At 71.6% G+C, this 55,968-nt stretch carries 52 protein-coding genes, 1 pseudogene and 1 riboswitch (1 of these 54 only partly in view); of the genes and pseudogenes, 13 read left to right on the top strand and 40 right to left on the bottom strand.

The window, feature by feature from the left end; genetic code table 11:
- On the top strand, nt 1-1,937 hold the 3' portion of the coding sequence (locus AB0B20_RS26210; protein WP_357474275.1) for a PhoX family phosphatase. Its footprint begins 187 nt before the window's first position; only the last 1,937 of its 2,124 coding nucleotides appear in the window; the start codon falls outside the window, past its left edge; the stop codon is at nt 1,935-1,937.
- A gap of 73 nt (nt 1,938-2,010) precedes the next feature.
- On the opposite strand, the gene AB0B20_RS26205 is transcribed toward AB0B20_RS26210, so the two are convergent.
- Nucleotides 2,011-2,793 carry a helix-turn-helix domain-containing protein gene (locus AB0B20_RS26205; RefSeq protein WP_357386929.1) on the bottom strand — a complete coding sequence of 261 codons (783 nt, stop codon included), beginning with the start codon at nt 2,791-2,793 and terminating at the stop codon, nt 2,011-2,013.
- 153 nt (nt 2,794-2,946) lie between these two features.
- Between AB0B20_RS26205 and AB0B20_RS26200 the strand changes: the two genes are divergently transcribed.
- Nucleotides 2,947-4,137 carry an MFS transporter gene (locus AB0B20_RS26200; protein ID WP_357474272.1) on the top strand — a complete coding sequence of 397 codons (1,191 nt, stop codon included), beginning with the start codon at nt 2,947-2,949 and terminating at the stop codon, nt 4,135-4,137.
- Nucleotides 4,138-4,319: 182 nt separating this feature from the next.
- Here the strand turns inward: AB0B20_RS26200 and AB0B20_RS26195 are convergent, their stop codons facing one another.
- The 20 genes from AB0B20_RS26195 to mqnC form a co-directional block, all read right to left on the bottom strand.
- On the bottom strand, nt 4,320-5,360 hold the full coding sequence (locus tag AB0B20_RS26195) for a polyprenyl synthetase family protein (RefSeq protein ID WP_357474269.1): 1,041 nt from the start codon (nt 5,358-5,360) through the stop codon (nt 4,320-4,322).
- 87 nt (nt 5,361-5,447) lie between these two features.
- Nucleotides 5,448-7,001, bottom strand: a complete 1,554-nt coding sequence (gene nuoN, locus AB0B20_RS26190) for an NADH-quinone oxidoreductase subunit NuoN (protein WP_357386923.1) — start codon at nt 6,999-7,001, stop codon at nt 5,448-5,450.
- Nucleotides 6,998-8,530 carry an NADH-quinone oxidoreductase subunit M gene (locus AB0B20_RS26185; RefSeq protein ID WP_013473559.1) on the bottom strand — a complete coding sequence of 511 codons (1,533 nt, stop codon included), beginning with the start codon at nt 8,528-8,530 and terminating at the stop codon, nt 6,998-7,000. The genes nuoN and AB0B20_RS26185 overlap by 4 nt, the downstream gene beginning before the upstream one ends.
- Nucleotides 8,531-8,594: 64 nt before the next feature.
- Nucleotides 8,595-10,484, bottom strand: coding sequence for an NADH-quinone oxidoreductase subunit L (nuoL, locus tag AB0B20_RS26180; protein ID WP_357386951.1), 1,890 nt, complete (start codon nt 10,482-10,484; stop codon nt 8,595-8,597).
- Nucleotides 10,485-10,563: 79 nt separating this feature from the next.
- Nucleotides 10,564-10,863, bottom strand: coding sequence for an NADH-quinone oxidoreductase subunit NuoK (gene nuoK, locus AB0B20_RS26175; protein ID WP_013283611.1), 300 nt, complete (start codon nt 10,861-10,863; stop codon nt 10,564-10,566).
- Entirely contained in the window at nt 10,860-11,630 is a 771-nt protein-coding gene (locus tag AB0B20_RS26170; protein WP_357386920.1) for an NADH-quinone oxidoreductase subunit J, read from the bottom strand. The genes nuoK and AB0B20_RS26170 overlap by 4 nt, the downstream gene beginning before the upstream one ends.
- Nucleotides 11,627-12,274 (bottom strand): NADH-quinone oxidoreductase subunit NuoI, encoded by a 648-nt coding sequence (gene nuoI / locus AB0B20_RS26165; protein WP_030500778.1) that lies wholly within the window; start codon nt 12,272-12,274, stop codon nt 11,627-11,629. The genes AB0B20_RS26170 and nuoI overlap by 4 nt, the downstream gene beginning before the upstream one ends.
- 1 nt (nt 12,275) lies before the next feature.
- Nucleotides 12,276-13,631, bottom strand: coding sequence for an NADH-quinone oxidoreductase subunit NuoH (gene nuoH, locus AB0B20_RS26160; protein WP_357386918.1), 1,356 nt, complete (start codon nt 13,629-13,631; stop codon nt 12,276-12,278).
- Nucleotides 13,628-16,069 (bottom strand): NADH-quinone oxidoreductase subunit G, encoded by a 2,442-nt coding sequence (locus AB0B20_RS26155; RefSeq protein WP_357386916.1) that lies wholly within the window; start codon nt 16,067-16,069, stop codon nt 13,628-13,630. Before AB0B20_RS26155 ends, nuoH begins: the two co-directional genes overlap by 4 nt.
- On the bottom strand, nt 16,069-17,385 hold the full coding sequence (nuoF, locus tag AB0B20_RS26150) for an NADH-quinone oxidoreductase subunit NuoF (RefSeq protein ID WP_357386914.1): 1,317 nt from the start codon (nt 17,383-17,385) through the stop codon (nt 16,069-16,071). Before nuoF ends, AB0B20_RS26155 begins: the two co-directional genes overlap by 1 nt.
- The gene (gene nuoE / locus AB0B20_RS26145) at nt 17,382-18,515 is read right to left on the bottom strand and encodes an NADH-quinone oxidoreductase subunit NuoE (protein WP_357386912.1); all 1,134 of its coding nucleotides are present in this window, start codon (nt 18,513-18,515) and stop codon (nt 17,382-17,384) included. Before nuoE ends, nuoF begins: the two co-directional genes overlap by 4 nt.
- Complete coding sequence (locus tag AB0B20_RS26140; protein WP_357386911.1) at nt 18,512-19,837, bottom strand: NADH-quinone oxidoreductase subunit D; 1,326 nt, start codon at nt 19,835-19,837, stop codon at nt 18,512-18,514. Before AB0B20_RS26140 ends, nuoE begins: the two co-directional genes overlap by 4 nt.
- Entirely contained in the window at nt 19,834-20,562 is a 729-nt protein-coding gene (locus AB0B20_RS26135) for an NADH-quinone oxidoreductase subunit C (protein WP_357386909.1), read from the bottom strand. The genes AB0B20_RS26140 and AB0B20_RS26135 overlap by 4 nt, the downstream gene beginning before the upstream one ends.
- Complete coding sequence (locus AB0B20_RS26130; protein ID WP_013283602.1) at nt 20,559-21,239, bottom strand: NADH-quinone oxidoreductase subunit B; 681 nt, start codon at nt 21,237-21,239, stop codon at nt 20,559-20,561. Before AB0B20_RS26130 ends, AB0B20_RS26135 begins: the two co-directional genes overlap by 4 nt.
- A gap of 11 nt (nt 21,240-21,250) precedes the next feature.
- Nucleotides 21,251-21,616, bottom strand: coding sequence for an NADH-quinone oxidoreductase subunit A (locus AB0B20_RS26125; RefSeq protein ID WP_013283601.1), 366 nt, complete (start codon nt 21,614-21,616; stop codon nt 21,251-21,253).
- Between the two features lie 119 nt (nt 21,617-21,735).
- Nucleotides 21,736-23,010 (bottom strand): geranylgeranyl reductase family protein, encoded by a 1,275-nt coding sequence (locus AB0B20_RS26120; RefSeq protein WP_357474266.1) that lies wholly within the window; start codon nt 23,008-23,010, stop codon nt 21,736-21,738.
- A 134-nt stretch (nt 23,011-23,144) separates the two neighbouring features.
- A complete protein-coding gene (locus AB0B20_RS26115) occupies nt 23,145-23,363 on the bottom strand; it encodes a hypothetical protein (protein WP_357386904.1) in 219 nt (72 codons plus the stop codon).
- Between the two features lie 74 nt (nt 23,364-23,437).
- A complete protein-coding gene (locus AB0B20_RS26110) occupies nt 23,438-24,148 on the bottom strand; it encodes a demethylmenaquinone methyltransferase (protein WP_357474263.1) in 711 nt (236 codons plus the stop codon).
- Nucleotides 24,149-24,245: 97 nt separating this feature from the next.
- The gene (locus AB0B20_RS26105) at nt 24,246-25,511 is read right to left on the bottom strand and encodes a cell wall anchor protein (protein ID WP_357474260.1); all 1,266 of its coding nucleotides are present in this window, start codon (nt 25,509-25,511) and stop codon (nt 24,246-24,248) included.
- A 422-nt stretch (nt 25,512-25,933) separates the two neighbouring features.
- Nucleotides 25,934-27,124, bottom strand: a complete 1,191-nt coding sequence (mqnC, locus tag AB0B20_RS26100; protein ID WP_030500766.1) for a cyclic dehypoxanthinyl futalosine synthase — start codon at nt 27,122-27,124, stop codon at nt 25,934-25,936.
- 178 nt (nt 27,125-27,302) lie between these two features.
- Between mqnC and AB0B20_RS26095 the strand changes: the two genes are divergently transcribed.
- From AB0B20_RS26095 to AB0B20_RS26085, 3 genes are all read left to right on the top strand, one after another.
- Nucleotides 27,303-27,698 carry a hypothetical protein gene (locus AB0B20_RS26095; protein ID WP_357386898.1) on the top strand — a complete coding sequence of 132 codons (396 nt, stop codon included), beginning with the start codon at nt 27,303-27,305 and terminating at the stop codon, nt 27,696-27,698.
- A 34-nt stretch (nt 27,699-27,732) separates the two neighbouring features.
- The gene (locus tag AB0B20_RS26090) at nt 27,733-28,260 is read left to right on the top strand and encodes a hypothetical protein (protein ID WP_357386896.1); all 528 of its coding nucleotides are present in this window, start codon (nt 27,733-27,735) and stop codon (nt 28,258-28,260) included.
- Nucleotides 28,261-28,415: 155 nt separating this feature from the next.
- Nucleotides 28,416-29,066 carry a hypothetical protein gene (locus tag AB0B20_RS26085; RefSeq protein ID WP_357386894.1) on the top strand — a complete coding sequence of 217 codons (651 nt, stop codon included), beginning with the start codon at nt 28,416-28,418 and terminating at the stop codon, nt 29,064-29,066.
- 12 nt (nt 29,067-29,078) lie between these two features.
- Here AB0B20_RS26085 and paaE read toward each other — a convergent pair whose 3' ends face one another.
- From paaE to paaA, 5 genes are all read right to left on the bottom strand, one after another.
- Nucleotides 29,079-30,191, bottom strand: coding sequence for a 1,2-phenylacetyl-CoA epoxidase subunit PaaE (gene paaE / locus AB0B20_RS26080; RefSeq protein ID WP_357386892.1), 1,113 nt, complete (start codon nt 30,189-30,191; stop codon nt 29,079-29,081).
- Nucleotides 30,188-30,664, bottom strand: a complete 477-nt coding sequence (gene paaD / locus AB0B20_RS26075; protein WP_357386890.1) for a 1,2-phenylacetyl-CoA epoxidase subunit PaaD — start codon at nt 30,662-30,664, stop codon at nt 30,188-30,190. Before paaD ends, paaE begins: the two co-directional genes overlap by 4 nt.
- Nucleotides 30,665-30,704: 40 nt before the next feature.
- On the bottom strand, nt 30,705-31,424 hold the full coding sequence (paaC, locus tag AB0B20_RS26070) for a 1,2-phenylacetyl-CoA epoxidase subunit PaaC (RefSeq protein ID WP_357386888.1): 720 nt from the start codon (nt 31,422-31,424) through the stop codon (nt 30,705-30,707).
- Nucleotides 31,421-31,708 carry a 1,2-phenylacetyl-CoA epoxidase subunit PaaB gene (paaB, locus tag AB0B20_RS26065; protein ID WP_357386949.1) on the bottom strand — a complete coding sequence of 96 codons (288 nt, stop codon included), beginning with the start codon at nt 31,706-31,708 and terminating at the stop codon, nt 31,421-31,423. The genes paaC and paaB overlap by 4 nt, the downstream gene beginning before the upstream one ends.
- 110 nt (nt 31,709-31,818) lie before the next feature.
- Nucleotides 31,819-32,886 (bottom strand): 1,2-phenylacetyl-CoA epoxidase subunit PaaA, encoded by a 1,068-nt coding sequence (gene paaA / locus AB0B20_RS26060; RefSeq protein WP_357386886.1) that lies wholly within the window; start codon nt 32,884-32,886, stop codon nt 31,819-31,821.
- Between the two features lie 358 nt (nt 32,887-33,244).
- Between paaA and AB0B20_RS26055 the strand changes: the two genes are divergently transcribed.
- Together AB0B20_RS26055 and AB0B20_RS26050 are read left to right on the top strand one after the other, a co-directional pair.
- On the top strand, nt 33,245-34,219 hold the full coding sequence (locus AB0B20_RS26055) for a hypothetical protein (RefSeq protein ID WP_357386884.1): 975 nt from the start codon (nt 33,245-33,247) through the stop codon (nt 34,217-34,219).
- Entirely contained in the window at nt 34,219-35,157 is a 939-nt protein-coding gene (locus AB0B20_RS26050) for a hypothetical protein (protein ID WP_357386882.1), read from the top strand. The genes AB0B20_RS26055 and AB0B20_RS26050 overlap by 1 nt, the downstream gene beginning before the upstream one ends.
- A gap of 6 nt (nt 35,158-35,163) precedes the next feature.
- Here AB0B20_RS26050 and AB0B20_RS26045 read toward each other — a convergent pair whose 3' ends face one another.
- From AB0B20_RS26045 to AB0B20_RS26035, 3 genes are all read right to left on the bottom strand, one after another.
- Nucleotides 35,164-36,015 (bottom strand): menaquinone biosynthesis protein, encoded by an 852-nt coding sequence (locus AB0B20_RS26045; RefSeq protein ID WP_357474257.1) that lies wholly within the window; start codon nt 36,013-36,015, stop codon nt 35,164-35,166.
- Nucleotides 36,016-36,152: 137 nt separating this feature from the next.
- Nucleotides 36,153-37,448 (bottom strand): MFS transporter, encoded by a 1,296-nt coding sequence (locus tag AB0B20_RS26040; protein ID WP_357474254.1) that lies wholly within the window; start codon nt 37,446-37,448, stop codon nt 36,153-36,155.
- A 40-nt stretch (nt 37,449-37,488) separates the two neighbouring features.
- A complete protein-coding gene (locus AB0B20_RS26035) occupies nt 37,489-38,070 on the bottom strand; it encodes a winged helix-turn-helix domain-containing protein (RefSeq protein ID WP_357386878.1) in 582 nt (193 codons plus the stop codon).
- A gap of 254 nt (nt 38,071-38,324) precedes the next feature.
- On the opposite strand from AB0B20_RS26035, the gene AB0B20_RS26030 reads away from it, so the two are divergent.
- The gene (locus tag AB0B20_RS26030; RefSeq protein ID WP_357386877.1) at nt 38,325-40,370 is read left to right on the top strand and encodes an AAA family ATPase; all 2,046 of its coding nucleotides are present in this window, start codon (nt 38,325-38,327) and stop codon (nt 40,368-40,370) included.
- Between the two features lie 5 nt (nt 40,371-40,375).
- Here AB0B20_RS26030 and AB0B20_RS26025 read toward each other — a convergent pair whose 3' ends face one another.
- Genes AB0B20_RS26025 through AB0B20_RS26010 form a run of 4 tightly spaced genes read right to left on the bottom strand, consistent with a single transcriptional unit; the run spans nt 40,376 to nt 42,601 of the window.
- A complete protein-coding gene (locus tag AB0B20_RS26025; protein ID WP_357474251.1) occupies nt 40,376-40,975 on the bottom strand; it encodes a hypothetical protein in 600 nt (199 codons plus the stop codon).
- A gap of 4 nt (nt 40,976-40,979) precedes the next feature.
- On the bottom strand, nt 40,980-41,333 hold the full coding sequence (locus AB0B20_RS26020; RefSeq protein ID WP_357474248.1) for a YbaB/EbfC family nucleoid-associated protein: 354 nt from the start codon (nt 41,331-41,333) through the stop codon (nt 40,980-40,982).
- Between the two features lie 9 nt (nt 41,334-41,342).
- Nucleotides 41,343-42,269 (bottom strand): WXG100 family type VII secretion target, encoded by a 927-nt coding sequence (locus AB0B20_RS26015; RefSeq protein ID WP_357386871.1) that lies wholly within the window; start codon nt 42,267-42,269, stop codon nt 41,343-41,345.
- Between the two features lie 11 nt (nt 42,270-42,280).
- Entirely contained in the window at nt 42,281-42,601 is a 321-nt protein-coding gene (locus tag AB0B20_RS26010; protein WP_357386869.1) for a type VII secretion target, read from the bottom strand.
- Between the two features lie 150 nt (nt 42,602-42,751).
- Between AB0B20_RS26010 and AB0B20_RS26005 the strand changes: the two genes are divergently transcribed.
- The 3 genes from AB0B20_RS26005 (at nt 42,752) to AB0B20_RS25995 (ending at nt 45,239) form a co-directional block, all read left to right on the top strand.
- On the top strand, nt 42,752-43,639 hold the full coding sequence (locus AB0B20_RS26005; protein WP_357474245.1) for an ABC transporter ATP-binding protein: 888 nt from the start codon (nt 42,752-42,754) through the stop codon (nt 43,637-43,639).
- A 9-nt stretch (nt 43,640-43,648) separates the two neighbouring features.
- The gene (locus tag AB0B20_RS26000) at nt 43,649-44,386 is read left to right on the top strand and encodes an ABC transporter permease (RefSeq protein ID WP_357386865.1); all 738 of its coding nucleotides are present in this window, start codon (nt 43,649-43,651) and stop codon (nt 44,384-44,386) included.
- A gap of 94 nt (nt 44,387-44,480) precedes the next feature.
- Entirely contained in the window at nt 44,481-45,239 is a 759-nt protein-coding gene (locus tag AB0B20_RS25995; RefSeq protein WP_357474242.1) for a VOC family protein, read from the top strand.
- 233 nt (nt 45,240-45,472) lie between these two features.
- Here the strand turns inward: AB0B20_RS25995 and AB0B20_RS25990 are convergent, their stop codons facing one another.
- The 4 genes and pseudogenes from AB0B20_RS25990 to AB0B20_RS25975 form a co-directional block, all read right to left on the bottom strand.
- On the bottom strand, nt 45,473-46,252 hold the full coding sequence (locus AB0B20_RS25990) for an ABC transporter ATP-binding protein (protein ID WP_357386861.1): 780 nt from the start codon (nt 46,250-46,252) through the stop codon (nt 45,473-45,475).
- Nucleotides 46,249-47,346, bottom strand: coding sequence for an iron ABC transporter permease (locus AB0B20_RS25985; RefSeq protein WP_357386947.1), 1,098 nt, complete (start codon nt 47,344-47,346; stop codon nt 46,249-46,251). Before AB0B20_RS25985 ends, AB0B20_RS25990 begins: the two co-directional genes overlap by 4 nt.
- Nucleotides 47,347-47,420: 74 nt before the next feature.
- Nucleotides 47,421-48,353 (bottom strand): ABC transporter substrate-binding protein, encoded by a 933-nt coding sequence (locus AB0B20_RS25980; protein WP_357474239.1) that lies wholly within the window; start codon nt 48,351-48,353, stop codon nt 47,421-47,423.
- A 107-nt stretch (nt 48,354-48,460) separates the two neighbouring features.
- Nucleotides 48,461-48,554: riboswitch (cobalamin riboswitch) on the bottom strand.
- Between the two features lie 121 nt (nt 48,555-48,675).
- Nucleotides 48,676-49,989 (bottom strand): annotated as a pseudogene (locus tag AB0B20_RS25975) (M14 family metallopeptidase); the annotation flags it as partial.
- A 205-nt stretch (nt 49,990-50,194) separates the two neighbouring features.
- Between AB0B20_RS25975 and AB0B20_RS25970 the strand changes: the two are divergent.
- The gene (locus AB0B20_RS25970) at nt 50,195-51,535 is read left to right on the top strand and encodes a C39 family peptidase (protein ID WP_357474236.1); all 1,341 of its coding nucleotides are present in this window, start codon (nt 50,195-50,197) and stop codon (nt 51,533-51,535) included.
- Between the two features lie 98 nt (nt 51,536-51,633).
- Here the strand turns inward: AB0B20_RS25970 and AB0B20_RS25965 are convergent, their stop codons facing one another.
- The 3 genes from AB0B20_RS25965 to mqnE are packed head-to-tail and all read right to left on the bottom strand — an operon-like array spanning nt 51,634 to nt 53,544.
- The gene (locus AB0B20_RS25965; protein ID WP_357386855.1) at nt 51,634-51,912 is read right to left on the bottom strand and encodes a DUF4229 domain-containing protein; all 279 of its coding nucleotides are present in this window, start codon (nt 51,910-51,912) and stop codon (nt 51,634-51,636) included.
- Nucleotides 51,913-51,938: 26 nt separating this feature from the next.
- A complete protein-coding gene (locus AB0B20_RS25960) occupies nt 51,939-52,367 on the bottom strand; it encodes a hypothetical protein (RefSeq protein WP_357386853.1) in 429 nt (142 codons plus the stop codon).
- A gap of 7 nt (nt 52,368-52,374) precedes the next feature.
- The gene (gene mqnE, locus AB0B20_RS25955) at nt 52,375-53,544 is read right to left on the bottom strand and encodes an aminofutalosine synthase MqnE (protein ID WP_357386851.1); all 1,170 of its coding nucleotides are present in this window, start codon (nt 53,542-53,544) and stop codon (nt 52,375-52,377) included.
- A gap of 221 nt (nt 53,545-53,765) precedes the next feature.
- Between mqnE and AB0B20_RS25950 the strand changes: the two genes are divergently transcribed.
- Complete coding sequence (locus AB0B20_RS25950; protein ID WP_357474233.1) at nt 53,766-55,430, top strand: NlpC/P60 family protein; 1,665 nt, start codon at nt 53,766-53,768, stop codon at nt 55,428-55,430.
- The last annotated feature ends 538 nt before the right edge of the window (nt 55,431-55,968 follow it).

Below are 55,968 nucleotides of genomic sequence, written 5' to 3'. Positions count from 1 at the left end.
CGGTCGGCGCGCTGGTGCTCGGCTTCGGTGGCGCCGCCGCCGGCGCGCTCGCCGGCGCCACCCCGGCCGCCGCCGCTCCCGCCGCCCCGCCCGCCCCCGGCGGCGACGTGGCCGCCACCGGCGCCGGCCACCCGGGCAGCGGCGCGCTGACGTTCAAGCCGATCCCGCCGAACAAGCTCGACACCCTCGTCGTGCCGAACGGGTACGACCACTCCGTCGTGATCCGCTGGGGTGACGAGGTCGTCCCCGGCGCGCCCGCGTTCAACCTGGGCCGGCAGACCGCCGCCGCCCAGTCCAAGCAGTTCGGCTACAACAACGACTTCGTCGGCGTGCTGCCGATCGACCGTCGGCGGGCACTGCTCGTGGTCAACCACGAGTACACGAACGAGGACCTGATGTTCCCCGGCTTCACCAGCCAGAACGCGCTCACGGTGGAGCAGGTGCGGGTCGCGATGGCCGCGCACGGCATGTCCGTGGTCGAGCTGGAGCGGGTGGAGAACACCGGGCAGTGGCAGCCGGTACGGCGCGGGCGGCGCGAGTACAACCGCCGGGTCACCGCGCTGGCCACGAAGTTCGAGCTGACCGGCCCGGCCGCCGGGTCGGCGTGGCTGCGTACCGCCGCCGACCCGAAGGGCCGGACGGTCATCGGCACGCTCAACAACTGCGCCGGCGGGGTCACCCCGTGGGGCACTGTGCTCTCCGGCGAGGAGAACTTCAACCAGTACTTCGTCGGCGGCGACGGCGCGCCGGAGGAGCAGAAGCCGAAGCTGACCCGCTACGGCGTCCCGACGGACGTACGCCACCCCAGCGGCAGCCGCAAGTGGGAGCGGGCGGACGAGCGCTTCGACCTGGCCAAGCACCCCAACGAGGCGAACCGGTTCGGCTGGATCGTCGAGATCGACCCGTTCGACCCGCAGTCCAAGCCGCGCAAGCACACCGCGCTGGGCCGGTTCAAGCACGAGGGCGCCAACGTCATCGTGGCGCGCAACGGCCGGGTGGTCGCGTACATGGGCGACGACGAGCGCTTCGACTACCTCTACAAGTTCGTCTCGGACAAGAAGTTCATGCCGGGGAAGTCAGCGGTGGCCCGGCGGCACAACCTGACGCTGCTGGAGTCCGGCACGCTCTACGTCGCCAAGATCGAGGGGGACAGCCCGGCCGCCGAGATCGACGGTTCCGGCACGCTTCCGGCCGACGGCGGCTTCGGCGGCCGGGGCCGCTGGATCAAGCTGGTCAGCGGCAACCGCTCGTACGTCGAGGGCATGACCGCCCCGGACGTGCTCACCTTCACCCGGCTGGCCGGCGACAAGGTCGGCGCGACCAAGATGGACCGCCCGGAGGACGTCGAGCCGAGCCTGCTCACCGGCAAGGTGTACGTGGCGCTGACGAACAACAGCGACCGGGGCAAGGCCGGCAAGGCGCCGGTCGACGAGGCGAACCCGCGCAACACCAACCGGCACGGCCAGATCCTGGAGCTGGTCGAGGACCGCGGCGACAACACCGCCGAGACCTTCTCCTGGTCGCTGCCGATCGTCTGCGGCGACCCGGCCGACGCCTCCACCTACTTCGCCGGGTACGACAAGACCAGGGTCTCCCCGATCTCCTGCCCGGACAACGTCGCCTTCGACGCCACCGGCAACCTGTGGATCTCCACCGACGGCAACGCGCTGGGCAGCAACGACGGCCTGTTCGCCACCGCCGTCGAGGGTCCGGAGCGCGGCCACCTGAAGCAGTTCCTCACCGTGCCGCTGGGCGCGGAGACCTGCGGCCCGTTCATCACCGGTGACAACCGCTCGGTCTTCGTCGCCGTGCAGCACCCGGGCGAGGTCACCGGCGCGTCGGTGGAGAACCCGGCCTCCACCTGGCCGGACGGCGACTTCGCCAAGCCCGGCGTGGTGGTCACCTGGCGTCTGGACGGCGGCCCGATCGGTAGCTGACCCACCCCTGGAGCGGTCCGGCGCTGGACCGCTCCGCGCGGGGCCGTCGACCCACCAGGTCGGCGGCCCCTCGTCAGTTCTCCGAGGCGATCCCGTCGGCGATGGCCCGCGCGGCGGTGAGCAGCTTGGCGCGGACCACCCGGGCCGAGGTCATCATCTCCCCGGCCGGCAGCGCGCACGCCAGCACCACCCGGCGCTCGATGTCCTTGTCCGGGGCGACGAGCACCGCGGCACACGCCACGCCCTGCCGGAACTGCCCGAGTTCCAACTGCATGCCGCGCCGGTCACCGGCGGCCAGGTCCGCCTCGAACGCCTCGACGCTGGTGAGGGTGGCGTTCGTGAACGGGCGCATGCCGTACTCGCGCAGGTAGCGGAAGCGTTGTTCGCTGGTGAGCGTGGCGAGCAGGCTCTTGCCGAGCGCGGTGGCGTGCGCGCCCTCGTCGAAACCGGGCACCAGGTCTTCCAGGTAGGGCGAGCGCGGCCCCTCGGCGGACGCGGTCACCGCCACCTGGCCGCCGACGAAACGGCCGAGGTAGTGGCTCCAGCCGGTGTCCGACGCCGCGCGACGCAGCGCCTCACCCACCGCCGGCGGCCCCCGGAACGCGGTGACCAGCTCGCGGTAGCGGTCGGCCACCTCCAACCCCACGATGTACGTCCCGTCCTCGCGCCGGATCACGTAGCCCTCGTAGGCGAGCGTGCGCACCAGGTGGTAGGTGGTGGCGACGGTCAGCTCGCAGCGCCGGGCGATCTGCTTCACGGTGAGCCCTCTCGGCGCACGGCCGACCGATTCGAGCACGCGAAGCGCGCGGGAGACGCTACGGATCAGGTCCGAAGGTTCCGCCAAGGGGTCGCGCACAACCACCTCCGCCGCCGGGGACTTACACCATATGAAAAACCGGCCGAGTGCGAAATGCCTGTTCGGATGGAGGATGCCAGAAGACCGGACACAGACGGTACGCCCACCGACACGATGAGCAGCCAAAACGCGCGGGCGTAAGGTGTGCTCGCGATGACTGAAACAGTTTCGCGAGCCACCCCTCCGACGTCCCGGCGCGCGGTCACGGTCGGCGCGGGTGCCACCCTCACCACGATCGTGTGCGTCCTGCCGGTGTTCCTGGTCGGCGGGCTCGCCGTACAGCTCGCGGACGAACTCCGCTTCAGCCCGGCCGGACTGGGTCTCGCCGTCTCGGTCTACTTCGGCGTGAGCGCGCTCGCCTCGGTGCCCTCCGGCGCCCTGGTCGAGCGCTTCGGCCCGGCCCCGGTCGCCCGGGCCGCCGTCGTGCTCGCCGCCGGCTCGCTGCTCGCCGTGGCCGGGCTGGCCCGTTCGTACCCGGTCCTGGTGGCGCTGCTGGCCCTGAGCGCCGCCGCCAACGCCCTCGGGCAGCTCGCCAGCAACGCCGCGCTGGCCGAGCACGTGCCCGCCAGCCGGCAGGGTCTCTCGTTCGGCGTGAAGCAGGCCGCCGTACCGGCCGCCACGTTGCTGGCCGGTCTGGCGGTCCCCACTGTCGCGCTCACCGCCGGCTGGCGCTGGGCCTTCGTGGCGGCCGCCGTGGCCGCGCTGGCCGCGCTGCCGGCCGTACCCCGGGCCGGACGGGACCGGCGGGCCGGGACCGCCTCCGGTCGCCGTCCCGGCGGCAGAGGCCCGCTCGTGGTGATCGGCCTGGCCGCGACGCTCGCGGCGGCCGCCGCGAACGCGCTCGGCACGTTCCTCGTCGACTCGGCTGCGGCGCGTGGGCTCTCCCCCGGCCTGGCGGGCCTGACGCTGACGCTGGGGAGCGTGGTGTGCGTGCTCGCCCGGGTGGGCTTCGGCTGGCTGGCCGACCGGCGCACCAGCGGGCACGTCGGGCTGATCGCCGGGATGCTGCTGACCGGCTCGGCCGGCCTGATCCTGCTCGCGGTGACCGGCTCGGCGCCGCTGGTCGCGGGCGTGGTGCTCGGCTTCGGGCTCGGCTGGGCATGGCCAGGGCTGATGAACTTCGCCGTGGTGCGGCTCCACCCGCAGGCGCCGGCCGCCGCCACCTCGATCACCCAGACCGGGGTGTACGCGGGCGGCTGCCTGGGTCCGCTCGGGCTGGGCGCGCTGGCCGGCGCGGCCGGCTACCCGGCGATGTGGCTGACGGCGGCTACGGCGATGCTCGTGGCCGCCGTCCTGATGCTGCTCGGCGCCCGCCTCCTACGCCCCACTCCCACTCCCGCCTGACCGCCCACGCCTCGCGCCCGACCCGCCCGCCCCGCCCCGGCTCGCCCCCTCGGCGTGGCGATCATGAAGTTGGCGGCGCGACACGCCGGGCACGCGGCAGCCAACCTCATGATCGACGAGGCCGGAGCGTGGCAGGCCAGGGCGGCGGGGTGGCCGGGTGAGGGTGGGTGGGCGCGACGGGATCAGCTGGTGCGGTCGGCGATGTAGTCGCAGAGCGACTCCAGCGCGCGGCGGGCCGGCCCCTCGGGGAGCGGAGCCAGCCGGGCGCGTGCGTCCTCGGCGTAGCTGCGCACCGTCTCCCGGGCGCGCTTGAGCGCCGGGGACTCCCGCAGCAGGCCGAGCGCCTCGGCGTGCAACGCGTCGTCCACCAGCGGGCCGGTGGACAGGATCTCGCGCAGCCGTACGCTCGCCGCGTCCGCGTCGTCGGCGGCCAGCGCGTACAGCACCGGCAGGGTGGGCACACCCTCGCGCAGGTCGGTGCCGGGGGTCTTGCCGGACTGGACCGACTCGCTGGCGATGTCCAGCAGGTCGTCGGAGAGCTGGAACGCGACGCCGATGATCTCGCCGTACTCGGCCAGGGCCTCGATGTGCTCGGGCGACGCGCCGCCGAACATGCCGCCGAAGCGGGCCGACGTGGCGATCAGCGAGCCGGTCTTCTCGGCGATCACGTGCAGGTAGTGCGCGACCGGGTCGGTGTCGCGCGGGCCGACAGTCTCGGCGATCTGGCCGTGCACCAGCCGGGCGAACGTGCGCGCCTGCAGGCGTACCGCCTCGGAACCCAGGTCGGCGGCGATGTCCGCGGCCCGGGCGAAGAGGTAGTCGCCGACCAGGATGGCGACCGAGTTGGTCCAGCGGGAGTTGGCGCTCGGGGCGCCACGCCGCACTGCGGCCTCGTCCATCACGTCGTCGTGGTAGAGCGTCGCCAGGTGGGTGAGCTCCATCACCACGGCGGCGGGTACGACCTGGGGTGCGTCCGGCTCGCCGAACTGGGCGCCGAGCGCCACCAGCAGCGGACGGAACCGCTTGCCGCCGGCCTCCACCAGGTGCCGGGACGCCTCTGTCACCAGCGGATCGGCGCTCGCCACGCTCTCCCGCAGGCTCGACTCGACCCGGTCGAGCACGCCCAGCACGGAGGCTTCGACGCGCGGGTCGGCGAGGTGCAGGCCGAGCGCGCCGAACTGACCTGAACGCTCGCCAGCCGGGTTCACCACGTCCTCAACCATGCCACACCCGTTCGACCTGCTCGTCGACGGGGATACGCCGAGGGCCGGCACGCCACGGCATACCGGCCCCCGGTGTGATCACCTCTGTCATCTGACGAATTCGGCGGCACCGGTCGTCAGGTCGAGCAGCGGGCCGGGCACCACGCCCAGCGCCAGCGTGGCCACCACGCCGATGACCAGGGCGGCCGAGGTGAGCGCACCCGGCACGGTCACCGTGGGGGTGGACTCGCCCGGCTCGGACAGCCACATCATCACCACGACCCGCAGGTACGGGAACGCCAGCACCATGCTGGTCAGCACGCCCGCGATCACCAACCACGCCTGGCCCGCCTCCAGGGCCGGACCGAAGACCGCGAACTTGCTGGTGAAACCGCTGGTCAGCGGGATACCGGCGAAGGCCAGCAGGATGAACGTGAAGATCGCCGCGAAGAACGGCGAGCGGCGGCCCAGCCCGGCCCAGCGGGACAGGTGGGTGGCCTCCCCGTCGGCGTCGCGCACCAGCGTCACCACGGCGAACGCGGCGAGCACCGAGAAGCCGTACGCGGCAAGGTAGAACATGGTGCCGGAGAGCCCTTCGCGGCTCGGCGCCAGCACACCGACGAGCAGGTAGCCGGCGTTCGCGATCGACGAGTACGCCAGCAGGCGCTTGATGTCGGTCTGGGTGACCGCCAGCACGGCGCCGACCAGCATGGTCAGCACCGCGATCGCGCCGAGCACCGGGGTGAAGTCCCAGGAGGCCCCGCCGAACGCCACGTGGAAGACGCGCAGCAGCGCGCCGAACGCGGCGACCTTGGTGCAGGCCGCCATGAAGCCGGTGACCGGGGTCGGTGCGCCCTGGTAGACGTCCGGCGTCCAGACGTGGAACGGCGCGGCGGCGGCCTTGAACAGCAGGCCGATGGCGAGCAGCGCCATGCCGGCGAACAGCAGCACCGGGCTGGACGGGGAGTCGGTGACCGCGGCGTGCACGGTGGCGAAGTCGACGCCCGCCGTACGGCCCGGGATCCCGGAGGTGAAGCCGTAGATCAGGGCCACACCGAACAGGAAGAACGCCGAGGCGTACGCGCCGAGCATGAAGTACTTCAGCGCCGCCTCCTGGCTCAGCAGACGCCGGCGGCGGGCCAGCGCGCAGAGCAGGTAGAGCGGCAGCGAGAAGACCTCCAGCGCGACGAACATGGTCAGCAGGTCGTTCGCCGCCACGAAGATCAGCATGCCGCCGATCGCGAACGACATCAGCGGGTAGACCTCGGTGGCGCCACCGACGCCCTCGGCCTGCCGCCGGTCCTCCGCCGACTCGGCGGTGACCGCTGCGTGCGCCACGAACGCGCCGCCCCGCTCCACGGTGCGCTCGCCGACGAGCAGCAGCGCCATCACCGCGAGCACCAGGATGGCGCCCTGGAGGAACAGCGTCGGGCCGTCGATCGCGATGGCACCGCCGATGGTGATCAGCCGGTCGTCGGAGTTCAGGATCACCATGACGATCGCGGCGAGCATCGCCACCAGGGCGAGCCCGAGCTGCACCGCGTTGCGCAGGCGACGCGGCACGAACGCCTCGACCAGGACCCCGAGCAGCGCCGCGCCCAGCATGATCAGGATGGGAGCGAGTGCCGCGTAGTCGATCGACGGCAGCCTCAGTTCACTCACTTCGCAGCCTCCTGGACGCTGCCGACCTCAGGGGCGGGATCGGACTTGCCGACGTCCTGCATGGTCGCCTGGACGGCGGGGTTGATGACATCGGTGACCGGCTTCGGATAGAAGCCGAGCAGCACGATCAGCGCGATCAGCGGCGCGACGACCACCTTCTCGCGCAGGGTGAGGTCACGTCGCATGCCCTCGACCTCGGTCAGCGCCGGGTTCAGGGTGCCCTGCGTGGTGCGCTGCACCATCCACAGCACGTACGCCGCCGCCAGGATGATGCCGAGCGTGGCGATCACCGCGACCGGCTTGTTGACGGTGAATGTGCCGATCAGCACCAGGAACTCGGAGACGAACGGCGCGGTACCGGGCAGCGCCAGCGAGGCCAGACCGGCGAAGAACAGCACCCCGGCGAGCACCGGCACCAGCTTGCCCGCGCCGCCGAAGTCGCTGATCAGCGCCGATCCGCGCCGGGCGATCAGCATGCCGACCACCAGGAACAGCAGGCCGGTGGCCAGGCCGTGGTTGAGCATGTAGAGCACCGCGCCGGTGCCGGCCTGGGTGGTGAACGCGAAGATGCCGACACCGATGAACCCGAAGTGCGCGATCGAGGTGTACGACACCAGGCGCTTCAGGTCGTTCTGGCCGACCGCCAGCAGCGCGGCGTAGATGATGCCGATGACGCCCAGCGCCAGCGCCCACGGTGCGAACCACCGCGACGCCTCCGGGAACAGCGGGAGGCAGTAGCGCAGGATGCCGAACGTGCCGACCTTGTCCAGCACGCCGACAAGCAGCGCGGCGGCACCGGCCGGTGCCGCGCCACCGGCGTCCGGCAGCCAGGTGTGGAACGGGAAGAACGGCGCCTTGATCGCGAAGGCGACGAAGAAGCCGAGGAACAGCCAGCGGGCCGTGTCGGTGGCGAACTCCGCCTGGCTCAGCGCCTGCCAGTCGAAGGTCTTCCCGCCGACCACCCAGAGGCCGATCACCGCGGCCAGCATGAACAGACCGCCGACCAGCGAGTAGAGGAAGAACTTCACCGCCGCGTACTGCCGCTGGTGGCCGCCGTAGCTGCCGATCAGGAAGTACATCGGCACCAGCATGACCTCGAAGAACACGTAGAACAGGAAGACGTCGGCGGCGGCGAAGACGCCGATCATCGTGCATTCGAGGACGAGCAGCAGAGCGAAGTACGCGGGCACCGAACGCTTCGACGCCTCGGCGTCGTGCCAGGACGCCAGGATCACCAGCGGCACCAGGATCGCGATCAGCATCAGCATGACCAGCGCGATGCCGTCCACCTCGAAGGTGAAGTTCACGCCCCAGTTCGGGATCCACGGGTACGACTCGCGGAACTGGAACCGGTCACCACCGGCGGAGAAGGCGAACCACATCACCACCGAGAGCACCAGCACCAGCAGCGACCAGCCGAACGCCACCAGCTTGGCCAGGTCGGGACGGCTGCGCGGCAGCAGTGCCACCACCAGGGCGCCGACCAGCGGCGCCACGGTCAGCACCGAGAGGAACGGGAAGTTGGACATTATTCGGCCTTACCTCCGTCGTGACTGCGTGGCCCGCCGGCGGGGGCGGCCGCGTTGAGGTCGATCACGCCAACCACCCCGCCTGCACCGCCAGGAACGCCGCCACCACGAGCAGCGCGCCGGTCAGGATCGAGGTCGCGTACGACCGCACGAAGCCGGTCTGGAGCCGCCGGAGCCGGCCCGAGCCCCCGCCCACGGCGGCGGCCAGGCCGTTCACCAGCCCGTCCACGCCCCGGTTGTCGAGGAACACCAGCGCCCGGGTGAGGAAGATGCCCGGCTTCTCGAAGACCGCCTCGTTGAAGGCGTCCGTGTAGAGGTTGCGGCGGGCGGCGGTGACCACCACGCCGGCCGGCTGCGGCTCGGTGGCCGTACCGGAGCGGAACAGGAACCAGGCCAGCCCGGCGCCCAGCACGGTGAGCAGCAGCGACAGCGCGGTGAGCAGCCAGTGCGCCAGCACCGGCGCGTGCTCCCCGCTCTCGGCCGCGAGCCCGTTGGTGGCGGTGAGCCAGTCCGGCACGGAGGTGGCGAGCAGGAAGCCCGCGCCGACCGAGCCGACCGCCAGCAGGATCAGCGGGATGGTCATCAGCTTCGGCGACTCGTGCGGGTGCTCGATGTCCTCGGTCCAGCGCTTCGGACCGTGGAACGTGAGCACGAACAGCCGCGTCATGTAGAAGGCGGTGAGCCCGGCGCCGAGCAGCGCGGCCAGCCCGAACAGCCAGGCCGTCCAGCCCTCCCGCTCGAACGCGGCCACGATGATCGGCTCCTTCGAGAAGTAGCCGGAGAACGGGAACATGCCGATGATGGCGAGCCAGCCCATCATGAACGTCAGCCAGGTGACCTTCATGTACTTGGACAGCCCGCCGAAGCGGCGGATGTCCACCTGGTCGTTCATGCCGTGCATGACCGAGCCGGCGCCGAGGAACATGTTGGCCTTGAAGAAGCCGTGCGCCAGCAGGTGCACGATGGCGAGCGCGTACGCGCCGCCGCCGAGACCGACGCCGAGGAACATGTAACCGATCTGGCTCACCGTCGACCAGGCCAGCACGCGCTTGATGTCGTCCTTGGCCGCGCCGATGATGCAGCCCATCAGCAGGGTGAGCGCGCCGACGCTGACCACCACGAGCTGGAGCGTCTCGTTGGCCGAGAAGATCGCGTTGGAGCGGGCGATCAGGTAGACGCCCGCGGTGACCATGGTGGCCGCGTGGATGAGCGCGGACACCGGGGTCGGGCCCTCCATCGCGTCCGGCAACCACGCCTGGAGCGGGAACTGACCGGACTTGCCGGCCGCGCCGAGCAGGAGCAGCAGGCCGAGCACCAGCACGGTGGTCGAGGTCATCGAGCCGACCCCGTTGAACACCTCGTCGTACTGGGTGGTGCCGAGCATGGCGAACATGATGAAGATGCCGATGGCCAGGCCGGCGTCGCCGACCCGGTTCATCAGGAAGGCCTTCTTGCCGGCGGTGGCCGCGCTGGGCCGGCCGTACCAGAAGGAGATCAGCAGGTACGACGCCAGGCCGACGCCCTCCCAGCCGAAGTAGAGCATCACGTAGTTGTTGCCGAGCACCAGCAGGAGCATGGCGGCGACGAACAGGTTGAAGTACGCGAAGAACAGCCGCCGGCCCTTGTCGTGCGCCATGTACTCCACGGCGTAGAGGTGGATCAGGAAGCCCACCCCGGTGATCAGCAGGACGAAGACCGCGGCCAGCGGGTCGAAGAGCAGACCGAAGTCCACCTTCAGGTTGCCGACCGCCATGAAGTCCCAGAGGCTCAGCTCGACCTGCTTGTTCTCCAAGCCGCGGAGCTGGAAGAAGTAGGTCAGCCCGAGCACGAAGGCGGCGCCGATGGCGCCCACGCCGAGCCAGTGGCCCCAGCGGTCGGCCCGCTTGCCGAGCAGCAGCAGGATCGCCGCGCTGACCAGCGGGATCGCCACCAGCAGCCAGACACTGCCCAGCATCCCGTCCGCCGTGGCGAAGGTGACGGCTTCGGCTGGCTCAGACTGGGCGATCGTCAGAATCTGTTCCACCACGAGCCCCTCAGTACTTCAGCAGGTTGGCGTCGTCGACGCTGGCCGAGCGCCGGGTCCGGAAGATCGCCATGATGATCGCGAGCCCGACCACGACCTCGGCCGCCGCGACCACCATCACGAAGAACGCCATGATCTGGCCGTTCAGGTCGCCGTTGATCCGGCTGAACGTGACCAGGGTCAGGTTGGCCGCGTTGAGCATCAACTCGATGCACATGAACAGCACGATCGCGTTGCGCCGGACCAGCACGCCCACGGCGCCGATGGTGAACAGCACCGCCGCGAGGATGAGGTAGTAGTCCGGGGTCATTTGTCAGTCCCCTTCGGTGCGGTCTCCTCGGCCGTCAGCTCGCGCACCGGCAGGATCTCCGGGATGCTGCGGTCGGTCAGCCGGCCGTCGGGCAGACGGGCCGGGGTGGCCACCGAGGAGGACGTGGCGTAGACACCCGGGCCGGGCTTCGGTCCGGGGTAGTTGCCGGGGCGGAACCGCGCCTTCATGGTGGCGATCTGGTCCATCCGGTCCGCCTTGCGCCGCTCCACGTGCGCCAGCACCATCGCGCCGATGGCGGCGGTGATCAGCAGCGCCGAGGTCAGCTCGAAGGCGAAGACGTACTTGGTGAACAGCAGCCGGGCGATGCCCTGCACGTTGCCCTCGTCGTTGGCCTGGTCGAGCCCGACCGCCTGGACGCCGTCGAGCGCGCGGTACAGGCCGGTGCCCACCAGGCCGGCGAAGCCGAGTCCGAGGACCACGGCGGCGACCCGCTGGCCGCGCAGCGTCTCGATGAGCGAGTCGGACGCGTCCCTGCCGACAAGCATCAGCACGAACAGGAACAGCATCATGATCGCGCCGGTGTAGACGATGATCTGCACCATGCCGATGAACGGCCCGGCCTGGAGCACGTAGAACACGCCCAGGCAGAGCATGGTCAGCACCAGGAAGAGCGCGGAGTGGACCGCGTTGCGGGCCCACACCATGCCGACCGCACCGAGCAGGGCCAGCGGGGCGAGGATCCAGAAGGTGACCTCCTCGCCGCCGGACACCTGGCCGGCGGCGGCGAGCACCGTAGCCGAGGTCATGCCTTGCCTCCCTTGCCCGCCGCGGCGGCGGACCGCTGCTCGGCCTGCTCGGCGCCGGGGAAGGTCACGCCCGGGTGCTCCTCGACCTGGTACCGGCCGGGGCCCATCGGCGAGCGCTCGGCGCCGGCCGAGGTGCCCGGGTTGGTGAGCGCGCCGACGTAGTAGTCCTTCTCGCTGTCGCCCAGCCGCATCGGGTGCGGCGGCTGCTCCATGCCTTCGAGCAGCGGCGCGAGCAGCTGCTCCTTCGTGAAGATCAGGTCCTGCCGGTTGTCCCGGGCCAGCTCGTACTCGTTGCTCATGGTGAGCGAACGGGTCGGGCAGGCCTCGATGCAGAGCCCGCAGAAGATGCACCGGGCGTAGTTGATCTGGTAGATGCTGGCGTACCGCTCACCCGGGGAGAAGCGCTGCTCCTCGGTGTTGTCGCCACCCTCCACGTAGATCGCGTCGGCCGGGCAGGCCCAGGCGCACAGCTCGCAGCCGATGCACTTCTCCAGCCCGTCCGGGTGCCGGTTGAGGATGTGCCGCCCGTGGTAGCGCGGCGCCGAGACCGGCGGCTTGAACGGGTAGTCGGTGGTGACGACCTTCTTGAACATGTGCGAGAAGGTGACACCGAAGCCCTTGAACGTTCCGGTGATCGCGCCCACGTCACACCTCCCTGGAGTCCGGGCCGGCGACGACGTTGGCCGGCTCCCGCTCGGCGAGCACGCGCTTGGTACGCGGGCTCGGCGGAACCTGAAGATCCATCGGCGGCAGCGGGAAGCTGCCGTACGGCCGGGTGTCCGCCTGCTCCTGGAGCGACGGCTTCGGCTCCTTCTTCCGCGACGGCCAGAAGAGCGTGATCAGCAGCAGCACGCCCGCGCCGACGGCGGTGACGAGCAGCCGGTCCCGGGTCTGCCAGTCCTCGATCGAGCGCAGCCCGGCGAGCACCATGATCCAGACCAGGTTCAGCGGCAGCAGCACCTTCCAGCCGAAGCGCATGAACTGGTCGTACCGGAGCCGCGGCAGCGTGCCGCGCAGCCAGACGAAGACGAACACCAGCATGATGACCTTGCCGAAGAACCACAGCATCGGCCACCAGCCCTCGTTGGCGCCCGACCAGATCGTGATCGGCCACGGCGCGTGCCAGCCGCCGAGGAAGAGCGTCACGGTGAACGCCGACATGGTCACCATCGCGACGTACTCGCTGAGCATGAACAGCGCGAACTTCAGCGAGCTGTACTCGGTCTGGAAACCGGCCACCAGCTCCGACTCCGCCTCGGGCAGGTCGAACGGCGCCCGGTTCGTCTCACCGACGATGGCGATGAAGAACATGATGAAGCTGGGCAGCAGCAGGATCGCGTACCAGCCCGGTGCGGCGAGGTCGAAGCCGCCGATGCTCAACCGGGTGCCGTCGCCCTGCGCGGCGACGATCCCGCTCGTCGACATGGTGCCGGCGGTCATGAAGACCGCGACCACGCTCAGGCCCATGGTGACCTCGTACGAGACCAGCTGGGCCGCCGAGCGCAGGCCGCCGAGCAGCGGGTACGTGGAGCCACTGGCCCAGCCGCCGAGCACGATGCCGTACACGGCGAGCGAGGAGAAGGCCAGCACCACGAGCACCGCCACCGACACGTCGGTGACCTGCAGCGGCGTCCGGTGCCCGAAGATGCTCACCATCGGCCCGAACGGGATCACCGACAGCGCGGTGACCGCGCAGACCACCGAGATCACCGGGGCGAAGAAGTAGACGACCTTGTCGGCCTTGCGCGGGAGGATGTCCTCCTTGAAGGCCAGCTTCACGCCGTCGGCGAGCGTCTGGAGCAGACCGAACGGGCCGGCCTGGTTGGGGCCGGGCCGCACCGCCATGCGGCCCACGACCCGGCGCTCGAACCAGACGCCGAGCAGCGTGGCCGCCACGGCGACGACGAACGCGAACAGGATCTTGCCGAGGACCAGCCACCACGGGTCCTTGCCGAAGTCGGCAAGCGTCGGGTCCTGCGCCGCGAGGATGACGGGGTTCACTGCACCCACCTTTCGTTCCCGCCTGCGGAGACGCTCACCACGTCGCCGGACGTCGCGCCGAGGCCGCGCCGCACGGTGGAGCCGGGTGAGTTGGTCGGCAGCCAGACGACGCCGTCGGGCATCTCGGTGATCGCCGCCGGCAGCGTGATCGCGCCGCGGTCGGTGCCCACCGTGACCGGGTCACCGTCGGCCACGCCCAGCGCCTCGGCGGTGCCCTTGCCCAGCCGGACCACCGGCGGGCGGGCGGTGCCGGCGAGGTGCTCGTCGCCGTCGGTGAGGCTGCCCAGGTCGATCAACTGGTGCCAGGTCGCGAGCACCGCCTCGCCCGGTCCGGGCTCGCGCACGGCGGCCGGCTCGACCGAGGGCGCCGACGGCCGCTCGATCCGGGTGCGCGGCAGCGCGCCCAGCTCGCGCCGGATGCTCGGCACGTCGCCGGTGCCCAGCCGCACGTCGAGCTGCGCGGCGAGCGCGTCGAGGATGCGGGCGTCGGTCATCGCGCCGGTGTCCAGCACCTTCTCGAACGTGCGCAGCCGGCCCTCCCAGTCCAGGAAGCTGCCGGCCTTCTCGACCACGGGCGCGACCGGCAGGACCACGTCGGCCCGGCGGGACACCGCGCTCATCCGCAGTTCCAGGCTGACCAGGAACGGCACCGCGTCCAGTGCGGACTCGGCCAGGCGCGGGTCGGCCAGGTCGGCCGGGTCGACCCCGGCCACCACCAGGGCGCCGATCTGGCCGTTCGCGGCGGCGGTGAGGATGCCGTCGGTGTCGCGGCCGGCCTGGCTCGGGATCACCCCGGCCGGGATGTCCCACGCCTCGCCCAGCTCCGCGCGCGCGGCCGGCTCGGTGACCACACGGCCGCCGGGGAGCAGGTTGGGCAGGCAGCCCGCGTCGACAGCGCCGCGGTCACCCGCGCGCCGCGGCACCCAGACCAGCCGGGCACCGGTACGCCGGGCGACGTCCGCCGCCGCCGACAGCCCGCCCGGCACCTCGGCCAGGCGCTCGCCGACGATCAGGATCGCGCCGGGCTTCCCCAGCGCCTCGGCCACAGTGGCGTGCTCGGCCAGCACGCCGGCCTCCTCGCCGGGCACCACGCGGGCCAGCTTCGCCCCGAGCTTCTCCAGGCCCCGGGTGGCGAACGGCGCGATCGCGTACACGGTGAGCTTCTTCTTCAGGTACGCCTTGCGCAGCCGCAGGAAGAGGATCGGGCACTCCTCCTCCGGCTCCAGGCCGACGAGCACCACCGCGGGCGCGTTCTCCACGTCCGTGTAGGTCACGTCGGTGACCCCGGCGACGCTGCTGGCCAGGAAGTCGGCCTCCTCGCGGGAGACCGGGCGGGCCCGGAAGTCGATGTCGTTGGTGTGCAGCGCGATACGGGCGAACTTCGCGTACGCGTAGGCGTCCTCGACGGTGAGCCGGCCGCCGGTCAGTACCGCCGTGCCGGTCGCGCCGTCGCGGGCCGCGCGCAGCCCCTCGGCGGCCCGGGTCAGCGCCTCGCTCCAGGACGCCTCGCGCAGCTCACCGGTCTTCTCGTCGCGCACCATCGGCGTGCTGATCCGGTCGAACGCGCGGGTGTACTGGAAGCCCCAGCGGCCCTTGTCGCAGTTCCACTCCTCGTTCACCGCCGGGTCGTCGCCGGCCAGCCGGCGCAGCACCTTGCCGCGCCGCCAGTCGGTGCGCTGGGCGCAGCCGGCCGAGCAGTGCTCGCAGACGCTGGGCGTGGAGACCAGGTCGAACGGGCGGGCCCGGAACCGGTACTGGGCGCCGGTCAGCGCGCCCACCGGGCAGATCTGCACGGTGTTGCCGGAGAAGTACGAGTTGAACGGGACGTCACCGGCGTCGCCGTCCTCGCCGTACTCCTCGTCCCGGTAGATGTTGATCTCCTCGTGCGAGGAGCGTCCCATCAGGTCGATGAACTTGTCGCCGGCGATCTCCTCGGAGAACCGGGTGCACCGCTGGCAGAGCACGCAACGCTCGCGGTCGAGCAGCACCTGGGTGCTGATCGGCAGCGGCTTCGGGTACTCCCGCTTGTGCTCGTGGAACCGCGAGTCGGTCCGGCCGGTGGACATCGCCTGGTTCTGCAGCGGGCACTCGCCGCCCTTGTCGCACATCGGGCAGTCCAGGGGGTGGTTGAGGAGCAGCAGCTCCATCACCCCCTCCTGGGCCTTCTTGGCGACCGGGGAGGTGAGCTGCGTCCGCACCACCATGCCGTCGGCGACGGTCTGGGTGCAGGAGGCGACCGGCTTGCGCTGGCCCTCCACCTCCACCAGGCACTGCCGGCAGGCGCCGGCCGGGGCCAGCAGCGGGTGGTCGCAGAAGCGCGGGATCTCGGTGCCGAGCTGCTCGGCGACGCGGATCAGCAGCGCACCCTTGGGCGCGGTGACCTCGACGCCGTCGATGGTCAGCGTGACGGTCTCGGTCTGCTTGGCTACGTCGGTCATCAGTGAGCTCCAACCAGCTGCTTGTCGGAGAGCTTCGGAGCGGTACGTCCCTCGATGTAGTCGAGGTAGTCCTGCTTGAAGTACTTCAGCGACGAGGTGACCGAGCTGGTCGCGCCGTCACCCAGACCGCAGAACGAACGGCCGAGGATGTTGTCGCAGGTGTCGAGCAGGGTGTCCAGGTCCTCGTGGGTGCCCTGGCCGGCCAGGATGCGCCGGTAGACCCGGACCATCCAGTAGTTGCCCTCCCGGCACGGGGTGCACTTGCCGCACGACTCGTGGTGGTAGAACTCCAGCCACCGGTAGGTCGCGTACACCGGGCAGTCCTGGTCGGAGAAGATCTGCGTGGCGGTGGTGCCCAGGATCGAACCGGCGCCCGCCACCCCCTCGAAGTCCAGCGGCACGTCCAGGTGCTCGGCGGTCAGCAGCGGCGTCGACGAGCCACCCGGGGTCCAGAACTTCAGGTTGTGCCCGGGCTTCATGCCGCCGGCCAGCTCGATCAGCTCGCGCAGCGTGATGCCCATCGAGCACTCGTACTGGCCCGGGTTGGCGATCCGGCCGGACAGCGAGTAGATCATCGGGCCGGACGACTTCTCCGTGCCCATCGTCTTCCACCAGTCCGCGCCACCGAGCACGATGTACGGCACGCTGGCGATGGTGCCGACGTTGTTGACCACCGTCGGGCTGGCGTACAGGCCGTGGGTCGCCGGGAACGGCGGGCGCAGCCGGGGCTGGCCCCGGAAGCCCTCCAGCGAGTCCAGCAGCGCGGTCTCCTCACCGCAGATGTACGCCCCGGCGCCCGAGTGCACCACCAGGTCCAGGTCGAAGCCCGAGCCGAGGACGTTCCGGCCGAGGTAACCCTTGGCGTACGCCTCGGCGACCGCGCTGCGCAGCCGCCGGGCGGCGTGGACCGCCTCACCACGGATGTAGATGTACGCCCGGTTGGCCCGGATCGCGTACGAGGCGATGATGACGCCCTCGACCAGCGAGTGCGGGTCGTAGGTCATCAGCGGCAGGTCCTTGCAGGTGCCCGGCTCGCCCTCGTCGGCGTTCACCACCAGGTAGTGCGGCTTGCCGTCGCCCTGCGGGATGAAACCCCACTTGAGACCGGTCGGGAAGCCCGCGCCGCCCCGGCCGCGCAGCCCGGAGTCCTTGATCAGCTGGATCAGGTCGTCCGGGTGCGCCTTGAGCGCCTTGCGCAGGGCGGCGTAGCCGTCCAGCTTCTCGTAGGTGCCGAGCCGCCAGGCGTCCGGCGACAGCCAGCGCTTGGTGAGCACCGGCGTGAGCTTGGCCAGCGTCTCCGGCCGAGGAGTGGTCACTTGCGGACCCCCGATCCGTTCGCGTCCGCCGGGTCGGCGCCGCCCGCGCCCGTACCGGATTCCGCTTCCTTGAGGTTGCGCTCCTGCGCGCCGGCCGCGTCGCCGGCGGGCTTGCCGTCGCCGGCCGGCGGGTTCGCCGCCGCGCCGGCCGCCTCCGCCGCCTGCGCGTCGCGCGACGCCGGGGCCGGGCCGTCCACCGGGACCTTGGTGCCGGGCGCGTCCGGCACCGCGGTGCCCGCGTCCGGCTGCCGGGTCTCGGCGGTACGCACCTGCGGCGACTTGTCGTCCGGGGCCTTCACGTCCGGCGCGGTGCTGCCGGTGGCCGCCTCCGGCTCGGCCGCCTCACCCGCGCCCGAGTTGCCGGCGGGTGCCAACTTGACCGGCTCGGGCGCCGGGGCCGGCTTCTCGGCCTTCGCCTTCGCCTCGGCGGCGGCCCGGTCGGCCTCGGCCTTGCTGCGGATCGGCGTCTTCGGGTCGAAGCCCGGCACCGAGACGCCGTGCTGCTCGGCCAGGCGCAGACCGCGCAGGCTCGGCTCGCCCGGCCCGCCGTCGGCCACCGCGCCCTCGCGCTCGTCGGCGAAACCGGCGAGCTGGACGGCCATCTCCTTGAGCGTGCACAGCCGCGCGCCCCGGGTGGGCATCGGACGGCCACCGGCGCGCAGCTCCTCGACCACGTCGAGCGCGGCCTGCGGCTCCACGTTGTCGAAGAAGTCGTAGTTGACGGTCATGACCGGGCCGTAGTCGCACGCCGCCAGGCACTCGGCGTGCTCCAGGGTGATCTTCCCGTCGGCGGTGGTCTCCTCGTGCCCGACGCCGAGGTGCTCGGCCAGGGTGTCGTAGACCTTCTGCCCGCCGAGCACGTCGCACATGGTGTTGGTGCAGACGCTGACCAGGTAGTCACCGGTGGGCTTGCGCTTGTACATGGTGTAGAAGGTGGCGACGGCGCCGACCTGGGCCTTGTTGAGCCCGAGCACCTCCGCGCAGAACTCGACACCGGCCGGGGAGACGTAGCCCTCCTCCGACTGGACCAGGTGCAGCAGCGGCAGCAGCGCCGAGCGGGACCGGTCCGCCGGGTACCGGGCGATGATCTCCCGCGCCCGGAGCCGGGTCTCTTCAGTGAACGTGCTCATCGGTCACAACCACCCATCACGGGGTCCAGCGAGGCGCCGCCGGCGATCACGTCGGCGATCAGGCCGCCCTCGGCCATCGCCGGGAGGGCCTGGAGGTTGACGAAGCTCGGCTCCCGGTAGTGCACCCGGTAGGGCCGGGTGCCGCCGTCGGACACCGCGTGCACGCCCAGCTCGCCGCGGGGCGACTCGATGCCGACGTACACCTGGCCCGGCGGAACCCGGAAGCCCTCGGTGACGAGCTTGAAGTGGTGGATCAGCGATTCCATCGACTGACCCATGATCTTGGCGACGTGCTCCAGCGAGTTACCCATGCCGTCCACGCCGATGGCGAGCTGCGCCGGCCAGGCGATCTTCTTGTCGGAGACCATCACCGGGCCGGGCTTCAGGCGGTCCAGCGCCTGCTCGATCAGCTTCAGCGACTCGCGGATCTCGGCCACCCGGACCAGGTAGCGGCCCCACACGTCACCGTCGGTGTGGGTCGGCACGTCGAACTCGTACGTCTCGTAACCGCAGTACGGCATGGTCTTGCGCAGGTCCCAGGCGAGGCCGGCGCTGCGCAGCACCGGGCCGGTGACGCCGAGCGCCATGCAGGCGGTCACGTCGAGCACCGCCACCTGCTGCGTGCGCTCCAGCCAGATCGGCTGGCCGGAGAGCAGGTTCTCGTACTCCTTGAGCCGCTTCGGCATCAGCGTCAGGAAGTCGCGGATCTTGCGGATCGCGTCGTCCGGCACGTCCTGCGCGACACCGCCCGGCCGCACGTACGCGTGGTTCATCCGCAGGCCGGTGATGGTCTCGAAGATGTCGAGGACGTACTCCCGCTCGCGGAAGCCGTACAGCATCATGTTGATCGCGCCCAGCTCCATGGCGGTGGTCGCCAGCCAGACCAGGTGCGACGAGACCCGGTTGAGCTCCATCATCAGCACGCGGATGGTGGTGGCCCGCTCGGTGATGTCGTCGGTGATGCCGAGCAGCTTCTCCACCGCGAGCGCGTACGCCGTCTCGTTGAACAGCGGCGAGAGGTAGTCCATCCGGGTCACGAACGTCGAGCCCTGGACCCAGTTGCGGTACTCCAGGTTCTTCTCGATGCCGGTGTGCAGGTAGCCGACGACCGAGCGGGCCTCGCGGACCGTCTCGCCCTCCAGCTCCAGGACCAGCCGGAGCACGCCGTGGGTGGACGGGTGCTGCGGACCCATGTTGACGACGATCCGCTCGTCGTTGATCGGGTCCGTGCCGGAGACGACCTCGTCCCAGTCCCCGCCGGTGACGGTGAAGACCTTGCCCTCGGTCGTCTCGCGCTCGGTCGCGTAGTTCGACGTGGTCATTGGTACGACCTCCTACGGTCCGGCGGGGGAATCTCCGCACCCTTGTACTCGACGGGGACGCCGCCCAGCGGGTAGTCCTTGCGCTGCGGGTGGCCCTCCCAGTCGTCCGGCATCAGGATCCGGGTCAGGTTGGGGTGGCCGTCGAAGACGACGCCGAACATGTCGTACGCCTCCCGCTCCTGCCAGTCGGCGGTCGGGTAGACGGCGGTGACGCTCGGGACGTGCGGGTCCTCGGCGGAGACCGCCACCTCCAGCCGGACCATGCGGCGGTAGGTCATCGAGGTCAGCTGGTAGACCACGTGCAGGCGGCGCTCCGCGCCCAGGTAGTCCACACCGGACACCGAGGAGAGCAGCTCGAAGCGCAGCGCGAGGTCGTCGCGCATCACCTGGCAGACCTCGGCGATCCGCTCCGGGCGGACGTGCAGGGTCAGCTCACCCCGGTCGACCACGACCTTCTCGATCGCGTCGCCGAAGTCGGGGTACGCCTCCTCCAGCGCGTCCCGCACCTCGTCGAAGTAGCTGCCGTACGGCCGGGTCGCCTCCTCGATCGGCTTGCGCTGGCGGACCAGGCCGCCGTAGCCGGAGACGTCGCCGGTGCCCTGGTTGCCGAACATGCCCCGGCCGGCCGGGCTGGCCGGCGGGTACTCGGCCGGTGCGGTGGAGCTGGCGCCGACCGGGGTGGTGGGTACCGGCACCCCGCCGTCGTTGGTCTTGTCGTTGCTCATTTCGGGCCCCTATGCGACGCCTGAAGGTGGTTCTGCGCCTTCATCCAGTTCTCGATCCGCAGCTGCTCCTCGCGCCCCTCGCGGACCGCCTTCGTCCACTCGGCACGGCGGGCCTTGTCGCTGCGGTACGACGAGGGCATCGAGCCGTACGGCACCACCGGCACGTCGCCGCGCGCCTGGCGGGCCTCAAGCATCTTGCGGCCGTTCGGGCCCAGCGGCTCGTGCATGATCTTCTCGCGCAGCTTGAGCACCGCGTCGATGAGCATCTCCGGCCGGGGCGGGCAGCCGGGGAGGTACATGTCGACCGGTACGACGTGGTCGACGCCCTGCACGATGGCGTAGTTGTTGAACATGCCGCCGCTGCTGGCGCAGACGCCCATCGAGATGACCCAGCGGGGCTCGGCCATCTGGTCGTAGATCTGGCGCAGGACCGGGGCCATCTTCTGGCTCACCCGGCCGGCCACGATCATCAGGTCCGCCTGGCGGGGCGAGGCGCGGAAGACCTCCATGCCCCAGCGGCCCATGTCGTAGTGCGGGCCGCCCGCCGCCATCATCTCGATGGCGCAGCAGGCCAGACCGAACGTGGCGCCCCAGACCGAGGTCTTCCGCGTCCAGTTGACCAGCTTCTCGACGCTGGTGAGCAGGACGCCGGAGGGGAGTTTCTCCTCGATGCCCATCTGCTACCTCCTCAGTCCCAGTCCAGGCCGCCGCGCCGCCAGACATAGGCGTAGGCGACGAAGACCGCGACGATGAACAGGACCATCTCCACGAAGCCGAAGATCGGCAGGGCGTCGAAGGAGACCGCCCAGGGGTAGAGGAAGATGATCTCGATGTCGAAGACGATGAAGAGCATCGCCGTCAGGTAGAACTTGATCGGGAACCGGCCGCCGCCGACCGGCTGCGGGCTCGGCTCGATGCCACACTCGTATGCCTCGAGCTTGGCCTTGTTCAGACGCCGCGGGCCGGCGAGTCGGGCAGCGGCCACGGAGAACAGCGCGAACGCCGCAGCGAGGGCGAACAGCCCGATGATGGGTGCGTAAGGAGAGAGCGTCATCGTTGTCCCCTGCTCGTCCTTCCCTGACCTCGGTGGTTGGCCAAAATCACACTATTCACGTCCCTGAGACCTCGGTCGTCGGGGGGTCGATCTCTGTCCGGCTCGTGGTCGGTGGTCTCCTACACGGCCGGGGCCACCTTCGTCATCGCGTTGATGACCCGGTCCATCGCGTCCCCGCCGCGCGGGTCGGTCAGGTTGGCCAGCAGCTTGAGCACGAACCGCATGAGCATCGGGTGCGGCATGCCGTGCTTGGTCGCCATCCGCATGATCTCGGGGCGGCCGATGAGCTTCACGAAGACGCCGCCGAGCCGGTAGTAGCCGCCGAAGCGGGCCTTCAGCTCCTGCGGGTACGCCATCAGCGCCCGCTCGCGCTCCGCGCCGGCCGGGCGGGCCAGCGCCTGCACCAGGACCTCCGCGGCCATCTCGCCCGACTCCATCGCGTACGCGATGCCCTCGCCGTTGAACGGGTTGACCATGCCGCCGGAGTCACCGGCAAGCAGCACGCCGCGGGTGTAGTGCGGGACCCGGTTGAAGCCCATCGGCAGCGCGGCGCCGAGGGTCGGACCCTCCGCGTTGGACTCGTCGGTCATCCCCCAGTCCTCGGGGGTGTTCGCGAGCCAGTCGGTGAGCAGCTTGCGGTAGTTCGTCTTGCCGAACGCCGAGGAGGAGTTGAGCACACCCAGGCCGACGTTCACCCGGCCGTCGCCGAGGCCGAAGATCCAGCCGTAGCCGGGCAGCAACGCGTCGCTGCCCTTGGCCCGAAGCTCCAGCCAGGACTCCAGGTAGTCGTCGTCGTGCTTGGCGGGTGAGCGGTAGTAGCGGCGGACCGCCACGCCGATCGGGCGGTCCTCCCGCTTGGTCAGCCCGAGGGCGAGCGGGAAGCGGCCGGAGACGCCGTCGGCGGCGACCACGAGCGGCGCGTGGAAGGTGGCCGGTTCCTTTTCCGGGCCGACCTCGGCCTGCACGCCGATCACCCGGTCGTCGGCGCCGAGCACCGGCCCGAGGACGTTGACGCTGGTGCGCAGCTTCGCCCCGGCGGCGACCGCCCGCTGGGCGAGCAGGTCGTCGAAGTCGAGCCGGGTCCGCACCAGGCCGTAGTTGGGGAAGCTGGCCAGGTCGGGCCAGTCCAGCTCCAGGCGTACCCCGCCGCCGATCACCCGCAGGCCCTTGTTGTGCAGCCAGCCGGCCTCGGGCGAGGTGTCCACGCCCATCCGGATCAACTGCCGTACGGCGCGGGGCGTGAGCCCGTCGCCGCAGACCTTCTCCCGGGGAAACTCCGTCTTCTCCAGCAGCAGCACGCGTACGCCGTGCCGCGCCAGGTGGTACGCCGTGGCCGATCCTCCGGGACCGGCGCCCACGACGATGACGTCGGCGTCGTTCTCCACCGCGGTCATCCGCGCCTCCTCCCGCATGCTCGTGAAATGCTTCACAAGCCGATCCGGATGGAGTCTATGACCGGCGTTACACCAGTACGCGCTGAGGGGGGCCTAACTTGGCGGAAACGCGCCGGTAAGAGCGTCGAGAGCGGTCACGGACGGGCCTGCGCGGCCGGTCCCAGCCCGGCGTCGAGGCGGATCGCGTCGGGCAGGTGGTCGCGCAACGCGCCACCGGCGGCCCGGTCCAGCGCGGCGAGCACCTCGGCGACGACCTGGCGGACATCGGCGGGATCCGCGCCGGCCAGCTCGCGGAGCTGCGCGATCAGCTCGGCGGCGTCGTCGTCGGTGGCGGCCTGGTCCGGTCCCGTCATGGAGGCGAGCCTACGGGACAAAGTAGACCAGAATCGGATATTTACGAAATGGATGGCCAGTGGTGGCCGGACTGTCAGTTTCGGACTGCCCGGTGCAGCGCCACGACGCCGCCGGTCAGGTTGCGCCACGCCACCCGGCCCCAGCCGGCCGCCGCGATCCGCCCGGCCAGCGCCGCCTGGTCCGGCCAGGCCCGGATCGACTCGGCCAGGTAGACGTAGGCGTCCGGGTTGCTCGACACGGCGCGGGCCACCGCCGGCAAGGACCGCATCAGGTACGACAGGTAGACGGTGCGGAACGCCGGGTTGACCGGCGTGCTGAACTCGCACACCACCAGCCGCCCGCCCGGCCGGGTCACCCGGGCCAGCTCGGCCAGCGCCGCGTCGGTGTCGTTGACGTTGCGCAGCGCGAAGGAGATGGTCACCGCGTCGAAGCTGGCGTCGGCGAACGGCAACCGCAGCGCGTCCCCGGCCAGCAGCGGCACCGACGGACGCGTGCGCTTGCCGGCGTGCAGCATGCCCAGCGACAGGTCGGCACCGACCGCGTACGCCCCGGAGTGGGCCAGCTCCTCGGTCGACACACCGGTGCCCGCGCCCACGTCCAGCACCCGCTCGCCCGGCCGCAGCCCGAGCGCCGCCCGGGTGGCCCGCCGCCAGGACCGGTCCTGCCCGAAGGAGAGCACTGTGTTCGTCAGGTCGTAGCGGGCCGCGACGTCGTCGAACATCGCGGCGACCTCGTGCGGCTGCTTGTCCAGGCTGGCGCGCTGGCCCTGCGGGGTACGGCTCACCCCTCCACTCTGCCAGCCGCGCGCCGCCCGCCTCCCCCCGGGTACGCGGCAGGGCGGGGTGGTCGCCCACCCCGCCCTGCCGTCATCGCTGCTCCGGTCAGTCGCCGGCGCGCTCCTCGTCCGGAGTGACCAGGACCACCTTGCGGCGGCGGGACAGCATCATCAGCGCCGCACCGGCCGCGAGCACCGCCGCGCCGGTCCCGCCGATCAGGCCGATCTGCATACCGGTCACCGGCAGGCCACCGTCACCCGTGCCACCACCCGTGCCACCACCCGCGGTCGGGGTCGGCACCGCCGTCGCGCCGCCGGTCGGCGTCGGCCCGGCGGTCGGCGACGAGGTCGGCTGGGCGGTCGGCGACGGGCTCGGGGTCGGGCTCGACGGCGGGCTCTGGTCGACGAAGACGTCGAACAGCGCGGTGTTGTCACCGTCGTCGGTCTCGGCGAACGCCCGCCGCTGCGCCGAGCTGGCGACGCGCGGCTCCTCCTCGGCCGCACCGGCGGCGCCGTCGAGGCCCTTGGCCCAGACGATCCCGGGCCGGAGCAGCTTCTCGGTCACGTCCGCGCCGACAGTCACCCGGACGTCGGCGGTGTAGTACTGGCCCGGCTTGAGGACCGCGCCCGCGTCCTCGCAGTACGCGTTGAGGACACCGCCCAGGTTCTGCTCCACGCAGCCCTCGGGCAGCTTCGCGAAGGTGACTCCGGCCGGCAGGCCGATCCCGTACGCGATGCCGGTGGCACGCTTGCTGCCGTCGTTGAACACGGCCCAGTCCAGCGGCGCGGTCCCGCCCGGCCGGACCGGGCGCAGGCCCGGCTCGCCCGCGTCGTCGCCGTCGACCACCACGTCGGCGTACACGTCCTGCACCCAGGTGGTGAGGTCGTAGCCCGGCTCGGTGACGGTGATGTCGTGCTCGATCTCGTCCAGCACCCTGGTGCTCTTGCCCGCGCTGATCGAGACCGTGAGCGTGCCGGCCGCGCCCTTGCCGCCCTTGGCGAACAGCGGGATGCCGAAGTCCTCGGAGGTGCCGGCGGGCAGGTCACCGAGCAGGCAGGAGAAGGCGGTCCCCCGGATGTCGCAACCGGCCGGGACCAGCACGCCGACCTTGCCGGTCTTGAGGCCGTTCGTCTCGACGGTGACCCGGACGTCCTTCGCGTCCACGGTCCCGACGGTGTTGTTCACCTGGAACTTGAACGGCTTGGCCTTCGCCTCGCTGACGCCCTTGGCGAGGTGGTAGCTGAGCGGGATGAGCTGGAGGTCGGCCTCGTCGGCGGCCTGCGCCGGGCCGGCGAGCGCGCCGAGACCGGCGGTGGAGAGCAGGGCCACGACGCCGGCGCGGGCCAGCGTGGACCGGTAGCGGAAGGTCATTGTTCCCCCGGGGATAGGGAGGCGTGATCACGCCGAACGAACGGACGGTACCGGAGCGACGCGTCGTGACGCCAGGACCCGGAGGTGGGAATTCCCATCGATACCGGCAGACGGCAGGGGCGGGATGGTCACCCATCCCGCCCCTGCCGCGGTGCGTTATGTGAACGGCCCTCATGGGCCGATGGAGGACGACGGTCCCCGACGACGCCGCAAGCGTAATGGCGTCGCCGGCTCACCGGGCCGCGCTCGCCCGGGTCGCCGCCGACCTGTTACCTGCCTGCTCGCGGCCCGGATCGGTGGTGTCGCGGGCAGGCTAGCCGCCGGTGATCACGCGGGTGAAGACCCCGGGCCGAAGCTTCACCGGAAACGGGCGGACCTCCGGCCGCACGACGGACCCCGACCGGCCGAACGGCGGAACCGGGTCAGTTGACCTCCACCAGCGGCAGCGACTTCCCGGCCCCGCCGCCGGGCAGCGCGATCGACGAGAAGTGCGAGACCACGCGGTCGTCGCTCGGGTCGTCGGCGGGCGTGTGGTGTACCGCCAGCCGGTTGTAGAGCGTGTCCCGCTGGGCCGGGATCCGGTCGGCCGACCGGATCATGCCGATCAGCTCGTGCAGGTTGGACCGGTGCCGGGCGCCGGCCGAGGAGATGACGTTCTCCTCCAGCATGATCGAGCCGAGGTCGTCCACGCCCATGTGCAGCGCGAGCTGCCCGACGTCCTTGCCGGTGGTCAGCCAGGACGCCTGGAGGTGCGGCACCGTCTCGAAGAACAGGCGGGCCACCGCGACCAGCCGCAGGTATTCCAGCGTCGTCGCCTGGGTGCGGCCCTTCAGGTGGTTGTTCTCCGGCTGGTACGTCCACGGGATGAAGGCCCGGAAGCCGCCGGTGCGGTCCTGCACGTCGCGGATCATCCGCAGGTGCTCGATGCGCTCGGCGTTCGTCTCGCCGGTGCCCATCATCATGGTGGCCGTCGACTCCAGGCCCTGCCGGTGCGCCAGCTCCATGACCTCCAGCCAGCGGGCGCCGGACTCCTTCAGCGGCGCGATCGCCTTCCGCGGCCGGTCCGGCAACATCTCGGCGCCGGCACCGGCGATCGAGTCCAGGCCGGCGGCCTTGATCCGGGCGATGGCCTCGTCCAGGCTCACGCCGGAGACCTTCGCCATGTGCAGGATCTCGCTCGGGCCGATCGAGTGGATGGCGAGCTGCGGGTACGCCTTCTTGACCGAGGAGAACAGCTCCTCGTAGTACTCGACGCCGTAGTCCGGGTGGTGCCCGCCCTGGAGCATGACCTGGGTGGCACCCAGCTCGACCGCCTCACCGCAGCGGCGCAGGATCTCCTCGGTCGGGTGGGTCCAGCCCTCCTTGTGCTTGGGGGCCCGGTAGAACGCGCAGAACTTGCACGCCGTCACGCAGACGTTCGTGTAGTTGATGTTGCGATCGATGAGGTAGGTGACGATGTTGTCCGGGTAGCGGCGCCGCCGTACCGCGTCGGCCGCCTCGCCCAGCGCGTGGAAGGGCGCGTCGGTGTAGAGCAGCAGCGCCTCCTCGGGCGTGATGCGCCCGCCGTCCGCGCCGCGTTGCAGGATGTCGTCGATCTCCCGGTTCGCCGTCACATCCCCGAGCGTACGTCGCGACCGGTGGATGCCGCCGTACTGGGCCCTCCGGTGTGAGCCGAACGCGCTTCCCCAAAAATATCCTCAAGATCGAAATAAAACATCGTTGGTTCGTTGACAAGATGTTGAGCATCTCGCATCATCTTGTTCGACATCCATCGACGCATTGGGGTGGGACGTGAGCGAGACGGACACCGCTCCAGGCATCGCGGCCCGTTGCCGAGCGGACGGAGGACTAACGGAAGCAACCCTCGGCGAGTTGCGAGACGAGTTGGGCTACCGCAAGCTCGGCCGCTGGGTCCTGGCCGAGATCGCCGACACGCTCAGGGCGACCGGCCTCGGTTTCTTCCCTTCCCACCGGCTCGACGCGGCGCTCAACACCGAGCCACGGCAGTCGCAGACGGTCTGGATCTACGTCCGGGACGGCGGCCCCCGAGCACGTGTGATCGATGCAATCCTTCAGCCGGACGACTGTGACGTCCGAGCGGAGCTGGACGTCATCGGCACCAAGAACCCCGCCGGCCTGACCGCCCGGCAGAAGCTCGACCGCATCAGGGAAATCGTCAACGCCTGACCGGGTCCGAGCAGCGACAGGAGAGCCTCGTCCCATGACCGCGCACGTCTTCGTCGACGAGACCAAGGAGCGAGGGCTACTCGTCGCCGCCGTGGTCATGCACCCGGCCGACCTGAACGCTGCACGCCGGTCGATTCGGGATCTCATCCTGCCCGGCCAACGCCGCATCCACTTCCACAAGGAGAGAGACGACCGGCGCCGTCAGATCGTCGACGGGTTTCTCGCGCTCTCCGCGCACGCTGTCATCTTCGACGCGAAGGACCATCGCAACGCCCGGGTCGCTCGCGAAGCCTGCCTCGTCTCTCTGGTGGAGCACACGGCGAAGATCGGGGCTGCCCGCCTCGTCCTGGAACGCGACGACTCGACCTTCCAGGCCGATCAGCGCCTGCTCTTCGAGCAGGTCAGGAAGTGTGGGGTGGACGGAAGGCTGCGGTACGACCAGCTACGCGCCCACGAGGAGTGTCTGCTGGCCGTTCCCGACGCGTTGGCCTGGTGCTGGGCCAAAGGCGGGCGCTGGAAGGACTCCATCCGCCGCATGATCAGTGAGTCGCGACAGGTCTGACGAGGCGCAGACAGCGCGAGACCCGGCTCACCCACCGTCCGGAAGGCTGCCGGGTCCACTTCCACGGGGCTAGTGCCCCTGGCAGTTGAAGGTTACCGCTGTCCGAACCGTTCGGACAAGAAATGGACGTGGCAGGCCGCGTCTACGCTCTCGGCGTGTCAGTCGTATCGCCCTCACCCGCTCCCGTACGCGTGGCCGGTGCCCGATCCGCCCTCTGGTCCCTCACCATGACCGCCGTGCTCGTCGGCTTCGGCCTCGCCGTGATCGCGGTCAGCGCGGTGGTCGGCCACCTCACCGTGGGACTGCCGATCGCCGTGCCGATCTCCGTCGCCCTGGCCGGCTGCCTCGCCTTCGCGGTCGGCCTGCGCCTGCTGCACCGGGGCTGGTGGCTGACCCTCCTGTCGGTGCTGCCGGCGCTGTTCGTGCTGGTGGGCACCGTGCAGCTCGCGCCGGAGTCGGTCCTCCGGGAACGCGGCGTCGCCCAGCAGGTGACCATCACCGACGTGGAGACCGTCGGCAAGCGGCACGAGTTCGTCCTCCAGGGCGACACCGGCCGGCTCGACGAGCCGTTGGTCTACCGGGGCAGCTCCCCCGGCTACCGGGTCGGCCAGCGGCTGACGGTGGTCGTCGACCCTCGGGGCGAGGTGGAGCTGGCCGACGAGCGGGACGTGGACCCGGACGGAAAGCGGGCCATGCTCGTGCTCGGTGCGGCGGGATGGACCCTGCTCACGCTGGTCGGCGGGTGGCGCGGCCACGTCAGCCGGGCCCGTGGCCGCGCCGCCACGGCACCGCCCGTGGTGTTCTGACCGGCGACGCCGCTACGCGTCGTAGTCGACGGTCAACTCGTCGGTGACCGGGCTGGACTGGCAGGTCAGCACGTAACCGGCGGCCACCTCGTCCGGCTCCAGCGCGTAGTTGCGCGCCATCGTCACCTCACCCGCCGTCACCTTCGCCCGGCAGGTCGAGCAGACGCCGCCCTTGCAGGCGTACGGCAACTCGCCGCGCACCCGCAGCGCCGCGTCGAGCACCCGCTCGTCCCGGCCCATCGTGAAACTCGACGAGCGGCCGTCCAGCACGATCGTCACGTCGGTGCCGGACCCGGGCCGGTCGGCCTCGCGGCGGACCGGCTCCGGCGGCGCGTCGACGTGGAACAGCTCGGTGCGCACCGCCGCGTCCGGCACGCCGCGGCCCGCCAGCACCGCCTTGGCGTCCACCACCATGCCGTACGGGCCGCAGAGGAACCACTCCTCGATCTCGTCGCCGGGGACGAGAGTGTCGAGCAGCCGGGTCAGCCGGTCGGCGTCGATCCGCCCCGACAGCAACGCCGACTCGCCCATCTCCCGGGACAGCACGTGCACCAGGTGCAGCCGGGTCGGATAGCGGTCCTTCAGGTCGGCCAGCTCCTCGGCGAACATCACCGAGTTCGCCGTGCGGTTGCCGTACACCAGCGTGAACGTGCTGCGCGGCTCGGTCGCCAGCGCGGTCGCGGCCAGCCCGAGCACCGGGGTGATGCCGGAACCGGCGACCACCGCGCCGTACCGGCGGGCCCGGTCCGGGGTGAACGCGGAGGTGAAGTGCCCCAGCGGCGGCAGCACCTCGACGGTGTCGCCGCCCCGCAGCGCGCCGCAGGCGAAGGCGGAGAACGCCCCGCCCGGGACCTCACGCACCCCGATCCGCACCCGGCCGTGCCGGGCCAGCTCGTCCGGGGTGGAGCAGATCGAGTACGACCGCCGCACCTCCCCGCCGTCGCCCTCGGCCGGGCGGCGGACGGTGAGGTGCTGCCCGGCGGAGAACGCGAACGTCTCGCGCAGCTCCTCGGGCACGGCGAACGTGATCGACACCGAGTCGTCGGTGAGCCGGTCCACGGCGGCCACGGGCAACGGGTGGAAGACCGGCCGGCGGCGCACCGGCCGGGTGATGGTGACAGTCACAGCGCCTTCAGGTGGTCGAAGGGTTCGGAACAGGAACGGCAACGCCACAGCGCCTTGCACGCGGTGGAGCCGAAGCGGCTGATCTGGCTGGTCTCCGGCGACCCGCAGCGCGGGCAGCGTACGGCCAGCGTCAACGGCACCACCGTGCCCTCACCGCGCGGCGCGGGCGGGGCGATGCCGGCGGCGGCCAGCTTGGCCCGGCCGGTGTCGGAGATCCAGTCGGTGCTCCACGCCGGGTGGTAGACGGTACGGACCTCGGCGTCCGGGTGCCCGGCGGCGGCCAGCGCCCGGCGGATGTCCGCCCGGATCACGTCCATGGCCGGGCAGCCGGTGTAGGTGGGGGTGATGGTGACGACGACCCGGCCGGTGTCCGGCTCCTCGTCGACCGCGCGCAGGATGCCCAGCTCGTCGATGGTGATGACCCGGATCTCCGGGTCCACCACCGCCGCCGCGGCCGCCCTCGCCTCACTCACCAGTGCCACTCCGGGCTCCGCTCCGCCGCTCGCCTCGCGCTCACCAGTCGGCTCCGGGGTGGGCGCGGTGCAGCACCTGCATCTCGGCGAGCAGGTAGGAGAGGTGTTCGGTGTGCAGGCCGTCCCGGCCGCCACCCGGCGTCCAGCCCGTCTCCGGGCGGGTGAGCGTGGCCTCGTCCAGCACCGCCGTCACCGTGGCGTCGAAGTCGGCCCGGAGGCCGGCCGGGTCGACCGGCGCCGCCGGGGACGGGTCGAACAGCTCGTGGACGTACGGCCACACCTGGTCGACCGCGTCCTGCATGCGCCGGTGCGACTCCTCGGTGCCGTCGCCGAGCCGCTTCACCCACAGCGCGGCGTGGTCCAGGTGGTACGCCGACTCCTTGCGCGCCTTCGCCCCGACCGCCGCCAGCCGCTCGTCCGCGCAGCCGGCCAGCGCCGTGTAGAGCGGCACCTGGTACGCGGCCAGGAAGAACAGTTTCGCCATGGTCACGCCGAAGTCGCCGTTCGGCAGCTCGACCAGCAGGCAGTTGCGGAACTCGCGGTCGTCGCGCAGGTAGGCCAGGGCGTCCTCGTCCCGGCCGGCGCCCTCCAGCTCGCCCGCGTACGTGAGCAGCAGCCGCGCCGCGCCGAGCTGGTCGAGGGCGATGTTCGCCAGCGCGATGTCCTCCTCCATCTCGGGAGCGCGGGAGGTCCACTCACCGAGGCGCTGCGCGGCGATGAGCGCGTCGTCGCCGATGGCGAGCGTGAAGTCGAAACTCATAGGTGGGCAGCCCCTTCGGGGACCTCGTAGAACGTCGGGTGGCGGTAGACCTTGTCGGCGGCCGGGTCGAAGAAGGCGTCCTTCTCGTCGGGGCTGGACGCGGTGATCGCGCTCGCCGGCACCACCCAGATGGAGACGCCCTCCTGGCGGCGGGTGTAGAGATCCCGCGCGTTGCGCAGGGCCAGCTCGGCGTCGGGGGCGTGCAGGCTGCCGACGTGGGTGTGCGACAGGCCACGGCGGGCCCGCACGAACACCTCCCACAGGGGAGATGACTGGCTGCTCATGCCGGACTGACCGGGCATGCCCTCACGGCCCTCGCTTCGCTCGGTGCGTTCGCTCATGCCGAGCCGAACGGGCATGCCCTCACGGCCCTCGCTTCGCTCGGTGCGTTCGCTCATGCCGCGACCGGTTCCTTTCGCTCCACCCGCTTCGCGGCGTACGCCGCGGCGGCCTCCCGTACCCACGCGCCGTCGGCGTGCGCCTTGCGCCGGTGCGCCATCCGCTCCCTGTTGCACGGCCCGTCGCCCTTGATCACCCGCATCAGCTCGTCGTAGTCGGGCTGGGTGTAGTCGTACGCCTGCCGCTCGTCGTTCCAGCGCAGGTCCGGGTCGGGGAGGGTGAGGCCGAGCACCTCCGCCTGACCGACGCACATGTCGACGAAGCGCTGACGCAGCTCGTCGTTGGAGAAGCGCTTGATCTTCCAGGCCATGGACTGGGCGCTGTGCGTCGAGTCGCCGTCGGGCGGGCCGAACATGGCCAGTGACGGGTACCACCAGCGGTCGACCGCGTCCTGGGCCATCGCCTTCTGCGCCGGGGTGCCGTGCGCCAGCGTGTGCAGGATCTCGTAGCCCTGCCGCTGGTGGAACGACTCCTCCTTGCAGACCCGGATCATCGCGCGGGCGTACGGGCCGTAGGAGCAGCGGCACAGCGGCACCTGGTTGACGATCGCCGCGCCGTCCACCAGCCAGCCGATCGCGCCCACGTCGGCCCAGGTCAGCGTCGGGTAGTTGAAGATCGAGCTGTACTTCTGCCGCCCGTCGAGCAGCAGCTCCACCAGCTCGTCGCGGCTGATCCCGAGCGTCTCGGCGGCGGCGTAGAGGTAGAGGCCGTGCCCGGCCTCGTCCTGCACCTTCGCGAGCAGGATCGCCTTGCGCTTGAGCGACGGCGCGCGGCTGATCCAGTTGCCCTCCGGCTGCATGCCGATGATCTCGGAGTGGGCGTGCTGGGCGATCTGCCGGATCAGCGTCCTGCGGTACGCCTCGGGCATCCAGTCGCGGGGCTCGATCTTCTGATCCGCGCTGATCACGTCGGCGAAGTACGCCTCGACGTCCTCGTCGGCCACCGCGCCGCCGCGCCGGGACCGCGCCGCCGCCTCGCGCAGCGCCGCCTCCGCGGCCTCCACCTCGCCGAGCAGGCCGCCGCCCGGAGCGTCCTCCGGCGGGGCGAAGTCGTTGCCATACATGCAGCCAGTGTTACAGCTCGGCACGAACCACACCAGGGGGTGTAACAGGTTTCGGCGATCGTCTCGCGTAACCGGGCACATGCGCCCCCTCATCGGCCCAGGTCGCTGTGATGTCGATCACTCAGCTCCGGTTAAACCTCCCAAGAGGGGCAAAGTGGCTCAATATCCCGCCGACCCGGCAAAGTCATGGGTGTCGAGACCTGTCATCAGGACTGTCCGGAAGTAGACTTCCCCCCGGCAAACCGTTCGGCTTCATGATCGTCACCGTTCAGGCCATCGTCCCCCGGCCTGTCGGCGACCGGGCCGGACCCATGCGAAGCGCCGGTCCCCCCGGCCAGACATCTGGAGCTCACCACTCATGCGACCTCGCGTGACCATGGCGGTCGCCATCGTGGCGATCCTCATCGGTGGCGTCATGCTTGTGCCGGCCGCGTACGCGAAGTTCTCCGCCGGCGCGGGCGGCATCGGCGGCGGCGAGCAGGTCCCGGTGCCCGCCCCGACGGCGCCGGCTGCGCCGACGCTGCGCGACGCGCCGGTGTCGGTGAACTTCAAGGGCGAATTCTTCTCCTGGGCCCTGATGGATCGCGAGACCGGCAGGGTCACCGGCGCGCAGAACATGAACCAGACCAGCTCCACCGAGTCGATGCTCAAGGCCTGGATCGTCGCGGACTACCTTCGCCAGCTGGGCGACAAGCAGCCGAGCGCCGGGCTCAAGAAGGCGGCGATCCTGGCGATCCGGGACAGCGACGACGACGGCGCGAACGCCGTCTACCGGGCGGCGGGCGGCTCCTACAAGCCGCAGCCGGGCGGCCGGCCCGACCCGGTCATCGCCCGCGCTATCCGGATCTGCGGTCTGACCGACACCCGGCCCGGCACCGTGCCCGACTACAAGGGCTGGTGGAGCTTCACCGAGATGTCCCCCCGGGACGCGGCCCGCCTCGGTGACTGCATCGCCGACGGCCGCGCCGCCGGCCCCAAGTGGACCGAGTGGCTGCTCAGCGAGATGACAAAGGTGGCCGGTAGCGTCACCAAGCAGGCCACGCGATCCGGCGGCGGCCGGTGGGGCATCATCGACGGCCTGCCCGCGACGATCAAGGCGCAGGGTCCGGTGCACATGAAGAACGGCTGGACGCAGCTCGCCTACGACGGCAACTGGCACGTCAGCTGCCTTTCGTTCACCGACAAGTGGAGTCTCGCCGTGATGATGCGGTACCCGGGAAGCGCCGGCCTGCCGTACGGTGCGAAGATGTGCGCCGCCGTCGCCACCCAGCTCGTGACGCCGCAGCCCGGCGCGGCGCTCAAGGTGCCGCAGCAGCCGGTCGGGAAGCTCTGATGGCCGGTGCCCGGCGTCGGCCCGGCAGCTATCGGCGCCCGCTCGCGTTCAGCGCCCTGGCGGTAGCCCTCGTCGGCCTGCTCGGCCTCTCCCTGCGGGTGATCCCCGGCTCACCGCTGGAGGCGACCGCGAACTCGCGTCCGGAGCCGGCCGGCGAGCGGTCCGCCCAGCGGACCGTGGACCGCGGCGCGAAACCGCGGGTGGCCCCCTCGCGATCCCTGGAACCGCTGCCGTTCGAGGCGAAGAACCTGGACAGCCTCAAGATCAAGGGCTGGTACGGCTGGTCCGTGCTGGACAAGCGCACCGGAAAGATCATCGGCTCGGCGAACATGGGCCAGACGAGCACCACCGCGTCCCTGATCAAGTCCTGGGTGGTGGCCGACTACCTGCGCCTGAGCGCGGAGGACGGCAAGACGCCGAGCGACGCGAAGCTGGCCGACGCCACGAAGATCATCCGGGACAGCGACAACACCCGGGCCCAGGAGTTCTACCGGAGCGTCGGCGGCACCGACTCGATCGAGCGGCTCATCTCGATCTGCAAGCTGACCGACAGCGAGGTCGCCTCCGACGGCGGCTGGAGCCAGACGCTGCTGTCGCCCCGGGACGCCGCGCGCCTCGGCCTCTGCATCGACGACGGCCGGGCCGCCGGGCCGAAGTGGACCAAGTGGCTGCTGAACGAGATGCGCCAGGTACGCGCCCCCGGTGACTTCGGCATCCGCAAGGCGTTCCCGGCGGCCGAGCAGAAGAAGATCGCCATCAAGAACGGGTGGATCGACCGGCAGGACGAAGAGGAGTACCACGTCAACTGCCTGGCCATCGGCGACACCTGGACGATGGGCGTGATGCTCCGCACCCCGTTCGGCGTCGAGGGCGGCTGGGACTACGGCATGGACGCCTGCGAACGGATCACCAAGGCGCTGCTGCGCCCGGCCACCTGAGCAAGCTCAGCCCTGGAAGAACTCCGGGCCGCCGGCCGGCAGCGCCGGCACCTCCCCGTACGCGGCCGCCCGGCGGGCGAACTCGCGCAGCCCGGCCACCTGCCGCTCGCCGAGCGAGAAGTCGAGCGCGCGGAAGTACGTGGCGAGCGTCGCCGCGTCGAACGTCTCCCAGCGGGCCGCCGCCTCCGCCACCTGGTCCAGTTCGGCCAGGCACAGGTCACGGGAGCGCAGGAACGCCTCGTGCACTTCCTTGACCAGTCCCGGGTGGGCGGCGGCGAACTCGCGGCGTACCGCCCAGACGGCGAACACCATCGGCAGGCCGGTCCAGTCGTGCCACGCCTGCCCCAGGTCGGTCACCTCGAGACCCTTGGCCGGCGCCTCGTAGAGCGCGCGCAGCGCCACGTCGCCGATGAGCACTCCGGCGTCGGCCTCCAGCAGCATCTGGGTCAGGTCCGGCGGGCAGCGGAAGTACTCCGGGCGTACCCCGTGCCGCTCGGCGAGCAGCAGCTGGGCCAACAGCACCCCGGTACGCGAGGTGGAGCCGAGCGCCACCCGGGCGCCGTCCAGCTCATCCAACGGGCGGGTGGACACGACGTTCACCGAGAGCACCGGCCCGTCGCTGCCGACCGCCAGGTCGGGCAGGAGCAGCAGGTCGTCGGCGTGCTTGAGGAACTCCACCAGCGTGATCGGGCCGATGTCCAGGTCACCGGCGACCAGGGCGGCGCTCAGCCGGTCCGGCGAGTCCTTGTGCAGGTCGACGTCGATGAGCGCGCCGGATCGCATCAGCCCCCAGTAGATCGGGAGGCAGTTGAGGAACTGGATGTGCCCCACCCGGGGGCGGGCGATGCGGTCGGCCATGCCCCGACCGTATCGCCGTGGCTTGCGTCGCGCCGCCGGGGGAGCCGATGGAGTGGTGAACTCCGCACCCGTAATGAAAGGAAGGGCCCCCTGTTAACGCCTGCGGTAGAGGAAGGGCCCCTTGTTAACAGCGGCGGTCACGCGGGCTCCGCCGCGGCGGGTGCGGCGCGGGCGGCGGGTGCGGCGCGGGCGGCGGGTGCGGCGCGGGCGGCGGGTGCGGCGCGGGCGGCGGCGCGCTCGGCGCGTACCGCGCGGCGGACCGGCCAGGCCAGCGCCACCACCACCAGCAGGCCGGCCACGCCACACCCGGCGACGAGCGTGCGCGGGCCGGCCACCTCCAGCAGCAGGCCACCGACCAGGTAGCCACCCATCGCGGCGCCCTGGGCGGCCGCACCGAAGGCGGCGAAGGCCCGGCCCCGGGCCGCCTCCGGCACCCGCCGTGCCAGCAACAGGTTGTTGAAGACGTTGTCGCCGCCGTTTGCCACGCCGCCCAGCAGCCAGATGGGCACGAGCAGCCACGCCGAGGGCACCGCCGCCGAGACCAGCACCGCCACGCCGCATCCGCCGAGCAGCACCAGCCCGGCCCCGAGCAGCGCGCCGTCGTCGGCGAGCCGGCGGGCGACGCGGGCGAACAGCCACGCGCCGAGCACGATGCCGAGCGTCCACGAGCCGGTGACCAGGCCGTACACGGTGGCGCTGCTGCCGAGCGTCTCCCGGATGAAGAAGACCTCGATGACGTTCACCGCCCCGACCGCGCCGACCACGGCGGCCAGGCTGCCGACCATCACCGTCAGCAGCGGGTCGCGCCGCAGCCGCCACCGGGGTGCGGCCACGGCGGCGGTTCCGGCCGCCGCCCTGCGGCCTCCCCTGTGGGTACGGACGAACAGCCCGGCCGCCACCAGCGAGAGATAGCTGAGGGCGCCGAGAAGCAGTGGCACCCGGGTGCCGAACTGGCCGACGAGCAGCCCGGCCAGCGCCGGCCCGGCGAGTGCGCCCAGCGTGCCGGCGGTCTGGTTCAGCGCGCCCGCCCGGGGCAGGTCCTCGGGCAGCACCATGACCGGCACCAGCGCGGAGATCACCGGTTGGGTGACCGCGAGACCGGTGGCCAGCAGCGCCACGAGTGCGATCACCAGCACCGGATCCGTGGCGTACGCGAGCGCCACGCATGTCGCACCCTGGCCGGCCCCGGCGGCGATCAGCAGCACCCGGCTGTCCACCCGGTCGGCGAGGCGGCCGGTCAGCGGGGCGAGCGCCACGAGCGGCAGTGTCGCGGCGAGCAACAGCCCGGAGACCGCGAGCCCACCGGCCCCGGCGGACTGGAGCGCGAGCGTGAGGGCGCTGGTGACCAGGAAGTTCCCACAACTGGAGACGCCGCGCGCGGTCGCCGCGAGCCAGACGTCCGGCCAGCGCGACTCGTCAGTTGTGAAGGACATACTTCGAAAGTAATCCTTCACAACTGACGCGCGCAACCCCTCAATCGAGCGGCATCGCCCGGTACTGCGTCGCCACCGGCCGCGCTCCGGCCGGTGGATCGGCCCGGGTCCGCCGCCGGTACGGCTCCAGCAGCGCCTGGATCGCGTGATTCAACTCGGTCAACTCCTCGGCGGTCAGGAGCAGCATGCTGTCGCTGAACCAGGTCGCCGCGTACCACTCCGGCGGCTCGTCCGGCGCGCGGCGCAACCAGTCCCGGACCCGCTGGGCGTCGCGGACCATGTGCGCCTCCACCAGCGCCGCCTCGGCGGCACGCGCCTCCGGGTCGGCGCCCGGCCCCACCTCGACGCGGTACGACGGATTCACCGCCTGCCAGACCCGCTCCCGGGCGTCACCCCGGCCGGGAGCCTGCTGGACCAGCCCGAACTTCGCCAGCTCGCGCAGGTGGTAACTGGTCGCACTCGGCGACAGCCCGGCGATCTCGGCGCACTCGGTGGCCGTCGCACCGCCCTCCAGCGTCCCGAGGTGTTCCATGATCGCCATGCGGGCCGGGTGAGCCAGTGCCCGCATCACCTGCGGGTCACTGATCGTCACCCGACTCCTGCCGGGAAGCGCCTCCGTCATGCCTCAATGATCCCGGGTCCGCCGACGCCGCCACCAGCCAGATCTTGGTACGGGGGCGCCCTCATGAGGGCGGTTCCGTACCAAGATCGGTGCCTGCTTCGGAAATTCGGTGGCGTCGGCGTTCGGGGCCGGTAGAGTCGAGGGCCGCCCGACGGCCGCGGTGAGCATGCACCGCAGCGGACGTCCCCGCGCCGGGAGCAGGCCAACCGCCCCGGACACGCGAGCGAGCCTCAGTTGAGCCATCGGAGTTCATCGTGCCCGCAACCGACCTTGACGCCACACCGAGCCTCGACGCCGAACTGGCCGCCGAGCGTGCCCACCTCGACGCCTCCCGCGCCGCGCTGACCCGGATGCGGGAACGCGCCGAGGCGCTCTTCGCCACCGGCGACAAGGTGGCCGGTGACTCGTACACCGCCGAGCAGCTCGGCCGGCACATGGCCCGGCGGGTCAAGGAGCTGGCCGACGACCCGAGCACCCCGCTGTTCTTCGGCCGCCTGGACTTCGGCGGCGACGACCCGGACCACGCCGGGCGGGACTACCACGTCGGGCGGCGGCACGTCACCGACGAGCTGGGCGAGCCGCTGGTGCTGGACTGGCGGGCACCGGTCTCCCGGTCGTTCTACCGGGCAAGCGCACGCGATCCGCAGGGCGTCGCCGTACGCCGCCGGTTCGGGTTCAGCGCCGGGACGCTGACCAGCTTCGAGGACGAGCACCTGGCCCGGGGCGAGGAACTCGGCACCGCCAGCCGCATCCTCACCGCCGAGATCGAGCGCCCGCGCGTCGGCCCGATGCGCGACATCGTCGCCACCATCCAGCCGGAGCAGGACGAACTGGTCCGGGCCGACCTGGCCGACTCGATCTGCGTACAGGGTGCCCCGGGCACCGGAAAGACGGCGGTCGGGCTGCACCGCGCCGCGTACCTGCTCTATCTGCACCGGGAACGGCTGCGCCGCTCGGGTGTGCTGATCGTCGGGCCGAACCGGGCGTTCCTGTCGTACATCGCGGCGGTGCTCCCCGCCCTCGGGGAGGTCGAGGTCGAGCAGGCCACTGTGGAGGACCTGGTCGCTCGGGTGCCGGTCCGCGCGGTGGACGACCCGGCCGCCGCCGCGCTCAAGCACGACGTCCGGATGGCCGAGGTGCTGCGCCGGGCCGTCGAGGCCCACATCGGTACGCCGACCGAGCCGATCATGGTGTCGGACGGCTCGTACCGGTGGCGGATCGGGCTCGACCCGCTGTACCGGATCGTCGCCGAGACCCAGGCGGAAGGGCTGCCGTACGCCACCGGCCGGGAACGGGTCCGGGCGCGGGTGGTGGGGCTGCTGCAACGGCAGGCCGAGGCGCGCCGGGCGGAGTCGCCGAGCGACGCCTGGCTGCGCCGGATGAGCCGGATCAAGCCGGTCACCGACCTGCTCGACGCGGTCTGGCCGGCGCTCACCCCGGACGGCCTGCTGCACCGGCTGCGCACCGACGCCGACGCGCTCGCCGCCGCCGCGGACGGCCTGCTCACGCCCGAGGAGCAGGAGCTGTTCCGCGCCGGCAAGACCGCGCGCACCGCGAAGGCGACCCGGTGGACCGCCGCCGACGCGGTGCTCGTCGACGAAGTCGCCGGGCTGCTCGAACGGCCCGCCGGCTTCGGGCACGTGGTGGTCGACGAGGCGCAGGACCTCTCCCCGATGCAGTGCCGCGCCATCGCCCGGCGCAGCGAGCACGGCTCGATCACGCTCCTCGGGGACCTCGCCCAGGGCACCGCGCCGTGGGCGGCTACCGACTGGCGGGAGTCCCTGGCCCACCTGGGCAAGCCGGACGCCGCCGTGGTGCCGCTGAGTGTGGGCTTCCGGGTGCCGGCCGCCGTGGTCGCGTTCGCGAACCGGCTGCTGCCGGCGCTCGCCGTCGACGTACCCCCGGCCCGGTCGCTTCGCCACGACGGCGCGCTCGATGTGCGTACCGCCGAGGACCTGACGGCCGCGACGGTGGCCGAGGTGCGGGCGGCGCTCGCGCACGACGGCTCGGTCGGTGTGATCGCCGCCGACGACGCTGTCGACCGGCTGCGCGCGGCGCTCGCCGACGCAGGTGTCGAGACCGCTACCGCCGACGACGTCGAGGCCGCGGCGCGCGTCACCGTGGTTCCGGCGACGCTGGTCAAGGGCCTGGAGTACGACCACGTGGTGGTCGTCGAGCCGGCCGCGATCGTGGCCGCCGAGCCGCGTGGGCTGCATCGCCTCTACGTGGTGCTGACCCGGGCGGTCTCCCGGCTGGCCGTGCTGCACCGCGAGCCGCTGCCCGCGCCGCTGACCGCCTGACGCGGTCAGACGGCCAGCGCGGCGGCTACCTCGCGCAGCGGGCGGCCCGACTCGGCGATCGGCACTGTGAACGACAGCCAGGAACCGTCGGTGAAGTCGATCCGCAGCCGCTTCGGGTTGAGCCGGTGCCAGCCCACCCGCGCGGAGGCGATTTCCGCACGCGCGGCCGACCAGGCCACCGCGGTCTCGGCCAGCGCGCGTTCCTCGGCCTCGCGCCCGGCGAGCAGCTTGACGCCGCCGGTGCGGCAGACCACCAGCCGCCGGTCGGTGACCGCGAGCAGCGTCTCCCGGACCTGGAGGTCGGGCCGGACCGGGCGGAGCGCGCGGTGCAGCCGGGAGGCGGCCGAGCCGGGTGCGCCGCGCCCGGCGATCCCCCAGCCAATCGCGTCGACCAGGCGGTCGCCGCGATCCCAGGTGGCAAGGGGCAGCAGCACGTTGAGCAGCACCGAGCCGGCAGTCCGCCGGCTCGGCTCGGCGGTGGGCTCCGGCTCGGGCGGCGGAGCCGGGGCGAGCCCCTGGCCGACGTCGGCCTTGGCGTGGGCCAGGACGCGCTCGCCCGGCTCGACGAGCAGGCCGATCCGGTCGCGGTATCTGGTCTCGTCCATCGGCTCAGTATCGGTCGTGGCCGTAGCCGTCGGCGGCGGGGCGCTCCGCGCCCGGCGCGTTGCCCATCACCTCGCCGACGATCTCGCGGACCCGGGCGGCGGCGGCCTCCTGCGCCCGGTTCGCCGCCGAGGTGATCTCCTCGGCCAGCGTGTACGAGTCGAGGCGCATGGCCCGTGCGTTGATGTCGGTGGAGAGGATCTTGCCGTCGGCGGCGGCCACGACGGTGACCAGGCCGGAGTCGCTCACACCCTCGGCGCTGCTCTGCTCCAGCTCGGCCATCCGCGCGCCGAGTTCACGCTGCCACCCGTCCAGGTTGCGGGCGAGCGCCTCGATCCGGTCCAGGGCCGGGAACGTCATGGCTGCCTCTCAGTTCACGATCGAGTCGAACACGTTCTGCACGCCCTTGGTGTACGGGCCGAGATCGTCGCGGTACGTGCCGTCCACCAGGTAGTTGCGGTCCTTGCGCCCGTCGGAGACGTCGTGCAGGCCCATGCCGGTGTCGAGCAGGGCACCGCCCATGCCGGGGATGTTCACCGGGGACGCCTGGTTGATGACGAACTTGCCCGGGAAGAGGACGGCGGCGCGTTCGACCTTGAAGGCGAGCGCCGCCTTCGTGTAGCCGGACTTGTTGAACGCGCTGTACGCCTTCTTGGCCCGGCGCAGCTCCATCACCACCTTGGCGTAGTGCTCGATCAGGTTGGCGACCTTCTGGAGCTTGGTGGCGAGCTTCGTGAGGATCTCCGCGAACCGCGCCACGATCTTCACCATGCGGCCGACCGTGGTGGCGAGTCTCGCCAGCACGCGTACCACTGTGGCGGCCAGGCTCACCCCGGCGCTCAGCACCGCCGCCACCGCCGCGATGATGACCTCGGTCAGGAACCAGAGCAGGAACTCCAGGATCAGTTCGACCAGCAGGTTGAACGCGTCCACCGCCGCGTTCGCGGAGTCGACCAGCACCTCCTTGGTGCCGTCCAGCCCCGCTGCGAGGTCGTCCATCGCCGCCTCGATGGACTGCATCGAGGCGTGGAACTTCTCCGCCGCGTCGCCGTTCCAGGCGCCGCGCAGCCGGGCCCGGTCCGCCACCTGGTCACCGGCGATCTGCCGGACCGCCTCGCCGGTGGTCATCGCGAGCTGGGCCGCCCGCATCAGGTCGTCCGGCTCACCGGCGACCAGTTCCAGGAGCTGCTCGAACGGCCAGAGCACCGCGTTCGACAGCGGCTTGAACGGGTCGGGCGTGCCCGACACGATCTGCTCGAAGTAGGTCTTGTTGCGCTGGAGCGCCTCGGTGCTCATCGCCCCACCCCTCAGCCGCCGGCGGTGAACATGGTGTCGTTCGCCGCGTCCGTGTCGTCGTAGGCGGCGGCCGTCTCCATCAGGCCCGAGGCGATGGTCAGCATGGTCTCGGCACCGTCGGCCAGCCCTTGCAGGCACGCCTCGAACTGCTGCTCGTACGCGGCGGCGAGGCTGAACGACGCGGGCATCACGCCGAAGGAGTGCCGGGCCACGTGGCCGTCGCGGAACATCCGCTCCAACTCGCGGAACCGGGAGGAGCGGTCCCGGGAGGCGAGCGCGAACGTCCTCAGCGCCTCCGGCTGGACGTCGAGATTCCTGCTCGGACTGGTCACGGACCCTCCCCAGTGTCCGGTCGGAACTTCCACCGTCGTCGACGGCGTCACCAGACTAGGGGATGCGCGCAGCCGGGTACGGGGACACCGCGACTGGCGCGGGCACGGTAGACAGGGGATGCACAGCCCCTCCGCCCGAGGAGACCACCGATGATCCTGGCCCGCGCCGAACAGGTCAGCCGCCGCTACGGCGAGGTGCTGGCGCTGGACCGGGTCGACCTGACCGTCCGGGCCGGGGAGCTGGTCGGCCTGCTCGGGCCGAACGGCGCCGGCAAGAGCACACTGATCAACCTGCTGGTCGGGCTGCGCCGCCCCACCGCCGGCCGGGTCGAGCTGTGCGGCGGCGATCCACGCGACCCGGCGAGCCGGCGGCAGCTCGGCGTCACGCCGCAGGAGACCGGCCTGCCGGGCACACTGCGGGTCGGCGAGGTGGTCGACTTCGTCTCGGCGCACTTCCCCGACCCGGTGCCGCGGGGCGAGCTGCTCGACCGGTTCGGCCTCGCCGACCAGGCACGCCGGCAGACCGGCGGTCTCTCCGGCGGGCAGCGTCGCCGGCTCGCGGTGGCGCTGGCGTTCGTCGGCCGTCCCCGGCTGGTGGTGCTCGACGAGCCGACCACCGGCCTCGACGTGGAGGCGCGGCACGCGCTCTGGGACGCGATCCGCGGCTTCCACGCCGACGGCGGCACCGTGCTGCTGAGCAGCCACTACCTGGAGGAGGTGGAGGCGCTCGCGCAGCGGGTGGTGGTGATCGGCCACGGGCGGGTGCTGGCCGACGACTCGGTGGCGGCCATCCGCGGGATCGTCGGCGTACGCCGGGTCAGCCTGGTCGCCGACGACCTGCCGGCGCTGCCGGGCGTGGTCACCACCGAACGCGCCGACGGGCGGGTGCACCTGCTCACCACCGACGCCGACCAGCTCGTCCGCGACCTGGTCACCTCCGGGGTGCCGTTCCACGATCTGGAGGTCCGGCCCACCTCGCTGGAGGAGGCGTTCCTCGCCATCACGGCCGACGACCGGCCCGCGCCCACAGCCGCCTAGGAGACCGCCGTGCCGCTCGCCCTGGTCCACGCCCGCTACCACCTGTTAGAGATCATCCGGGTGCCGGTGGCGGTGGTGGGCAGCGCGTTCTTCCCCGCCGCCTCGATGCTCTTCTTCGTGGTGCCGTTCGCCGGCGACGACCCGGCCGGCGCCACCTACGCCACCGCCGCCATGGTGACGTTCGCGGTGATGACCGCCAACATCTTCCAGTACGGCGTAGGCGTCTCCGAGGACCGCGACCAGCCCTGGAACCCGTACACCCGGACGCTGCCGACGGGACCGGCTCCGCGGCTGGCCGGGCGGATCCTGGCCGGGGTGGTCCTGACCTACGTGTCGATGATCCCGGTGGTGGTGATCGCGGCGGTCGCCACCGAGGCGCGGGTCAGCGCGGTGCGGTTCCTCCTCGGCCTTGGCGCCGTGGCCGTGGTCTCGGTGCCGTTCACGCTGCTCGGCCTGACGATCGGCTACTCGCTGCCGAGCAAGGCCGCGATCGTGGTGGCACAGGTGATCTTCTTCCCGCTCGCGTTCGGCGGTGGGCTCCTCTCCGGGCCGGACGACGCGCCCGGCTTCATCAAGGCGATCGCCCCCTACCTGCCCACCCGGGGCGCCGTGGAACTGATCTGGGCGGCGGTCACCGACTTCCGGCCGGACACCCGGGCGCTGGTGATGCTCGTGGTCTGGGTGCTGGTGCTCGCCGCGCTCGCCGGCTGGGCGTACCGGCGGGACGAGGGACGCCGCTTCAGCTGACCTTTTGTCCGGTTCCGGCCCGGTGGCCGACCCGGCGGTGCCACGATGCCGACAGGGCGGGCGAGCGGAGCCGCCCCCGGCGAGAGGGGTCACCGTGAACGGCGTCGAGCCCGGCACGCCCTGCTGGACGGACTTGGCCACGCCCGGTCTGGACGACGCCCGACGGTTCTACCCCGAGCTGTTCGGCTGGACCGGGCAGGTCTCCCCCGAGCCGGAAGCCGACGGCTACACCGTCTTCCGCAAGGACGGCAAGGCGGTCGCCGGGGCCGGGCCGCCCGCCACGCCGGACCAGGTGCCGGTCTGGTCGATGTACGTGGCGACCGACGACGCCGACCTGGTCGCGACCCGGGCGGAGGCGGCCGGCGGGCAGGTGGTCGTCTCGCCGTTCGACGTCGCCCAGCAGGGCCGGATGGCAGTGCTCGCCGACCCGGCCGGCGCGGTGTTCAGCGTCTGGCAGCCGATGGCGATGCGCGGAGCCGAGCTGTACAACGCGCCGGGTGCGATGTGCTGGAACGAGCTGGTCACCCCCGATCCGGAGGGCGCGAAGGAGTTCTACGCGCTGGTCTTCGGCTGGCATCCGGAGGAACGACCGGCCGGGCCGGACGCGTACACCGGCTGGCGCTGCGGCGCCCGGATCGTCGCCGGGATGCTGCCCCGGGCCGAGCCGCTGCCGGCGGACCTGCCCGCGTACTGGGCTGTGTACTTCGCCGTGGAGGACACCGACGCGACCGCCGCCCGGGCCGCTGAACTGGGCGGCACCATCCTGGTCCCGCCCCGCGACAACCCGGCCGGACGCGGCGCCGCCCTACGCGACCCGTCCGGCGCCCTCTTCTCCATCTCCACCCTCCGCTGACCCACACCCCCCACCCCCACCCGCCGTCGTCTTGCAGTTGCGGCCCTCCCGACGGGGCATACACCCCTTTTGCCGGGACTAAAAGTGCAAGATCGCCGGGGTGAGGCGAGGACCGTCGAGATCTTGGTACGAATCGGCCCTCCCGGGGGCCATTCCGTACCAAGATCTATCTGCCATCCCGGGAAACGGGACACCGATCCAGGATGCGAGACGGCGACCGCCGAGGGAGGGGGTCAGGTTGGGCGGACGGGGACCACGAGGGGGCCGTGGTCGCCGGGGATCACTCGGATGTGGGCACGGTAGTGGCGGGCCAGCAGCTCCTCGGTGAGCACCTCCTCCGGCGGCCCGGCGGCGGCCACCCGGCCGTCGGCGAGCAGCACCAGGCGGTCGGCGTACTCGCCGGCGATGGAGAGGTCGTGCATGGTGGCGAGCACCGTCAGGCCGTGCTCGCGGCGGAGCTGGTCGACCAGTTCCAGCACCTCCTGCTGGTGCCCGATGTCCAGCGCGCTGGTCGGCTCGTCGAGCAGCAGCAGGGTGGCCCCCTGGGCCAGCGCCCGGGCCAGGAAGACGCGCTGCCGCTCGCCACCGGAGAGCGTCGCCAGCTCACGGTGGGCGAACGGGCCCAGGTCGAGCCGGTCCAGCACCTCGTGCACGGCGGCCAGGTCGGCGGCGGACTCGCGGCCCAGCGGCGGGATGTACGGGGTACGCCCGAGCAGCGCGTAGTCGAACACCGACATGCCGATCGGCACGACAGGCGACTGCGTCACGGTGGCCACGACACGGGCGCGGTCGCGGCGGCGGAGCGCGCCGATCGGCGTACCGAAGAGTGCCACCTCGCCCGGGCCGGTGAGCAGGCCGCCGACGACGCGCAACAGGGTCGACTTGCCGGCGCCGTTGGGTCCGATCACGGTGACCCACTCGCCCGCCGTGACGGTGAGGTCGACGCCGGCCAGGACCGGGCTGCCGCCCAGGTCGACGCGCAGGTCGTGGACGCGTACGGCGGGGGCGTTCACATCGCCACCCGGCGGGCGGTCCGCAGGACCAGCACGAAGAACGGGCCGCCGAGAAGCGCGGTGACCACGCCGATCGGGATCTCGGCGGGCGCGGCGGCGGTCCGGGCGACCACGTCGGTCAGGGCCAGGAACGCGCCGCCGAACAGCATCGACAGCGGCAGGATCACCCGGTGGCTGGAACCGGCGAGCAGCCGCATGGTGTGCGGCACGATGATGCCGACGAAGCCGATCAGGCCGGACGCGGAAACGGCGGCGGCGGTGCCGAGCGACGCGGCGGCGATCAGCAGGTAGCGGGAGCGCTGCGGGTGCAGGCCGAGACCGGCGGCCTCGTCGTCGCCGACGGAGAGCACGTCCAGCTCGCGGCGGTGCAGCAGCACCACCACGGAGGTGAGCACGAAGTACGGCAGGACCAGCCACACGTCGTGCCAGCCGGCGGTGGCCAGCCGCCCGAGCAGCCAGGAGTAGACCTGCTGGATGTTGTCGGAGTGCTGTTGCAGCAGGTACGTCTGCCCGGCGGCGAAGAACGCGGACACCGCCACGCCGGCCAGGATCAGCGTGGCGGGTGACCGGTCCCGTCCCCCGGCCGCGCCGAGCAGGTACGTCAGCATCACCGCGCCGAGCGACCCGACGAACGCGGCGAGCGGGATGGTGATCGGCAGCCCGGTCAGCGCACCGCCCGCGCCGGCGCCGAGGACGATGGCCGCGGTGACCGCGAAGCCGGCGCCGGCCGCCACGCCGAGCAGGTACGGGTCGGCCAGCGGGTTACGGAAGACTCCCTGGTAGCAGCCGCCGGCCAGGGCCAGGAGCGCGCCGACGAGCAGGCCGAGCACGACCCGGGGCAGCCGCAACTCGGTGATGATCGCGACTTCCCGCTCGGTGAGCCCGCTGTCCAGGTGCACACCGGGCAGCAGGTTGAGCAGTTCGGCCGCGACGCTGCCGGGCGGCAGGCTGACCGGGCCGAGGGAGACGCCCGCCACGAGCGCGACGAGCACCGCCACGACACCGGCGAACAGCCAGCGTTTGCGCAGCCCGGCGGGGCGGATCGGGGCAGCGGCAGTGCCGCGCGCCGCACGCCGCCCGGGGCGGGGCAGCAGCCGGGCACCCGGCCGGGGCGCGTCGGGCGTCCCGGCCGGGCTCGGGGCGGAGTCCGCCTGTCGTAGGGCCACGGTCAGGCCGGGACCTTGGCGGTGGCGTCCACGATCACCTTGAGCAGGTCGACCACGCGCGGGCCCCAGCGCGAGGCGATGTCGTCGTCCAGCTCGACGATCTGGTTGTTCTTCACGGCGGTGATGCCGGACCAGCCGCTGCGCGCCTTCACCGTGTCGGCGCTCTGCTTGCAGCACTTCGTGTCGGAGAGGAAGACGAAGTCGGGGTTCGCCTTGACGATGACCTCCTGGGAGAGCTGCGGGTAACCGCCGTTCTTCCCGTCGGCGTCGGACGCGTCGGCGATGTTCTCCAGCCCGGCGAGCGCGTAGATGGTGCCGATGAAGGTCTTGCTGGTCGCGCTGTACAGCTCCGGGCCCAGCTCGTGGTAGTAGGTCAGCTTCTCCGTACGCTTCGGCAGGTCCTTGGTCAGCGCGGTGATGTCGTCCTTCATCTTCCGCACCACGGCGTCCGCCTCGGCGCGGTGACCGGTGAGCGTGCCCAGGTCGGTGAGCTGGCGGTACGTGTCGTCGAGCGTGGTCGCGGCGGGAACCTGGAGGACCGGGATCCTCAGCGCGACGAGCTGGTCGGCGATCTTGTTGAGGTTGTCGGAGATGACCACCAGGTCGGGGTTGCGGGAGGCGACCGCCTCGGCGTTCGGCTGGTAGCCGGACAGGTCGGTGCGGGGCGCCTCGGGCGGGTAGTTCGACTGGTCGTCGACGGCGGTGACCTGCTTGCCGGCGCCGATGGCGAACAGCATCTCGGTGGAGGTCGGCGCGAGGGAGACGATCTTCTCGGGCCGCTTGTCCAGCGTCAGCTTGCCGACGGTGGCCGGGAACGCGCCGCCGGAGCCGCCGGCGGCGGGGGTGTCGTTAGAGGTCTTCTCGGCACAGCCGCCGAGGAGCAGCACGCCGGCCGCGAGCGCGGCGGCGAAGAGCCGGGGGGTACGTCGGGACATGGAACCTCCTGTCGGTCGAGGAGTGTGGTGCTTCGCCGACAGGAGGAAAGGCCCGCCCGCGAGGCGCCCTTCCTCGAGAGCGCGTGTCGCGACCGGGCCGCAGGCGACCTGGCTCGTCCCACGTCCGTCGGCGCCGGCGGAAGGCCGGCGCCGCGCGTACGGGGCATCACAGTTGCGGGACAGCGCCGGTTTCACACCGGCTTCGCTGTGGCACGGTCGGTGCCACCGTAGCGCACGACCAGCGGAGATCGTCGGGACGGGAGGGGGTGAGCGGGAACCCCGGCGGGGGTGGAACCGGGGTTCCCGCCCGGTGGTGAGGTCAGCAGTACTGGCTCTGCTTGCCGATCGCCCGGTACGGGCAGTCCGCGTACTCGGACAGCAGCAGCACGGCTTCCCGGTTGCGTGAGGTCTGCGCCGGGATCACCTCGTCCGGCGGGTAGAAGCCGCCGCCGGAGGCCGAGCCGGGGTACATCTCGAAGGTGTACGCCCAGATCTTGTGGGCACCCCACATCCAGTCGATGCTGGTGCCGTCGGCGATGTAGAGGTCGCTCGACTGTTCCGGGGTGTAGTTGTTCGTCGCCGCCATCTGCCGCCCGATGGTGGCGAAGGTGTTGTACTGGTCGGTGTTCATGCCGGTGGCGGTGTTGTTGTACGTGTAGCCGTACGGCCAGAGCACCAGCTGCGAGTAGGTGTGGAAGTCGATGTTGGCCTTGATCTGCTGCACCCCGCCGACGACCCGGCTGTTGACGAAGTTGCGCAGCGCCGCGGTCTCCGGTGCGGAGAAGGCGGAGGGGCCCCGGTAGGTGTCCGACGACTTCGTGCTGGACGAGCCGCCGCAGCAGCCCCACTGGTAGCCCCAGTTGCGGTTCAGGTCCGTGCCGACGGCAGTCGACCCGCTGTTGGGCTGCCGGTTCTTGCGCCAGGACCGGTAGGAGCCGGTGGCGATGTCGTACTCGCTGCCGTCCGGGTTGACGGTGGGGACGATCCAGATCTCCCGGGAGTTGACGATGCTGGTGATCCGGGAGTCGCTGCCGTAGTTGTCGGTGAAGAGGTTGAGCAGGTAGATCGCCATCTCGACGGTCAGGTGCTCGCGGGCGTGCTGCTGGGCGTTGAACAGGATCTCCGGCTCGGCCTCGTCGGTGGCGACGTTGTCGGAGATCTTCACCGCCATCAGGTCCCGGCCCTGGTACGACGTGCCGATGCTCAGCTTCCGGGCGATCGTCGGGTGGTCGGCGACCACCTTGTTCACCACGGCGGTCAGCTCGGCGTAGTCGTGGTAGTTCGAGTCGGCGGGCGGGAACGCGTTGGCGGTCATGCCCCCGTCGGCGGGTGCCGGCGCGACGTCCTTCTCGAGCCGGAATCCGAGCCGGGTGATCGCGTTGGCCTCGGCCTTGGTCGCCGTGACGTGCAGCACGCCGTGCTCGGAGTAGTCGATCGCGGCCCCGGTGGAGGCGACGGCGGTGCGGTCGGCAGCGGTGCGTGGGCCGAGCACCCGGTAGGCGACGCTGGTCGGCTCACCGGAGCCTTCCGGCGCGGGGCGGGCGACAGCGGGGGCTGCGGCCGCGGCGACGATGGTCAGGCCGACGGCGGCGGCGAGCGCCAGCCGGCGGCGGAGCGGAGAGGCGCGGAAGGCCATTGACAACCTCCTGGGGGTACGGGAGATCCCGTTGTCCGCACACTCCACCAGGAGACACATGGTCATATCAATATTCGTCTCTATCTTTACCCATCCCGACCTGATCCTCACTTCGGCAATGATTTTCTATGCCTGAACATCTGGCGAAACTTCCCGCCAAGCGCGACAGTGAACGGCAACGATGCCGTCTCCCTGTGGAGCTGCCATGTTCGGAAGACCCATGCGCGCGGCCGCCCTCGCCGGGCTCACCGCGCTCACCCTCCTCGGCACCAGCGCACCGGTCCAGGCACAAGCCCCGCGGCCGGGCGTCACGCACGACGAACAGATCACTTTTCAGGAGTTCTCCCGCTTCCCCGACTGGCGTAGCGGCACCCACCAGGGCACCCGCGCCGTACCGGGCCGCCACCCGGCGCTGACCATCGACCGCCCGGCGGGGACCACCGAGTTCACCGACGAGCACACCGGCGCCACCCGCACCTGGGAGTACGCCACCTGGACCTCGCCCGAGCGGCGGATCGGCTTCGACGCCAGCGAGATGGTCGCGTCGTGGAACGCCGCCACCCCGGCCGGCACCTGGATCCAGGTCGAGCTGCACGGCACGTACAACACCGGGGCACAGACCCCGTGGTACGTCATGGGCCGCTGGGCCTCCGGCGACCAGGACATCAAGCGCTCCACGCTGGACGGGCAGGGCGACCCGTGGTCGAGCATCTGGACCGACACGTTCTCGATCGACGACGCCGACGCCGGGGTGCTGCTGCGCTCGTACCAGTTGCGGCTGACCCTCTACCGCGCGCCCGGCCAGGCCGCCGCGCCGCAGGTCCGGATGCTCGGCGCGATGGCGTCGAACGTGCCGGACCGGTTCACCGTCACCCCGAGCCGGGGCGGCATCGCCTGGGGCACCGAGCTGGCCGTGCCGCGCTACTCGCAGAACATCCACATCGGCGAGTACCCGGAGTACGACGGCGGCGGTGAGGCGTGGTGCTCCCCCACCTCGACCGAGATGGTGGTCGAGTACTGGGGCCGCAAGCCCTCGGCCGAGGACACCTCCTGGGTCGACCCCTCCTACGCCGACCCGACAGTCGACCACGCCGCCCGGATGACCTACGACTACGAGTACTCCGGCGCCGGCAACTGGCCGTTCAACACCGCGTACGCGGCGAGCTTCCCCGGCCTGGAGGCGCGGGTCACCCGGCTGCACTCGCTGGACGAGGCGGAACGCTTCATCAAGGCGGGCATCCCGGTGGTGACCTCGCAGTCGTTCCTCGCCAGCGAGCTGGACGGGGCCAACTACGGCACCTCCGGGCACCTGTTCGTGATCGTCGGTTTCACCGCCGAGGGCGACGTGATCGTCAACGACCCGGCGTCCTCGTCGAACGACGCGGTCCGCAACGTCTACAAGCGGGAGCAGTTCGAGCAGATCTGGCTGCGCACCAAGCGCTACCGGGCCAACGGCACAGTGGCCTCCGGCTCCGGCGGCATCGCGTACCTGATCAAGCCGGCCGACCGGCCGTGGCCGGTCGTCTCGGGCTCGACCAACTGGTGAACCGCTCGACCGGCTCGACCGGCTCGACCGGCTCGACCGGCTGGTGAACGGCGAAGGGCCCGGCGTGACATCGTCCGCCGGGCCCTTCGCCCGTCCGCTCAGCTGTCGCGGCGCTCGCCGTCCGGCTCGGCCTGGTCCTCACCGGCCAGCGCGGAGCGCAGCCGCTCCTTCTCCACGCGACGCCGCTCCGCCGCCTCCGCCATCTCCCCGGCCATCTCGTCCCGCACGCCCTTGAGCAGGAAGAACGACAGCGTGGCGGAGAAGATCAGCGCCAGCATCAGCCGCAGGAACATGTTCATGTCGACGAACCAGAGGGCCGCCAGTACGACGACGAACAGCCCGATCCGGCCCAGCGTGTACTTGAGCGCCGCGCTCATTCCCGCATTCCCACTCTCTTCGTGCCTCAGCCCGTACGCCGGGCCAGCCAGTGCACGCCATGAAACCAGACGGTGGCGTAGACCACGGTGAACACCGCCGCGGCCAACGCTCCGGTGAACAACGCGGGCAGCCCCGAGGCCAGCCCGGCGGCGAGCAGACCGGCGACTACGCCGAGCGCGATGCCGACCAGCGCGGCCACCACCCGGGCGGCGCCGAACTCCCAGGCCCGGAACTCGTCCCAGAACAGCCAGAGCGGCAGGATCACCGCCAGCCAGCCGTTCGTGCCCCCGAATCCGCTGTCGCCCACCGTGGCGAACGCGAACTCGAAGACCAGCAGCGCCAGCACCCCGATGACCAGCCCCGCCAGGGTCACACCGAGCAGGTCACCAAGGGTCAGGATGCGCCCCTCGGCGTCACGCCGGGGGAAGGCGCGCTGCTGTTCCTCGCCGCTCATCGCCAGGTCAGGCCCAGACCTGCTGCGGCTCGGACCGGCGCTCCGCCGCGGACGGGGGCGCGTCGTACTCGCGGACGATCTCGTAGCGGGTGTTTCGCTCGACCGGACGGAAGCCCGCGTCCCAGATCATGTGCAGCAGGTCGTCGCGGTGCATGGTGTTGGGGGTGCCGTACGAGTCGGCGTCGTGCGTGATCTTGTATTCGACGACCGAGCCGTCCAGGTCGTCGACGCCGAAGTTCAGCGAGAGCTGCGCCACCGACAGGCCGTGCATGACCCAGAAGCACTTGACGTGCGGCACGTTGTCGAACAGCAGCCGGGACACCGCGAACGTCTTGAGCGACTCGGCCGGCGAGGCCATCGTGGTCCGGGCCTGGATCCGGTTACGGATCTTCCCGTCCGCCGAGTCGACGAAGTCGTGCTGGTAGCGCAGCGGGATGAAGACCTGGAAGCCGCCGGTCTCGTCCTGCAGCTCACGCAGCCGCAGCACGTGGTCGACCCGGTGCCGGGGCTCCTCGATGTGGCCGTAGAGCATGGTCGACGGCGTCTTCATGCCCTTCGAGTGGGCCAGCCGGTGGATGCGCGACCAGTCCTCCCAGTGGCAGTTGTGGTCGACGATGTGCTGGCGGATCTCCCAGTCGAAGATCTCCGCGCCGCCGCCGGTGAGCGACTCCAGGCCGGCGTCCATCAGCTCGTCGAGGATCGCGTCGGCGGTGAGCCCGCTGATCTTCTCGAACCACTGCACCTCGGTCGCGGTGAACGCCTTGAGCTTGACGTTCGGCAGCGCGGCCTTCAGCTCGCGCAGCACCTTCGGGTAGTAGCGCCAGGGCAGCGTCGGGTGCAGGCCGTTGACGATGTGCAGCTCGGTGAGCTGCTCGTCCTCCATCTCCTTGGCCTTGCGGACCGCCTCGTCGATACGCATCGTGTAGGCGTCCTTCTCGCCCGGCTTGCGCTGGAACGAGCAGTACGCGCACGACGCCGAGCAGACGTTCGTCAGGTTCAGGTGCCGGTTGACGTTGAACATCACCCGGTCGCCGTTGAGCTCGGTACGCCTGTGGTGGGCCAGCCGGCCCAGCCAGGTCAGGTCGTCGCTGGCGTAGAGGGCGATGCCGTCCTCGCGGGTCAGCCGCTCCCCCGCGTACACCTTCGCCTCGAGTTCGCGCTTGAGTCCGGCGTCCATCCGTTGGCCACGTCCTTCCACCTGGGTTCCCGATCGAGCCTACGTCGCGGGTCCGACCGCCCGCCGACGTGGTGCGCCGGTTCACCGGCCGTCACGCTCCGCACATCGACATCGTCGCAACCGTGAGGTAAGACAGGGTGGGGCGGAACACACACCAGGGCCGTCCTGTCCCGACACGCCCCAACCACGCGTGACGGACCCCAGACCGGACGGGGAGCGGAATGGCTCACAGCACCAAGGCCCGACGGCGACGAGCACGGCAGCCGGTGATCTCACCGATCCTGCGCCCGGCGCTCTGGTCCGCCCTCCTGGGTGCGGTGGCGGCCGCGGCGCTCGCCACACCGGCGTGGGCCGATCCGCTGCCCGACGCCGTGCCCGACACCGGCTCCCGGCCCCAGGTCACCGGCCCCCTGCAACTGCCCGGCTCGTCCGGCGCCGTTCGCGGCGTACCAGGCACCGTTCCCGGCGTGCCAGGCACCGTCCCGGGTCTGCCGGGCACCGTCCCAGGCCTGCCCGGCGTCACCACTCCCGGCGGCGCGGCGGGCCTGCCCGGCACCACAGGCGTCGCCAACCCGGGCGACGGCCCGCTGATCGCGCAGATCAACCAGCTCGACGCCCGGGTCACGCTGCTCGGCGAGGAACTGCTCCGGATCAAGACCGAGCGGGACGCCGCACAGACCGAGCTGACCCAGGCCGCCGCCCGGCTCAAGGAGGCCCGGGACGCGCTCACCCGCGCCCAGGAGAACGCCAAGAGCGCCGCCGCCGACGCGGTCAAGGCGGACGCGGCTCTGCCGCCCGGCGAGTTCGGCGCCAGCCTGCGTGACTTCGCCAACCTTCAGCGCATCACCCGGGGCGACAAGGCCGAGGGCGCCACCACGTCGGTGACCGGCGAACTCCTCCGCGCCACGAGCGCCGAGCGGGTCGCGCGGGAGGCACACGACTCGGCGCGGCGCCGGGCCACCGAGAAGGCGGCGGCGTTCACCCGCGCCGGGGCCGACCTGCGCAAGCAGGAGACCGCGCTCGTCGCGCTGCGCAAGGAGAACGCGGCGAAGCTGCTGGAGATCGAGCGCCTGGCGGACGCCGCCGAGCAGCGGCTCGGCACCTCGTACGTGGTCGACCAGAGCATCGACGGCCTGGTGGCGGACCCGAAGGCGCTGGCCGCCGTGCGCTACGCCCTCGCCCAGCTCGGTGACCCCTACCTGTGGGCCGCCGAGGGCCCGGACCGGTTCGACTGCTCCGGCCTGATGCTCGCCTCCTACCAGTCCGCGGGCTACCGAGGTCTGCCCCGCGTCGCCAAGGACCAGTACTTCGCCACCCGTTCCCGTGCCGTCTCGCCGAACGCCCTGCTCCCCGGCGACCTGCTGTTCTTCGCGTCGAGCAGCAGCTGGACGAGCGTCCACCACGTCGCCATGTACATCGGCAACGGCAAGATGGTCGAGGCGCCACGAACGGGTGACGTGGTCAAGATCTCGGTGGTCCGCTGGTCCCGGCTCTACGCCGCGACCCGGGTGATCGGAGCGGTACCCGCCCCGGCCACCCCCGTACCGCCGCCGGCCGTGCCGACGACGCCGGCCACCCCGAAGCCGTCGACCACGCCCAAGCCGACGCCCAGCACGCCGAAGCCGTCGACCACGCCCAAGCCGACGCCCACCACCCCGAAGCCGACCACGCCCACCCCGAAGCCGACCACGCCCACGCCGAAGCCGACGACGTCCAGCCCGGCGCCCACCACGCCGCCGCCCAGCCAGTCGGCGGAGCCGGAGCCCAGCCAGAGCGCGAGCGCCGAGCCGGACACCAGCAGTGCCGCACCGAGCAGCAGCAGCGTCGCCCCGTCGAGCAGCACGTCCGGCAGCGGCTCGGCCAGCCCGAGCAGCAGCGCCGACTGACCCGACCGCCGCTCCGGCTGTGTTCCCGGGCCGGAATATGGCACGGTGAGATCCAGGCACTTCCGGTCGGCGCCACGGCCGGAGGCGAGCGTGGGTGCGGAGGGCGAGATGGGCGAGCAGGACGTTCCGGCGGCGAAGGTCCACCCGGGACCGACGTCCGACCCCGCCGACCCGACCGGCGACGACGACGGGTCGGCCCTCGCGGGGCCGGTGGCCGTCGCGCGGGCGCGGGTATCGGTCGCCGGCGCGGCCGTAGCGCCGCCCGCCGGTGCCGAGCAGCCGCTTCCGCAGGCCGGCCCCACCACCTATCGCGCGGGCACCCCGGCGGACACCCCACCGCCGCTGGACCGGCGCCTGCCCGGCGCCACAGTGCCGCCGTCCAGTTGGTCCGCCTTCTCCATGGCCGAACGTCAGGCGACGCCCCCGCCGGTCACCGTGCCGTCCGGCTCGGCCGGCGTGGCGCCTGGGCCCGTCGCCACACCCCTTCGCCCAGCCACCTGGCGTTGCCGATCGCCGCGTCCAGCGACACCCCGGTACG

This window comes from Micromonospora sp. NPDC049151 (assembly GCF_040648395.1).
Classification (GTDB): Bacteria; Actinomycetota; Actinomycetes; order Mycobacteriales; family Micromonosporaceae; genus Micromonospora.
This window is presented reverse-complemented; position numbering and strand designations above follow the sequence as displayed.

Bases quoted from the DNA above. Each gene is read 5' to 3' on its own strand.
- AB0B20_RS26200 (WP_357474272.1), top strand. From the start codon at position 2,947: ATGACTGAAACAGTTTCGCGAGCCACCCCTCCGACGTCCCGGCGCGCG.
- AB0B20_RS26035 (WP_357386878.1), bottom strand. From the start codon at position 38,070: ATGACGGAGGCGCTTCCCGGCAGGAGTCGGGTGACGATCAGTGACCCG.
- AB0B20_RS26185 (WP_013473559.1), bottom strand. From the start codon at position 8,530: ATGTCCAACTTCCCGTTCCTCTCGGTGCTGACCGTGGCGCCGCTGGTC.
- AB0B20_RS25960 (WP_357386853.1), bottom strand. From the start codon at position 52,367: ATGAGCGGCGAGGAACAGCAGCGCGCCTTCCCCCGGCGTGACGCCGAG.
- AB0B20_RS26135 (WP_357386909.1), bottom strand. From the start codon at position 20,562: ATGAGCAACGACAAGACCAACGACGGCGGGGTGCCGGTACCCACCACC.
- AB0B20_RS26130 (WP_013283602.1), bottom strand. From the start codon at position 21,239: ATGGGCATCGAGGAGAAACTCCCCTCCGGCGTCCTGCTCACCAGCGTC.
- nuoL (WP_357386951.1), bottom strand. From the start codon at position 10,484: ATGCTGGGCAGTGTCTGGCTGCTGGTGGCGATCCCGCTGGTCAGCGCG.
- AB0B20_RS26045 (WP_357474257.1), bottom strand. From the start codon at position 36,015: ATGGCCGACCGCATCGCCCGCCCCCGGGTGGGGCACATCCAGTTCCTC.
- paaC (WP_357386888.1), bottom strand. From the start codon at position 31,424: ATGAGTTTCGACTTCACGCTCGCCATCGGCGACGACGCGCTCATCGCC.
- AB0B20_RS26120 (WP_357474266.1), bottom strand. From the start codon at position 23,010: ATGACCGCGGTGGAGAACGACGCCGACGTCATCGTCGTGGGCGCCGGT.
- AB0B20_RS26170 (WP_357386920.1), bottom strand. From the start codon at position 11,630: ATGACCTCGGCTACGGTGCTCGCCGCCGCCGGCCAGGTGTCCGGCGGC.
- AB0B20_RS26015 (WP_357386871.1), bottom strand. From the start codon at position 42,269: ATGAGCACCGAGGCGCTCCAGCGCAACAAGACCTACTTCGAGCAGATC.
- AB0B20_RS26115 (WP_357386904.1), bottom strand. From the start codon at position 23,363: ATGACGGGACCGGACCAGGCCGCCACCGACGACGACGCCGCCGAGCTG.
- AB0B20_RS26125 (WP_013283601.1), bottom strand. From the start codon at position 21,616: ATGACGCTCTCTCCTTACGCACCCATCATCGGGCTGTTCGCCCTCGCT.
- AB0B20_RS26105 (WP_357474260.1), bottom strand. From the start codon at position 25,511: ATGACCTTCCGCTACCGGTCCACGCTGGCCCGCGCCGGCGTCGTGGCC.
- paaB (WP_357386949.1), bottom strand. From the start codon at position 31,708: ATGAGCAGCCAGTCATCTCCCCTGTGGGAGGTGTTCGTGCGGGCCCGC.
- AB0B20_RS25980 (WP_357474239.1), bottom strand. From the start codon at position 48,353: ATGTCCCGACGTACCCCCCGGCTCTTCGCCGCCGCGCTCGCGGCCGGC.
- paaA (WP_357386886.1), bottom strand. From the start codon at position 32,886: ATGTATGGCAACGACTTCGCCCCGCCGGAGGACGCTCCGGGCGGCGGC.
- AB0B20_RS26005 (WP_357474245.1), top strand. From the start codon at position 42,752: ATGATCCTGGCCCGCGCCGAACAGGTCAGCCGCCGCTACGGCGAGGTG.
- nuoE (WP_357386912.1), bottom strand. From the start codon at position 18,515: ATGAGCACGTTCACTGAAGAGACCCGGCTCCGGGCGCGGGAGATCATC.
- AB0B20_RS26050 (WP_357386882.1), top strand. From the start codon at position 34,219: ATGGCCGGTGCCCGGCGTCGGCCCGGCAGCTATCGGCGCCCGCTCGCG.
- AB0B20_RS26055 (WP_357386884.1), top strand. From the start codon at position 33,245: ATGCGACCTCGCGTGACCATGGCGGTCGCCATCGTGGCGATCCTCATC.
- AB0B20_RS25950 (WP_357474233.1), top strand. From the start codon at position 53,766: ATGGCTCACAGCACCAAGGCCCGACGGCGACGAGCACGGCAGCCGGTG.
- AB0B20_RS26090 (WP_357386896.1), top strand. From the start codon at position 27,733: ATGACCGCGCACGTCTTCGTCGACGAGACCAAGGAGCGAGGGCTACTC.
- AB0B20_RS26155 (WP_357386916.1), bottom strand. From the start codon at position 16,069: ATGACCGACGTAGCCAAGCAGACCGAGACCGTCACGCTGACCATCGAC.
- AB0B20_RS26020 (WP_357474248.1), bottom strand. From the start codon at position 41,333: ATGACGTTCCCGGCCCTGGACCGGATCGAGGCGCTCGCCCGCAACCTG.
- AB0B20_RS26040 (WP_357474254.1), bottom strand. From the start codon at position 37,448: ATGTCCTTCACAACTGACGAGTCGCGCTGGCCGGACGTCTGGCTCGCG.
- AB0B20_RS26140 (WP_357386911.1), bottom strand. From the start codon at position 19,837: ATGACCACGTCGAACTACGCGACCGAGCGCGAGACGACCGAGGGCAAG.
- nuoK (WP_013283611.1), bottom strand. From the start codon at position 10,863: ATGACCCCGGACTACTACCTCATCCTCGCGGCGGTGCTGTTCACCATC.
- AB0B20_RS26195 (WP_357474269.1), bottom strand. From the start codon at position 5,360: ATGGTTGAGGACGTGGTGAACCCGGCTGGCGAGCGTTCAGGTCAGTTC.
- mqnE (WP_357386851.1), bottom strand. From the start codon at position 53,544: ATGGACGCCGGACTCAAGCGCGAACTCGAGGCGAAGGTGTACGCGGGG.
- AB0B20_RS26025 (WP_357474251.1), bottom strand. From the start codon at position 40,975: ATGGACGAGACCAGATACCGCGACCGGATCGGCCTGCTCGTCGAGCCG.
- AB0B20_RS25965 (WP_357386855.1), bottom strand. From the start codon at position 51,912: ATGAGCGCGGCGCTCAAGTACACGCTGGGCCGGATCGGGCTGTTCGTC.
- AB0B20_RS25970 (WP_357474236.1), top strand. From the start codon at position 50,195: ATGTTCGGAAGACCCATGCGCGCGGCCGCCCTCGCCGGGCTCACCGCG.